The organism is Humibacter ginsengiterrae, assembly GCF_054780115.1.
Map to the genome: position 1 here is coordinate 458,430 of NZ_BAAGWY010000002.1, position 49,936 is coordinate 508,365.

Annotated in this window: 52 protein-coding genes; 40 read left to right on the plus strand and 12 right to left on the minus strand. The window is 67.8% G+C overall.

What is annotated here, in order from left to right:
* Positions 1–11: 11 nt before the first annotated feature.
* The gene (locus ACYVII_RS04645; protein ID WP_460531687.1) at positions 12–590 is read right to left on the minus strand and encodes a TetR/AcrR family transcriptional regulator; all 579 of its coding nucleotides are present in this window, start codon (positions 588–590) and stop codon (positions 12–14) included.
* 181 nt (positions 591–771) lie between these two features.
* Between ACYVII_RS04645 and ACYVII_RS04650 the strand changes: the two genes are divergently transcribed.
* Positions 772–2,136, plus strand: a complete 1,365-nt coding sequence (locus tag ACYVII_RS04650; protein WP_460531690.1) for a M16 family metallopeptidase — start codon at positions 772–774, stop codon at positions 2,134–2,136.
* A gap of 29 nt (positions 2,137–2,165) precedes the next feature.
* Positions 2,166–2,768 (plus strand): histidine phosphatase family protein, encoded by a 603-nt coding sequence (locus ACYVII_RS04655; protein WP_440294983.1) that lies wholly within the window; start codon positions 2,166–2,168, stop codon positions 2,766–2,768.
* On the opposite strand, the gene ACYVII_RS04660 is transcribed toward ACYVII_RS04655, so the two are convergent.
* Positions 2,765–3,280, minus strand: coding sequence for a GNAT family N-acetyltransferase (locus ACYVII_RS04660; protein WP_460531693.1), 516 nt, complete (start codon positions 3,278–3,280; stop codon positions 2,765–2,767). The genes ACYVII_RS04655 and ACYVII_RS04660 overlap by 4 nt on opposite strands.
* Before the next feature lie 40 nt (positions 3,281–3,320).
* On the opposite strand from ACYVII_RS04660, the gene dapB reads away from it, so the two are divergent.
* Both dapB and ACYVII_RS04670 read left to right on the plus strand, forming a co-directional pair.
* A complete protein-coding gene (dapB, locus tag ACYVII_RS04665; protein ID WP_460531696.1) occupies positions 3,321–4,064 on the plus strand; it encodes a 4-hydroxy-tetrahydrodipicolinate reductase in 744 nt (247 codons plus the stop codon).
* A 10-nt stretch (positions 4,065–4,074) separates the two neighbouring features.
* Complete coding sequence (locus ACYVII_RS04670; protein ID WP_460531699.1) at positions 4,075–4,524, plus strand: tetratricopeptide repeat protein; 450 nt, start codon at positions 4,075–4,077, stop codon at positions 4,522–4,524.
* 10 nt (positions 4,525–4,534) lie between these two features.
* Here ACYVII_RS04670 and ACYVII_RS04675 read toward each other — a convergent pair whose 3' ends face one another.
* The 3 genes from ACYVII_RS04675 to ACYVII_RS04685 all read right to left on the minus strand — a co-directional run bounded on the left by ACYVII_RS04675 (position 4,535) and on the right by ACYVII_RS04685 (position 5,964).
* On the minus strand, positions 4,535–4,963 hold the full coding sequence (locus ACYVII_RS04675; RefSeq protein WP_460531702.1) for an OsmC family protein: 429 nt from the start codon (positions 4,961–4,963) through the stop codon (positions 4,535–4,537).
* 76 nt (positions 4,964–5,039) lie between these two features.
* Positions 5,040–5,537, minus strand: a complete 498-nt coding sequence (locus ACYVII_RS04680) for a DUF4395 domain-containing protein (RefSeq protein WP_460531705.1) — start codon at positions 5,535–5,537, stop codon at positions 5,040–5,042.
* Complete coding sequence (locus ACYVII_RS04685; protein WP_460531708.1) at positions 5,521–5,964, minus strand: thioredoxin family protein; 444 nt, start codon at positions 5,962–5,964, stop codon at positions 5,521–5,523. Before ACYVII_RS04685 ends, ACYVII_RS04680 begins: the two co-directional genes overlap by 17 nt.
* Before the next feature lie 97 nt (positions 5,965–6,061).
* Here ACYVII_RS04685 and dapA point away from each other — a divergent pair, with 97 nt between their 5' ends.
* The 12 genes from dapA to dapF all read left to right on the plus strand — a co-directional run bounded on the left by dapA (position 6,062) and on the right by dapF (position 19,356).
* Positions 6,062–7,039 carry a 4-hydroxy-tetrahydrodipicolinate synthase gene (dapA, locus tag ACYVII_RS04690; protein ID WP_460531711.1) on the plus strand — a complete coding sequence of 326 codons (978 nt, stop codon included), beginning with the start codon at positions 6,062–6,064 and terminating at the stop codon, positions 7,037–7,039.
* Positions 7,040–7,128: 89 nt separating this feature from the next.
* Positions 7,129–8,805, plus strand: a complete 1,677-nt coding sequence (locus tag ACYVII_RS04695) for a ribonuclease J (protein WP_460531715.1) — start codon at positions 7,129–7,131, stop codon at positions 8,803–8,805.
* Between the two features lie 142 nt (positions 8,806–8,947).
* Complete coding sequence (locus ACYVII_RS04700; RefSeq protein ID WP_460531719.1) at positions 8,948–11,785, plus strand: FtsK/SpoIIIE family DNA translocase; 2,838 nt, start codon at positions 8,948–8,950, stop codon at positions 11,783–11,785.
* A 47-nt stretch (positions 11,786–11,832) separates the two neighbouring features.
* Positions 11,833–12,441: a CDP-alcohol phosphatidyltransferase family protein gene (pgsA, locus tag ACYVII_RS04705; protein ID WP_460531722.1), complete on the plus strand. Its 609-nt coding sequence runs from the start codon at positions 11,833–11,835 to the stop codon at positions 12,439–12,441.
* A complete protein-coding gene (locus tag ACYVII_RS04710; protein WP_460531725.1) occupies positions 12,438–12,944 on the plus strand; it encodes a CinA family protein in 507 nt (168 codons plus the stop codon). The genes pgsA and ACYVII_RS04710 overlap by 4 nt, the downstream gene beginning before the upstream one ends.
* 170 nt (positions 12,945–13,114) lie before the next feature.
* Positions 13,115–13,426 (plus strand): helix-turn-helix domain-containing protein, encoded by a 312-nt coding sequence (locus ACYVII_RS04715; protein ID WP_170026791.1) that lies wholly within the window; start codon positions 13,115–13,117, stop codon positions 13,424–13,426.
* Between the two features lie 138 nt (positions 13,427–13,564).
* Positions 13,565–13,792: a DUF3046 domain-containing protein gene (locus tag ACYVII_RS04720; RefSeq protein WP_460531729.1), complete on the plus strand. Its 228-nt coding sequence runs from the start codon at positions 13,565–13,567 to the stop codon at positions 13,790–13,792.
* Between the two features lie 200 nt (positions 13,793–13,992).
* Positions 13,993–15,066: a recombinase RecA gene (recA, locus tag ACYVII_RS04725; protein ID WP_460531732.1), complete on the plus strand. Its 1,074-nt coding sequence runs from the start codon at positions 13,993–13,995 to the stop codon at positions 15,064–15,066.
* Between the two features lie 84 nt (positions 15,067–15,150).
* Positions 15,151–15,783: a regulatory protein RecX gene (locus ACYVII_RS04730; RefSeq protein ID WP_460531735.1), complete on the plus strand. Its 633-nt coding sequence runs from the start codon at positions 15,151–15,153 to the stop codon at positions 15,781–15,783.
* 51 nt (positions 15,784–15,834) lie between these two features.
* Entirely contained in the window at positions 15,835–17,481 is a 1,647-nt protein-coding gene (miaB, locus tag ACYVII_RS04735) for a tRNA (N6-isopentenyl adenosine(37)-C2)-methylthiotransferase MiaB (protein WP_460531738.1), read from the plus strand.
* 37 nt (positions 17,482–17,518) lie between these two features.
* Positions 17,519–18,481 (plus strand): tRNA (adenosine(37)-N6)-dimethylallyltransferase MiaA, encoded by a 963-nt coding sequence (gene miaA, locus ACYVII_RS04740; protein ID WP_460531884.1) that lies wholly within the window; start codon positions 17,519–17,521, stop codon positions 18,479–18,481.
* Positions 18,478–19,356, plus strand: a complete 879-nt coding sequence (gene dapF, locus ACYVII_RS04745) for a diaminopimelate epimerase (RefSeq protein WP_460531741.1) — start codon at positions 18,478–18,480, stop codon at positions 19,354–19,356. The genes miaA and dapF overlap by 4 nt, the downstream gene beginning before the upstream one ends.
* A 5-nt stretch (positions 19,357–19,361) precedes the next feature.
* Here the strand turns inward: dapF and ACYVII_RS04750 are convergent, their stop codons facing one another.
* Positions 19,362–20,003 carry a class I SAM-dependent methyltransferase gene (locus ACYVII_RS04750; RefSeq protein ID WP_460531744.1) on the minus strand — a complete coding sequence of 214 codons (642 nt, stop codon included), beginning with the start codon at positions 20,001–20,003 and terminating at the stop codon, positions 19,362–19,364.
* A gap of 90 nt (positions 20,004–20,093) precedes the next feature.
* Between ACYVII_RS04750 and hflX the strand changes: the two genes are divergently transcribed.
* From hflX to metE, 3 genes are all read left to right on the plus strand, one after another.
* Positions 20,094–21,665: a GTPase HflX gene (gene hflX, locus ACYVII_RS04755; protein ID WP_460531747.1), complete on the plus strand. Its 1,572-nt coding sequence runs from the start codon at positions 20,094–20,096 to the stop codon at positions 21,663–21,665.
* 253 nt (positions 21,666–21,918) lie between these two features.
* The gene (locus tag ACYVII_RS04760) at positions 21,919–23,004 is read left to right on the plus strand and encodes a methylenetetrahydrofolate reductase (RefSeq protein ID WP_460531751.1); all 1,086 of its coding nucleotides are present in this window, start codon (positions 21,919–21,921) and stop codon (positions 23,002–23,004) included.
* Positions 23,001–25,334, plus strand: coding sequence for a 5-methyltetrahydropteroyltriglutamate--homocysteine S-methyltransferase (gene metE / locus ACYVII_RS04765; RefSeq protein ID WP_460531754.1), 2,334 nt, complete (start codon positions 23,001–23,003; stop codon positions 25,332–25,334). The genes ACYVII_RS04760 and metE overlap by 4 nt, the downstream gene beginning before the upstream one ends.
* A gap of 29 nt (positions 25,335–25,363) precedes the next feature.
* Here metE and ACYVII_RS04770 read toward each other — a convergent pair whose 3' ends face one another.
* Both ACYVII_RS04770 and lexA read right to left on the minus strand, forming a co-directional pair.
* On the minus strand, positions 25,364–25,531 hold the full coding sequence (locus ACYVII_RS04770) for a hypothetical protein (RefSeq protein ID WP_460531757.1): 168 nt from the start codon (positions 25,529–25,531) through the stop codon (positions 25,364–25,366).
* 23 nt (positions 25,532–25,554) lie between these two features.
* Positions 25,555–26,229, minus strand: coding sequence for a transcriptional repressor LexA (gene lexA, locus ACYVII_RS04775; RefSeq protein ID WP_460531887.1), 675 nt, complete (start codon positions 26,227–26,229; stop codon positions 25,555–25,557).
* Between the two features lie 395 nt (positions 26,230–26,624).
* Here lexA and ACYVII_RS04780 point away from each other — a divergent pair, with 395 nt between their 5' ends.
* The 6 genes from ACYVII_RS04780 to ACYVII_RS04805 are packed head-to-tail and all read left to right on the plus strand — an operon-like array spanning position 26,625 to position 31,039.
* The gene (locus ACYVII_RS04780) at positions 26,625–27,029 is read left to right on the plus strand and encodes a LysM peptidoglycan-binding domain-containing protein (protein ID WP_460531760.1); all 405 of its coding nucleotides are present in this window, start codon (positions 26,625–26,627) and stop codon (positions 27,027–27,029) included.
* A gap of 22 nt (positions 27,030–27,051) precedes the next feature.
* Positions 27,052–28,173 (plus strand): histidinol-phosphate transaminase, encoded by a 1,122-nt coding sequence (locus tag ACYVII_RS04785; RefSeq protein WP_460531763.1) that lies wholly within the window; start codon positions 27,052–27,054, stop codon positions 28,171–28,173.
* A gap of 10 nt (positions 28,174–28,183) precedes the next feature.
* Positions 28,184–28,786: an imidazoleglycerol-phosphate dehydratase gene (hisB, locus tag ACYVII_RS04790; RefSeq protein ID WP_460531766.1), complete on the plus strand. Its 603-nt coding sequence runs from the start codon at positions 28,184–28,186 to the stop codon at positions 28,784–28,786.
* A complete protein-coding gene (gene hisH, locus ACYVII_RS04795; protein ID WP_460531770.1) occupies positions 28,783–29,451 on the plus strand; it encodes an imidazole glycerol phosphate synthase subunit HisH in 669 nt (222 codons plus the stop codon). The genes hisB and hisH overlap by 4 nt, the downstream gene beginning before the upstream one ends.
* A 60-nt stretch (positions 29,452–29,511) precedes the next feature.
* A complete protein-coding gene (gene priA / locus ACYVII_RS04800; RefSeq protein WP_460531773.1) occupies positions 29,512–30,258 on the plus strand; it encodes a 1-(5-phosphoribosyl)-5-[(5-phosphoribosylamino)methylideneamino] imidazole-4-carboxamide isomerase in 747 nt (248 codons plus the stop codon).
* Entirely contained in the window at positions 30,245–31,039 is a 795-nt protein-coding gene (locus tag ACYVII_RS04805) for an SseB family protein (RefSeq protein WP_460531776.1), read from the plus strand. Before priA ends, ACYVII_RS04805 begins: the two co-directional genes overlap by 14 nt.
* 10 nt (positions 31,040–31,049) lie before the next feature.
* Here ACYVII_RS04805 and ACYVII_RS04810 read toward each other — a convergent pair whose 3' ends face one another.
* Positions 31,050–31,439 carry a DUF1844 domain-containing protein gene (locus ACYVII_RS04810; RefSeq protein ID WP_460531779.1) on the minus strand — a complete coding sequence of 130 codons (390 nt, stop codon included), beginning with the start codon at positions 31,437–31,439 and terminating at the stop codon, positions 31,050–31,052.
* Positions 31,440–31,802: 363 nt separating this feature from the next.
* On the opposite strand from ACYVII_RS04810, the gene infC reads away from it, so the two are divergent.
* The 4 genes from infC (at position 31,803) to ACYVII_RS04830 (ending at position 33,918) form a co-directional block, all read left to right on the plus strand.
* Positions 31,803–32,402 (plus strand): translation initiation factor IF-3, encoded by a 600-nt coding sequence (infC, locus tag ACYVII_RS04815; protein ID WP_440296035.1) that lies wholly within the window; start codon positions 31,803–31,805, stop codon positions 32,400–32,402.
* Entirely contained in the window at positions 32,402–32,596 is a 195-nt protein-coding gene (gene rpmI, locus ACYVII_RS04820; RefSeq protein WP_440296034.1) for a 50S ribosomal protein L35, read from the plus strand. The genes infC and rpmI overlap by 1 nt, the downstream gene beginning before the upstream one ends.
* 31 nt (positions 32,597–32,627) lie before the next feature.
* On the plus strand, positions 32,628–33,011 hold the full coding sequence (gene rplT, locus ACYVII_RS04825) for a 50S ribosomal protein L20 (RefSeq protein WP_460531782.1): 384 nt from the start codon (positions 32,628–32,630) through the stop codon (positions 33,009–33,011).
* A gap of 106 nt (positions 33,012–33,117) precedes the next feature.
* Entirely contained in the window at positions 33,118–33,918 is an 801-nt protein-coding gene (locus ACYVII_RS04830) for a TrmH family RNA methyltransferase (protein ID WP_460531785.1), read from the plus strand.
* A 9-nt stretch (positions 33,919–33,927) separates the two neighbouring features.
* Here ACYVII_RS04830 and ACYVII_RS04835 read toward each other — a convergent pair whose 3' ends face one another.
* On the minus strand, positions 33,928–34,749 hold the full coding sequence (locus ACYVII_RS04835; RefSeq protein ID WP_460531788.1) for a class I SAM-dependent DNA methyltransferase: 822 nt from the start codon (positions 34,747–34,749) through the stop codon (positions 33,928–33,930).
* 68 nt (positions 34,750–34,817) lie between these two features.
* Between ACYVII_RS04835 and ACYVII_RS04840 the strand changes: the two genes are divergently transcribed.
* The 10 genes from ACYVII_RS04840 to ACYVII_RS04885 all read left to right on the plus strand — a co-directional run bounded on the left by ACYVII_RS04840 (position 34,818) and on the right by ACYVII_RS04885 (position 46,782).
* Positions 34,818–35,432 (plus strand): TetR/AcrR family transcriptional regulator, encoded by a 615-nt coding sequence (locus tag ACYVII_RS04840; protein WP_460531791.1) that lies wholly within the window; start codon positions 34,818–34,820, stop codon positions 35,430–35,432.
* Between the two features lie 11 nt (positions 35,433–35,443).
* Positions 35,444–36,484 (plus strand): phenylalanine--tRNA ligase subunit alpha, encoded by a 1,041-nt coding sequence (gene pheS / locus ACYVII_RS04845; protein WP_460531794.1) that lies wholly within the window; start codon positions 35,444–35,446, stop codon positions 36,482–36,484.
* Positions 36,484–39,000 carry a phenylalanine--tRNA ligase subunit beta gene (pheT, locus tag ACYVII_RS04850; protein ID WP_460531797.1) on the plus strand — a complete coding sequence of 839 codons (2,517 nt, stop codon included), beginning with the start codon at positions 36,484–36,486 and terminating at the stop codon, positions 38,998–39,000. Before pheS ends, pheT begins: the two co-directional genes overlap by 1 nt.
* 253 nt (positions 39,001–39,253) lie before the next feature.
* A complete protein-coding gene (argC, locus tag ACYVII_RS04855) occupies positions 39,254–40,297 on the plus strand; it encodes an N-acetyl-gamma-glutamyl-phosphate reductase (RefSeq protein WP_460531800.1) in 1,044 nt (347 codons plus the stop codon).
* Positions 40,294–41,451 (plus strand): bifunctional glutamate N-acetyltransferase/amino-acid acetyltransferase, encoded by a 1,158-nt coding sequence (argJ, locus tag ACYVII_RS04860; protein WP_460531803.1) that lies wholly within the window; start codon positions 40,294–40,296, stop codon positions 41,449–41,451. Before argC ends, argJ begins: the two co-directional genes overlap by 4 nt.
* Positions 41,451–42,365 carry an acetylglutamate kinase gene (argB, locus tag ACYVII_RS04865; protein WP_460531806.1) on the plus strand — a complete coding sequence of 305 codons (915 nt, stop codon included), beginning with the start codon at positions 41,451–41,453 and terminating at the stop codon, positions 42,363–42,365. Before argJ ends, argB begins: the two co-directional genes overlap by 1 nt.
* A gap of 26 nt (positions 42,366–42,391) precedes the next feature.
* The gene (locus tag ACYVII_RS04870; protein WP_460531889.1) at positions 42,392–43,618 is read left to right on the plus strand and encodes an acetylornithine transaminase; all 1,227 of its coding nucleotides are present in this window, start codon (positions 42,392–42,394) and stop codon (positions 43,616–43,618) included.
* A 3-nt stretch (positions 43,619–43,621) separates the two neighbouring features.
* Positions 43,622–44,551 (plus strand): ornithine carbamoyltransferase, encoded by a 930-nt coding sequence (gene argF, locus ACYVII_RS04875; protein ID WP_460531809.1) that lies wholly within the window; start codon positions 43,622–43,624, stop codon positions 44,549–44,551.
* Between the two features lie 33 nt (positions 44,552–44,584).
* Entirely contained in the window at positions 44,585–46,030 is a 1,446-nt protein-coding gene (argH, locus tag ACYVII_RS04880; RefSeq protein ID WP_460531812.1) for an argininosuccinate lyase, read from the plus strand.
* A 116-nt stretch (positions 46,031–46,146) separates the two neighbouring features.
* Entirely contained in the window at positions 46,147–46,782 is a 636-nt protein-coding gene (locus tag ACYVII_RS04885) for a DNA-3-methyladenine glycosylase (RefSeq protein ID WP_460531815.1), read from the plus strand.
* Positions 46,783–46,841: 59 nt separating this feature from the next.
* Here the strand turns inward: ACYVII_RS04885 and ACYVII_RS04890 are convergent, their stop codons facing one another.
* Both ACYVII_RS04890 and ACYVII_RS04895 read right to left on the minus strand, forming a co-directional pair.
* Complete coding sequence (locus tag ACYVII_RS04890) at positions 46,842–47,435, minus strand: hypothetical protein (RefSeq protein ID WP_460531819.1); 594 nt, start codon at positions 47,433–47,435, stop codon at positions 46,842–46,844.
* 1 nt (position 47,436) lies between these two features.
* Positions 47,437–48,054 carry a DNA-binding protein gene (locus tag ACYVII_RS04895; RefSeq protein ID WP_460531822.1) on the minus strand — a complete coding sequence of 206 codons (618 nt, stop codon included), beginning with the start codon at positions 48,052–48,054 and terminating at the stop codon, positions 47,437–47,439.
* A gap of 107 nt (positions 48,055–48,161) precedes the next feature.
* On the opposite strand from ACYVII_RS04895, the gene tyrS reads away from it, so the two are divergent.
* Complete coding sequence (tyrS, locus tag ACYVII_RS04900) at positions 48,162–49,460, plus strand: tyrosine--tRNA ligase (protein ID WP_460531825.1); 1,299 nt, start codon at positions 48,162–48,164, stop codon at positions 49,458–49,460.
* Positions 49,461–49,936: the final 476 nt, after the last annotated feature.

Consider the following 49,936-nt stretch of genomic DNA (forward strand, 5'->3'; position numbering starts at 1 on the left):
GTGAGTGCTTGTTACGAAAGCAGCCGCGCCAGAGCGCGATGCAGCGAAGCCTCGGTGGCGTCCGGGTCCGCGATCGGTGAACCGCCGAACGCGCCATCCCTCGCCAGGAGCAGGTCGTCCGCGGCGTCCTCAGGAGCCGATGTCCTCGCCTCGCCGAACAGATCGACGAGAGTGGAGCGCAACCAGGTGCGCCACGAGACGACGGCCGGCGTGACCGGTCCGGCGGCGTCCAGCTGCGACGTGGCGGCGTTGATGAACGGGCAGCCGTGGAATCCCGGCCGCCTCGATTCAGCGGCGAACCGCTCGACCATCGCACGAAGCACACCCGAGGCGTCCTTCAGCCGCTCCCGGTCCGCCTCGACAGCCTCGCGAGCCTGGCCGGCGCGAGTCTGCACATATGCCGCGATGAGCACGTCCTTGGACCGGTAGTGCTTGTAGAACGTCGCCTTCGTCACGTGGGACTGGGCGATGATCCGATCGACACCGACGGTGTGCACGCCCTCGTCGTAGAAGAGACGGTCAGCCGTGGCAAGAATCCTGAGCTTCGCGGGAGCAGGCGGGCGAGTGGCGGGGGCTTTCTGGTCGGGCATCCATTGCTCCTCAACTCGGCGGGTTCCGTTGCTCCACGACGAGTCCCGTCGGAGATCGTATGCAAGTATAGAGGGGTAGACATTGCTGTTTGTCCTCAAGAATGCGGACATATTCGGCCGTCTCGAACTCCTCCGGTTACGGCTGGTTCGCACACCGATTCGATCGCCTATTCTGGAGGGGATGAACGGCGCCGTTGACCTCCCACTCGACCGCGCCGATCTGACGTTCGCCGCATCCGGCGATGCGCTCGTCTCCCGCACGGTGCTGCCCAGCGGCGTGCGCATCCTGAGCGAGCACGTGCCCGGCGTGCGCAGTGCGACGATCGGATTCTGGTTCGGCGTCGGGTCGCGCGACGAGACCGGGTCGCTTCTCGGTTTGGCCGGCCGCTCTGCGAGCTTCGGTTCGACGCACTTTCTCGAGCACCTGTTGTTCAAGGGCACGGGGCGGCGTACGGCGTTCGATATCGCTATCGCGTTCGACGCGGTCGGCGGCGAGCACAACGCGCTCACCGCGAAGGAGCAGACCTGCTACTACGCGAAGGTGCAGGACCGCGACCTCGGCATGGCCACCGAGGTGCTCGCCGACATGGTGACCTCGTCCGTGCTCGACGCGACGGACTTCGAGAACGAGCGCGGGGTCATCCTCGAAGAGCTCGCCATGGCCGAGGACGACCCTGCGGATGCCGTCAACGAGCGCTTCTTCTCCGCTGTGCTTGGCGAGCATCCCATCGCCCGCCCCATCGGGGGGAGCCCTGCCGCGATCAACGGCGCGACGAGGGATGCCGTCTGGCAGCACTATCGCGCCAACTACCGCCCGCAGGACCTCGTGGTCGCGGCCGCCGGTGCCGTCGACCACGCCAAGCTCGTCGCCGATGTGGAGCGCGCCCTGGCGGCTGGGGGATGGCCGATGACCGAGGCTGCATCGCCCGTCGAGCGGCGGAGCACACTCGAAGCGGAACTGACCGGGGCGGTGCCGATCGTGACGGCCAGACGACCGATCGAGCAGACGCACCTCGTGATCGGCACGCCGGGCCTGCGAGCCACCGACGACGCGCGCATAACGATGGGCGTGCTCAACTCCGTGCTCGGCGGCGGCATGTCGAGCCGGCTGTTCCAGGAGGTGCGGGAGAAGCGCGGCCTGGCGTACTCGGTCTATTCGTTCGCCGCCGGCTACTCCGACACCGGTGTGTTCGGCATGTATGCGGCCTGCGCTCCGCAGAAGTCGCGCTCCGTCGCCGGCATCATGCTGGAAGAACTGCGCCGGCTGGCCGCCGACGGGATCAGCCACGACGAGCTCGCCAGGGCCGTCGGCCAGCTCTCCGGCGGGTCGGCCCTCGCCCTCGAGGACTCGGACACGCGCATGACCCGGCTCGGCCGTTCCGAGCTGAGCACAGGCGAGTTCATCGACCTCGATGAGACCCTGCGCCGACTAGCGCTGGTCACCGCAGACGAGGTGCGAGAGCTCGCCGCCGCACTGGCATCCCAACCCCTCACCATCGCCGCGGTCGGCGCCGTCGACGACGACGTGTTCTCCGGCCTCAACTGAACACCCTCGAATCGAAGGAACCCCAGGTCTTGCCTCACTATCTCTACCTCGTGCGCCACGGCGAGCAGCAGGATGCCGAACACGGCATGCCCGACGGCCCGCTCTCGGCGCGCGGCAAGCGCCAGGCAACGCTCATCGCGGAGCGGCTCGGCGGCGTGCCGTTCACCTCTGCCTACCACTCACCGCTGCGCCGCGCGGAGGAGACCGCGAAGATCATGGCGGAGCGCTTGCCGGCACTCCAGCCGGAGCCGTCCAGCCTGCTGTTCGACTGCATCCCCTCCGGTCCCACCCCGGATATGCCGAAGGCGTTCGAGTCGTTTTTCGGCGGTATCACCGAGGCCGAGATCGAGGCGGGAAGCGCCCAGATGGCGGATGCGGTCAGCGAGTTCCTCACGCCGGCCCGCGCCGACCGTCACGACCTGCTCATCACGCACAACTTCGTGATCGGATGGTTCGTGCGTCACGTCTTCGACGCGCCCGACTGGAGGTGGCTGGGTCTCAACCAGGCCAACTGCGGGCTCACCATCATCCGGGTGCGCTCCGCAAAGCCACCGGTACTCGTCGTGCACAACGACCTCGGACACCTTCCGGTGGAGCTTCGCACCGGAATGCCGGAACTGCAGCCCGTCTAGCTCGCCGTATTCTCGGGCGCGTGCGCGGCGACGTCCTTCGCGTACCAGTGGGTGGCGTTCGGATTGTCGTTGTACGGCTCGACCGAAACGTAGCCCGAGGTGCGATACAGGTTTCCCGCGGCCTCGAGACTCTCGTGCGTGTCCAGCACCAGGCGCTTCGCGCCCAGCTGAATGGCACGACGTTCCAGCTCCGTGAGCAGCTGGCGCCCGTTGCCTTTCCCGCGAGCGGAGGGCGCGAGCCAGATGTGCTTGACCTCGAACCGGGCGATGCGCTCGCCGGATGCACCTACCGCGTCGTCGATCCTGCGTACGCCGCCGCATCCGCTAGGTCGCGCGTCGATCCACACCACGACGAAGTCGCCCGCCGGCGGCACGAATTCCTCCGCGGCCGGCAGTTTCACGGAGTACCCGCGGTGCACGTCCGGAAATGACTCCGACCGGTCGGTGAAGTACCGGTTGAGCAACTCGGCCGCCGTCGGGTCATCCGTTCGGGCCCTGGTGAAACTGAGCATGACGTCAGCCTAAGTGCCACCCGTCGATAGGCTGATCGGCATGACCATTCGTGTGGCCGTCGTCGGCGCGACAGGAAAGCTCGGCAGCGTCGCCGTCGACCTTATCGAGCATGCGGAGGATCTCGAGCTCGTCGCCGCTCTCGGCTCGAAGAGCGACCTGGCGGAGATGCGCGGGCCGGAGGATGCGCCGTCCGAGGTGGTGCTCGACGTCACGCTTCCGGCGGTGAGCCCCGGAGTCGTGGACTATGCACTGGATGCCGGGCGCAATGTCGTGGTCGGAACCTCCGGCTGGTCGGCGTCCCGGCTGGCCCCGCTCGGTGCCCGGCTGCGGGATCTGCCGGAGCGCGGCGTCATCGTCGTGCCCAACTTCTCGCTGGGCTCGGCGCTCGGCACGGCCTTCGCCGCGTCGGCCGCGAAGTACTTCGACTCGATCGAGATCGTCGAGACTCACGCGGCATCCAAGATCGACTCCCCTTCGGGCACGGCCGTGCGTACCGCTGAACTCATCGCTCAGGCGCGTGACGAGCTCGGCCCGGTCGCAGCCCCGCACACCGACCAGCGAGCGCGCGGTCAGCAGGTCGCCGGAGTGCCAGTGCACAGCCTGAGAATGGCGGGTGTGGTGGCCAAACAGAGCGTCGTTCTCGGCGGTGCGGGCGAGACGCTCACCATCACGCACGACACGACGGATGCCCGCGCCTACGCGGCGGGCATCCTGCACGCCTTACGCTCGGCGCCGGCGGCCCGCGGCCTCACCGTGGGCCTCGACCGGTTGCTGGGCCTGTGAGGCCGGCCGAGTGAAGGGACGTGTCGCGGCCATCGTGATGGCCGCCCTGTTGCTGCTCTACGTCGTGATCGTGGTGCGCTATGGCGTCATCCTGCTGACCAGTGGATCCGGCGTCGGAATCGCCATCGCGATCGCCTTGTTCGTGCTCGCGGTGATCGCGGCGTGGGCGCTGCTGCGCGAACTCTGGTTCGGGGTGCAGACGCAGCGGCTGGTGCGCATCCTCGGTGCGGAGGGCGCCTTACCGGTCGATGACCTTCCGCACCGTGCCAGCGGGAGGCCGTTGCGCGATGCCGCGGACGAGGAGTTCCCGCGGTACAAGGCCGAGGTGGAGGCTGAGCCGAGCAGCTGGCGGGCCTGGTTCCGGCTAGGGCTGGCCTACGACGCGTCCGGCGACCGCCGCAGAGCCCGACAGGCGTTGCACGAGGCGATCAAGCTGCACAGGCGGCAGCCGGGCACCTGAGTCGGATGGCCTACGCCAGTTCGGCTTCGATGGTGATCGGAATGCCCGCGAGCGCCTTCGACACTGGGCAGCCGTTCTTCGCTTCACCGGCGAGCCGCTGGAAGTCCGCGTCCTCCAGCCCCGGCACCTTCGCGTTGACCAGCAGGTGGCTTCCCGTGATGCCGGGAACGGACGGGTCGAACGTGACAGCGGCCGTGACCTGGATGCTCTCGGGCGGGGTGCCGTTGCCGGCCAGGATGTTCGAGAACGCCATGGCGAAGCATGCCGAGTGAGCGGCGCCGATGAGCTCCTCCGGATTGGTGGTCCCGGACTCACCCTCAGACCGAGCCCGCCAGTTCACGGCGAACTGAGCGGCGTTCGACGAGTCGAGGTTGACCTCGCCCGATCCGCTCGTGAGCTCTCCCCGCCAGACGGTGGTTGCTTCGCTGGTGATGGCCATGGTCGCTCCCTTGCATCGTGATGCTTGTCGTCCTGTCCAGCGTAGGTGCCGGGGAGCGTGGCCGGGAAGGGCGCGTTCAGGTTTGGGGCTGGCCGCGGCGTACGAGACCGAAGCGCACGAGCAGAAGGTAGATCTGGCATCCGAGGCAGTAGCCGAAGACGGCATTCAGGAATGCCGCCACGAATGCGAGGGCCGAAGCAACGACGACTGCGTACGGAACGCCTACGAGTTGCAGGAGCACGCCGAGCGCGGTGATCACGAAGCCGACACCCTGCGCGAAGGTCGGCGGGGCGGCATCCTCAAGCTCCGCAGGCGGCTTCAGCCTCGGCCGCACAAGCGCGCGGAAGAGGAGACCCCACGGATGCCGGCCGATGCCCGCCGCGGCCCCCCAGAGGAACAGAAGCGCGAGCACAGCCAGGAGCACGGTGGCCGCGAGCGTGGCGCCGACCAGCCCGAGGAACAGGGCGACGAGCAGCAGCACTGCCGTGATCCCGGCTCCGAACCGCGGCCCGCGGGGATCGATGCCGGGCTTCTTCGATGTGCGACCGGATGCTCCGTCAGGCTGCGGCGACACGGCTCTCCTTCTCGATTTCATCCAGTCGCGCGGCCACCTCGTTCGCGCGTGGCACACCGCCGATGCGGGAGCGGATGCCTCCATCGGCATCCAGCAGCAGGATCGTTGGCGTCTGCATCACATCGAACTCACCGGCGAGGTGCGGTCGCTGCCCGAGGTCCACCTCGAGGAAGCGCACGCCGTCTCGCCCGGAGGCGATTCCGCCAAGGACGCGCTCGGCGACGCGGCAGGGGCCGCAGTATTCGGTGGAGAACTGCAGGATGGTCGCCGTCGAGCCGAATTCGACGCCCGGTCCGAGTGACTGCGCGTTCACCCGCGCCCCGCCGGCGTCCCGCACCCGGCCGTTCCGTGCACGCCAGATCGCTCCGGCGAGTGTCGCGATGACGAGGAGGCCGGCGATGACGGCGAAGGCGGCTGCGGGGTTCATGGCTGGTGGCCACGCTACGTCGCGCAGGGGAGTCGGTGGCGATGTGTGACGTACCGTGACATGCCCGCAATCGCCGGGCCACGGTAACCTGAACCACGTGTCCACGTCAGAGAATCCGTTCGGCCAGGTCCTCGTCGCGCTGGTGACCCCGTTCACCGCCGACGGTGAAGTGGATTGGCCCGGCGTGGAGAAGCACCTCGACGACGTCATCGCCGACGGTGCGGACGGCATCGTCATCTCCGGCACGACCGGCGAGACGTCGACCTTGACAGACAAGGAGAAGCTCCGCCTCATCGAGGTCGGGCTCGACGTCGCGGCGGGTCGCGCCAAGATCATCCAGGGTGGCGGGTCGAACGAGACCGCGCACGCGATCCAGCTCTACAAGGCCAGTGAGAAGGCCGGCGCCGACGGCGTCATGATCGTCACGCCCTACTACAACAAGCCGACGCAGGCGGGCATCCTCACGCACTTCCGCCTCATCGCCGACGCCACGGACCTGCCGGTCATCCTCTACGACATCCCCGGCCGCACCGGGGTGCCGATCAAGTACGACACGATCCTGCGCGCGGCCAAGCATCCGAACATCGTGGCCATCAAGGATGCCAAGGGCGACTTCGCCGAGGTGTCGCGCGTGCTCAACAACACCGACCTGATGTACTTCTCCGGATCGGACGAGAACGTGCTTCCGCACCTCGCGATCGGGGCCACCGGTCTGGTCGGCGTCACGGCGAACATCGCTGCGCGTCCCTACCGGGAGATCATCGACGCCGTCAACCGCGGCGACCTGAAGACCGCGACCGAGCATCACAAGAGACTCGAGCCGCTCGTGCGGGCGGTCATGACCCACGTGCCGGGCACGGTCGCCGCCAAGTACCTGCTTCACGGACTCGGCCGCATCCAGAGCCCTCGAGTAAGACTCCCGCTCGTGGGTCCCGAGGACTTCGAAGCCGCGCAGATCGAAGCGGACCTCGACCTCGTGCACGACGTGGAGGGTCTCGATCTGACCAACTTCAGGCCCGATCGCAACGCGGCCGCCGGGGGAGCGCTCCCCAAGGTGGCGGGCACGACGCGCTGAGAACACCGCCCCGGTCGCAGTGCCGATCGGGGACAGAACGCCACCCGGATGCTTCCGGGCCGGGACAGGAACAACGAAAGGCACGGCATATGCCCGCGTCGGTATACGACCCGCCCGCTCTCGAGCCGGGAACCCTGCGCATCATCCCCACCGGCGGCCTCGGCGAGGTCGGCCGCAACATGACGGTCTTCGAGATCGACGGCAAGATCCTCATCGTCGACTGCGGCGTGCTCTTCCCCGAGCAGGACCAGCCAGGCGTCGACCTGATCCTCCCCGACTTCGGACCGGTGCGCGACCGGCTCGATGACGTCGTCGGCGTCGTGCTCACGCACGGCCATGAGGACCACATCGGAGCGGTGCCCTACCTGCTGCGACTGAAGCCGGACATCCCGCTGCTGGGATCGAGCCTCACTCTGGCGCTCGTGGAGGCGAAGCTCAAGGAGCACCGCATCCAGCCATACACGCTCACCGTGAAGGAGGGCGGCCGCGAACGACTCGGACCGTTCGAGCTGGAGTTCGTGGCGGTCAATCACTCCATTCCGGATGCCCTCGCCGTGGCGATCCGTACCAGCGCCGGCCTGGTGCTGCATACCGGCGACTTCAAGATGGACCAGCTGCCGCTGGACGACCGGCTCACCGACCTGCGCGCGTTCGCCCGGCTCGGCGAGGAGGGCGTCGACCTCTTCCTGGTGGACTCGACCAATGCCGACGTGCCCGGGTTCACCGCCCTCGAGCGCTCGATCGGCCCGGTGCTCGACAACGTCATCGCCCGCGCACCGCGCCGGGTGATCGTCGCAAGCTTCTCCAGCCACGTGCACCGGGTGCAGCAGGTGCTGCACGCCGCGGCGGCGAACGGTCGCCGCGTCGCGCTCCTCGGGCGTTCCATGGTGCGCAACATGACGATCGCCGCCGACCTCGGATACCTGCACGTGCCGGAAGGCGTGCTCATCGACTACAAGAAGGCCGCCGACCTGCCCGACGACAAGGTCGTCTACATGTCCACCGGGTCCCAGGGTGAGCCGATGGCCGTTCTCGCGCGTATGGCCAACCTCGACCACCAGATCGAGATCGGGCGAGGTGACACGGTCATCCTCGCCTCCAGCCTCATCCCGGGCAACGAGAACGCCGTGTACCGGGTGATCGACGGCCTCACGAAGCTCGGTGCCACCGTCGTGCACAAGGGCAACGCCAAGGTGCACGTCTCCGGGCACGCGGCCGCCGGCGAGCTCCTGTACTGCTACAACATCCTGAAGCCGCGCAACGTCATGCCGGTGCACGGCGAATACCGGCACCTGGTCGCCAACGCCCAGTTGGCACAAGACACCGGCGTCCCGGAGGAGAACACGCTGCTGGCCGAGGACGGCAGCGTGATCGACCTGCGCGACGGTGTCGCCCGCATCGTCGGTCAGCTCGACCTGGGGTTCGTGTACGTCGATGGCTCGTCGGTGGGCGAGATCACGGATGCGGACCTCAAGGACCGCAGGATCCTCGGCGAGGAGGGCTTCATCTCGATCATCGTCGTGGTCGAGGCGGGCACCGGGCGCATCATCACCGGGCCTGAGGTGCACGCGAAGGGCTTCGCAGAGGACGACGCCGTGTTCGACGACGTCAAGCCGAAGATCGCGGCAGCGCTCGCGGATGCCGCCCACAACGGCGTGCGCGACGCCCACGCGCTCAGCCAGGTGGTGCGGCGCACCGTAGGCCGCTGGGTCAACACGAGCTACCGCCGCCGCCCGATGATCGTGCCGTTGGTCATCGAGGCGTAAGCCTCGAGGACTAGCGAGCAGCGCATAGAGGCGTAGGGCCGGGCTCTGCGCGAGCTCACGAGAATGACGTGGGACTGCCTCATCTGAGAGACACCCGCAGGCGCTCCGCTGCGATGACGGCCGCCGCCGGTACCGTTGTCCCATGGCCACGAGCACCAAGTCGACGTCGCGCGCCCGCGCGCGCGGCACGTCGGCCACGCGCACGCCGTCGCGCCAGACGGCGACCCAGAAGACGAAGGTGCTGCCCGCAGCGGAGCCGCAGCGCGGCATCCTGACGACGGCGTGGCTCGGGCTCGCGCACCTGGTGGGAGGAGCGGCGCGCGCCTTCGGGCCGGAGAAGCTCGCCAAGGAGGAGCGCCGCGACGGCCTCCCGTTCTTCATCGTGCTGCTCGCCGTGGCCGGCGCGGTCGTCGAGTGGTTCCTGATCGACAACCAGGTGGCCCAGCAACTGGATGCCTGGACGTTCGGCGGCCTGTTCGGCCGGGTGGCCTTCGGTCTCCCTGTGGTGATGCTGCTGCTCGCCGTGTGGTTGTTCCGCCATCCGGCTTCCGTGCACGACAACACGCGCATCGGCATCGGTCTCGCGCTTCTTCTGGTGACGGTGTCGGCGCTCTGCGAGATCTTCTCGTCCCGGCCCCAGCCGAGCGACGGCATCGACGCGTTGGCGAAGGCCGGTGGTGTGATCGGCTGGATGGCCGGAGCGCCTCTCGCCGCCGTCGCCACGCCGATCGGTGCGGCGGCGATCGTGATCGTGGTTCTGCTGCTGAGCGTCCTGATCATCACGAAGACTCCGCCGAACCGCGTCGGCAAGCGCCTGGGCGAGCTGTATTCGTACCTCTTCGGTGCACAGACGGAAGCGGCCGCCGAGCCTGTCGACGAGCAGGAGGAGCGCCCGGCACGCAAGTCCCGCCGGGGCAAGGACGCCGCGGAAGACGAGCCGGCCGACACCGACGAGAACGTGCCGTGGTGGCGTCGCAACAAGAGCGGCCGCGAGGAGGACCCGGAATTCGAGCCGGCCGACACGTCGTTCACCGAGGTGCTGGGCGTCGCGTCCTCCGGCGCCGGCTTCGACACTGCACTCGAGCCGGAACCGCAGGACTACAAGACCGAGGTGCTGGCAGACCTGCAGGATGCCGAGAACGCTGTCAGCAGGTTCACCGGCGATGTCGCTCTGACGGGCAAGCATCCGACCGGGCTGCGTCCCGACACGGCGACCGCCGTGCTGCCGGGATTCGGCGCACTGTCCGACGACGACTTCGACGAGGCGGCGGCCGAGGCGGCCCGGCCATTGGAGACGGTGCCGGACGCGCCGTACGTGCTGCCTGCGGCATCCACCCTGTCGGCAGGCACGCCCGCGAAAGCGCGTTCGGCTGCGAATGATGAGGTCGTGGCGGCGATCACGTCGGTGCTCGACCAGTTCCAGGTGGATGCCCGTGTCACGGGCTTCTCCCGCGGCCCGACCGTCACGCAGTACGAGATCGAGCTCGGCCCGGGCGTCAAAGTCGAGCGGGTCACCGCCCTCAGCAAGAACCTCTCGTATGCGGTGGCGTCGAACGAGGTGCGCATCCTGTCGCCGATCCCCGGCAAGAGCGCGATCGGTGTCGAGATCCCGAACTCCGATCGCGAGATCGTCTCGCTCGGCGACGTGCTTCGCTCGGCTGCCGCGACGAACAGCCACCATCCGATGACGATCGGCGTCGGCAAGGATGTCGGCGGCGGCTTCGTCGTCGCGAACCTCGCCAAGATGCCGCATCTCCTCGTGGCAGGCTCGACAGGCTCCGGTAAGTCGATCTTCGTGAACACGCTGATCACGAGCCTGCTGATGCGCGCGAAGCCGAGCGATGTGCGCATGGTGCTCGTCGACCCGAAGCGCGTCGAGCTCTCCGTGTACGCGGGTGTGCCGCACCTCATCACGCCCATCATCACGAGCCCGAAGAAGGCCGCCGAGGCGCTGCAGTGGGTCGTCAAAGAGATGGACATGCGCTACGACGACCTGGCCAGCTTCGGGTTCCGGCACATCGACGACTTCAACAAGGCCGTGCGCAACGACGAGATCGTGCTGCCGGAGGGCAGCGAGCGCAAGCTGAAGCCATACCCCTACCTGCTCGTCGTCGTCGACGAACTTGCCGATCTCATGATGGTCGCCCCGCGTGACGTCGAGGACTCGATCGTGCGCATCACGCAGTTGGCGCGAGCATCCGGCATCCACCTCGTGCTGGCGACTCAACGCCCGTCGGTGGACGTCGTCACCGGACTCATCAAGGCGAACGTGCCGTCACGCCTCGCGTTCGCGGTGGCGAGCGTCACCGACTCGCGGGTCATTCTCGACCAGCCGGGAGCCGACAAACTCATCGGGCAGGGCGACGGTCTCTTCCTGCCGATGGGTGCGTCGAAGCCGATCCGCGTGCAGGGCGCATACGTCGCCGAGAGCGAGATCCAGCGCGTCGTCGACCATGTGACGAGCCAGGCGCGACCCGAATACCGTCAGGATGTCGCTGCCGGGCCGGAGAAGAAGCAGATCGACTCCGATATCGGCGACGACCTCGACCTGTTGCTGGCGGCCGCCGAGCTGATCGTGTCGAGTCAGTTCGGGTCGACGTCGATGCTGCAGCGCAAACTGCGCGTCGGATTCGCGAAGGCCGGCCGGCTGATGGACCTGCTCGAGTCGCGGGACATCGTCGGGCCCTCCGAGGGATCGAAGGCGCGCGATGTGCTCGTCACGCCGGAGCAGCTGCCGCAGGTGATGGCGCGGTTGCGCGGAGGCGACAGCGGCCAGGCGTCCGCACAGCAGTCAGCAGCACAGGGCGGTCAGCCAAGTGCGATTTCTCCGGCGGGCCAGAACATGCCGTCAGGTCAGCCGACGCACCAACAGGACGACGACGACCGCTACGACGACCCGGTGTCGCGACAGTTCAGCGACCTCGAAGAGGTCGACGGCGACTCCGACGAAGACGCCTGGGGGCTGACGGGGCGCGAGTAGAGGCGACCCGCGCTCTCCGCTCCGCCACCCGGGCCTAGGCTTGCTGCATGACCGATTCCGGCCGCGCCGAAGCGCCGACCGCACCCGGCAACTTCAATCTGCCGAACCTCATCACGGTGGTGCGCATCTTGCTCGCACCGGTGTTCTTCTGGCTTCTGCTCGCCGATTCGGGTGCCGACGGCATCCTGCGCTGGATCGCCGCAGCACTCTTCATCGTGGCGATCGCGACGGATGGCGTTGACGGCGCGATCGCGAGGCGCAAGGGGCTCGTCACCGATCTCGGCAAGATCCTCGACCCGATCGCCGACAAGCTGCTCACGTCGGGTGCGCTGGTGTGCCTGTCGATCCTCGGCGAGTTGTGGTGGTGGGTGACGATCGTGATCGTCGTTCGTGAGGTGGGCATCACGGTGTGGCGCATGGTCGAGCTGCGCCGTGGCAACGTGGTGCCGGCCGGGCGGGGCGGCAAGCTCAAGACGGTCGCGCAGGCCGTCGCCATCTCGTTCGCGCTGGCGCCGACGTGGACGGTGGTGGGCGACTGGATCTTCTGGCTGAACTGGGTGCTCATGGGCATCGCGCTTGTCCTTACCGTCTGGTCCGGGCTCGAGTACCTCTGGGCGGCGTATCGCCTGCGGCGCGGCTCCGGGCGGCGGCCGTGACGCACGAGGACGAGGAGGCCACCGCAGATCGCACGGCGGCGTTGATCGCCAGACTCACCGCGCGCGGGATGACTCTCGCGGTCGCAGAATCGCTCACCGGTGGTGCCCTGACGGCCGAACTGACCAGACCGGCCGGGGCATCCGCCGTCGTGCTCGGCGGTGCCGTGGTGTACGCCACGGAGCTCAAGCACACGCTCGTCGGAGTGGATGCCGCGCTGCTGGCAGAACACGGTCCCGTACATCCCGAAGTGGCGCGCCAGCTGGCGAGAGGCGTGCGCTCCGCACTGGCCGTCGGCCGTCGTCCCGCGGACGTCGGTGTCGCCACCACGGGCGTGGCAGGACCGGACGGGCAGGGCGGGCGTTCTCCTGGCACGGTCTTCATCGGAATCTCGCACGGCGACGAGGACGAGGTGGTCGAGCTGGCGCTGACGGGAACGAGGGCCCAGATCCGTGCAGAATCAGTCGACGTCGCCGTCCGCACCCTGGCCGAGGTCGTGCTGTAGGGCCGGCGGAATAGCCCGTATCTCGAGTTTGTTACAGCGTTATGTACTCACACCCAAACCCCAGTCGTCGATGGTTAGAGTTCATGGACCGTCAAAGCGCGTAGCGTTGAAGGTATCCGTAAGACAACAACGGATCGAAGGTTGTGGCAGGAAGAGAGAAGGAGGCTCCAATGATTCTTGTACGTCAAGAAATCGGCGACGTGCTACGGGACTTCCGCCTGCAGAAGGGGCGCACTCTTCGCCAGGTCGCAAGCCGGGCGAGTGTGGCTCTCGGTTACCTCAGCGAGGTCGAGCGCGGACAGAAGGAGGCGTCGAGCGAGATCCTCGCTTCGGTGGCCGACGCACTCGACACGCCCATCTCGGTGATCATGCGTGAAGTCGGCGATCGGCTTGCGGTGCTCGAGGGCATCGACCAGGTCATCCCCGACACTGTTCCCGACGAGTTCGTCGCCGCGCTGGACGCGGATCTCGTCGCTCGGTGAGTCTGCTCGCCGGATAAGACGAAAGTGGCGCCCCGCTTCTGCGGGGCGCCACTTGCTTCATGGAGGCTACCGCTTCCGGGTGCCGTTCACCGCCGGAAAGGGGCACCGTTCGCCGGGACGATCTCCTATGCTGTCGCGGTGCGAACGAGCGAATTCCGACGGGCCGTGGCGGCCGAGTTCGGCGAACAGTACGGCCGGGCTCTGCTTCGCGACCTCGTGATCGACAGCCTTGGAAACCGCACGTCGGATCAGGCGCTCGCCGACGGTGTGCCTGAGCGCGACGTATGGCTCGCCCTGTGCGAGGCGATGGAGGTCCCGCTCGAACGCCGGCATGGTGCCGGCCTTCCGACACCTCCTCGACGATGACCACGCTGACTTCGAAAAAGGCCCCGACACGCCACGCGATCGTACGAAGAGATGTTCGGGTGTTGCTACTCTGAGTCCACAGAACTTCTCGAAGCGAGTTATCCACTTCGCGCCGGTCCGGCATCCCGTTGTCGCAGGTGCGTCCTACGGTACGAAGCAGCGATTACACGACGACTGTTCCGGCGAAAGGAAGCCACACCATGCCCACTCCAGCAGATCGCGAAAAGGCACTCGAGACCGCTCTCGCTCAGATCGACCGGCAGTTCGGCAAGGGCTCCGTCATGCGACTGGGCAGCGATGAGCGTGCTCCCGTCGAGGTGATCCCCACGGGTTCGATCGCCCTCGATGTCGCGCTCGGCATCGGCGGACTACCGCGTGGCCGCATCGTCGAGATCTACGGTCCGGAGTCCTCCGGAAAGACGACGCTGACGCTGCACGCCATCGCCAACGCCCAGAAGAACGGCGGAATCGCCGCGTTCATCGATGCCGAGCACGCGCTCGACCCGGAGTACGCGAAGAAGCTCGGCGTCGACATCGACTCGCTCCTCGTCTCGCAGCCCGATACAGGGGAGCAGGCGCTGGAGATTGCGGACATGCTGGTGCGAAGCGGATCGATCGACCTCATCGTGATCGACTCCGTCGCCGCGCTCGTTCCGCGTGCCGAGATCGAGGGCGAGATGGGCGACTCGCACGTCGGCCTTCAAGCCAGGCTCATGTCGCAGGCGCTCCGCAAGCTGACCGGTGCGCTCAACCAGACGAACACCACGATGATCTTCATCAACCAGCTTCGCGAGAAGGTGGGCGTGTTCTTCGGCAGCCCCGAGACGACCTCCGGCGGCAAGGCGCTCAAGTTCTACGCGTCGGTGCGACTCGACATCCGCCGTATCGAGACGCTGAAGGACGGCACGGAGGCCGTCGGCAACCGCACCAGGGTCAAGGTCGTCAAGAACAAGATGGCTCCGCCGTTCAAGCAGGCCGAGTTCGACATCCTGTACGGCGTGGGCATCTCGCGCGAGGGCAGTCTTCTGGACTACGGAGTCGAGCAGGCCATCGTGAAGAAGTCCGGCGCCTGGTACACCTACGAGGGCGACCAGCTCGGTCAGGGCAAGGAGAACTCGCGCAACTTCCTGATCGACAACCCCGACATCGCCGCCGAGATCGAGCGCAAGATCCTGGTCAAGCTCGGCGTGATCGTCGACCCGAATGCACCGGTGGAGAGCGTCTCGAACGTCGAGTCGATCGAGACGAAGATCGCACAGCGCAAGGGTGCCTGAGGCGAGCGCACGATGGTGGTGCAATTTCCGCCTGCGGGGTCCGCTGACCGCGGGCCGGCAGCTGAGGGGCGTGGACTCGCTCCGGTGACATACCTGCCGGGCGCCCAGCCGTCCGATGCGGCCCAGAATGCGCTCGCCCGGGTCCGGTCCCTGTCGCGCCGTGCCGCGGCAGACGCCGATGAGAACGCCACAACGGCTCAACTCGATCGCCGAGACCGCAAGGCGACACGCGCCGGCAACGTGGCGATCCATCAGCTCGCACGGCGAGGCATGTCCCGTTGGGAGCTCGAGCAGGTGCTGGCCAAGCGTGAGGTGGATGGCGAAACGGCGGCGGCCGAACTCGACCGACTCGAAAGCCTCGGGCTACTCGACGACGCGGCCCTCGCGGTCTCTGTCGTCTACTCGATGCACACTCGCAAGGGGTCGGGCCGGGCGGCCATCGAGGGGGAACTGCGTAGGCGGCACCTCGACGACGCGGTCATCGCCGATGCGATGGCAGAACTCGACGGCGACGACGAGCTCGAACGAGCTACCGAGTTGGCGATGGCCCGTGCTCGGCAGTTGCGCTCGGTCGACTACGACGTCGCTGCGAGGCGGCTGAGCGCATACCTCGCACGCAAGGGCTACGACGGCGAGGTCATCCGAGCGTCGGTGCGCACGGCTTTGGAGGGGCACCCGCGCGGTTCGACGGCGAGCGGGGGAGTCCGTTTCCGCTGAGACTGCACCGCATCCAGCGATCAGGTACGCGAACGTAGACTAGTGCGCACTATGACCATTGCCGATCGAATCCGACCCAGCTCGGCTCCGACGTCGATCGCCGTGTCGGACGCCGCCGTCGATGCCGATGGACACGTGCGCACGTACGAGGTGCGCACCTACGGCTGCCAGATGAACGTGCACGATTCGGAGCGCCTCAGCGGTTCGCTGGAGGCGGCGGGGTACGTGCGGGCGTCCGGAGCCGAAGCCGACGTCGTCGTGATCAACACGTGTGCGGTGCGCGAGAATGCGGACAACAAGCTCTATGGCAACCTCGGCCACCTGGCATCCGTGAAGAGGCGGCACGCCGGGATGCAGATCGCCGTCGGAGGCTGCCTCGCCCAGAAGGACAAGAACGTCATCCTGGAGAAGGCTCCCTGGGTCGACGTCGTGTTCGGCACGCACAACATGGGAGCGCTGCCGAACCTGCTGGAGCGCGCGCGGCACAACCACGAAGCCCAGGTTGAGATCCTCGAAGCCCTCGAGACGTTCCCGTCGACGCTTCCCACGAAACGGGACTCCACCTACAGCGGCTGGGTGTCTATCTCGGTCGGCTGCAACAACACGTGCACCTTCTGCATCGTGCCGTCGCTGCGAGGCAAGGAGAACGACCGCCGCCCGGGCGACGTGCTCGCCGAGATCAAGTCACTGGTCGACGACGGCGCCATCGAGGTAACGCTCCTCGGCCAGAACGTGAACTCCTACGGCGTCGACTTCGGCGACCGGCTCGCGTTCGGCAAGCTGCTGAGGGCCGCGGGCGCGATCGAGGGGCTGGAGCGCATCCGGTTCACCTCGCCTCATCCCGCTGCGTTCACCGACGACGTGATCGACGCCATGGCCGAGACGCCCGCCGTGATGCCACAGCTGCACATGCCGCTGCAGTCCGGATCGGACCGGATCCTACGCGCCATGCGCCGCAGCTACCGTTCGGCGAAGTTCCTCGGCATCCTCGACAGGGTCCGCTCCCGCATCCCAGATGCCGCCATCAGCACCGACATCATCGTCGGGTTCCCTGGTGAGACCGAGGAGGACTTCCAGGAGACCGTCCGCGTCGTGGAGCAGGCCCGTTTCGCGTCGGCGTTCACGTTCCAGTACTCCGCGCGACCCGGCACCCCCGCCGCCACCATGGCCGACCAGGTGCCGAAAGATGTCGTGCAGGAACGCTACGACAGGTTGATCGCCCTGCAGGAGCGCATCGGCCTGGAGGAGAACGAGAAGCTCGTCGGCCGTGAGGTGCAGGTGCTCGTCGCCACCGGCGAGGGCAAGAAGGACGCAGAGACGCACCGCATGAGCGGACGCGCCGAAGACAGCCGCCTCGTGCACTTCGAGGTACCGGAAGGATCGGAGCTCCCGCGGCCCGGCGACGTCGTCAGCGTACGCATCACGCACGCGGCGCCGTTCCATCTGCTGGCCGACGCCGAACCGGGCGAGACACTCCGAGTGCGCCGCACCCGAGCGGGGGACGCCTGGGACAACGCGGAGGCCGAGTCTTGTGCCGTGCCCTCGCACGGGTCATCGGGTGCCGAGCGCAAGGTGTCCCTCGGCCTGCCGGGGCTGCGTCCCCGATCGGAACTGGGCTCGCCGCGGCACTCTCTGGACCAGGGAACGCCGGCCGGTCCCACGACGCCGATCTACGATCTCGCCGACGGCGAGCGGTGATCCGTCCGACGTGAGCGAACCCGCCGAGCAGGCGTCCGTGCGCTCACCCGCGGGCTCCGAAGGGTCGTCTCACTACCTCGCGATCGTCGGCGCGACCGGAACCGGCAAGAGCGACCTCGCGCTCGAGGTCGCGGTCGCCCTCAGGGAGCGTGGGGTCCGGGCCGAGATCGTGGGCGCAGACGCCATGCAGTTCTACCGCGGCATGAACATCGGCACCGCCAAAATCGCACCTGATGAGCGCCGCGGCATTCCGCATCATCTCATCGACGTGCTCGAGGTGACGCAAGAGGCGACTGTCGCGTGGTATCAGCCGCTCGCCAGGCGCGCGATCGATGACATCCTCAGCAGGCGAGCGGTGCCGATCCTCGTCGGCGGGTCGGGACTGTACGTCTCCTCGGTGCTGTACGACTTCGCGTTCCCCGGGCGAGATGCGGCGTTGCGGGCACGACTCGAGACCGAAGCGCAGGCATCCGGCACCCGCCCGCTGCTGGATCGGCTGCGAGCGCTCGACCCGGCCACGGCGGAGCGCGTGGATCCGGCGAACTCGCGACGCGTCATCCGTGCTCTGGAGGTGGCCGAGCTGCAGCAGAAGGGCCACGGTGCGTCCCTTCCCGAGCGGCCGGTGCCGTGGTCACCGATGACCGTGGTCGGCCTTGCCGTCCCACGCGAACGGCTCGTCGAGCGGCTGGATGCCCGCGTCGAGCGCATGTGGGAATCCGGGCTACTCGACGAGGTGCGTGGCCTTCTCGCCCAAGGTCTGGACCGGGGTGCGACCGCGTCGAAGGCGATCGGCTACGCCCAGGCCGCGGCACAACTGCGCGGTGAGCTGACGCAGGACCAAGCCATCGCTGAGACGCAACGGCTCACCCGCCGATACGCGCGGCGGCAGGTCTCCTGGTTCAAGCGGTATCCGGAACCGACCTGGCTCGACGCTTCCGATACGAGTGAGGTGGCGCGCGGTGGGCTCGTCGCAGCCGTACTGGATAGGCTTGCGCGGTGACCACACTCTCGTTCAGCAAGGGCCACGGCGCCGGCAACGACTTCGTGCTCTTCGCCGACCCTGAAGGCGTCGTCGATCTCACGGCGGCGCAGATCGCGTTGATCTGCGACCGGCACTTCGGCGTGGGTGCTGACGGTGTGATCCGTGCCGTGAAGTCGTCGGCGATTCCCGAGGGCGGTGTTGCACTCTCGGAGGACCCCACGGCCGAGTGGTTCATGGACTACCACAACGCCGACGGCACCCCGGCGGAGATGTGCGGCAACGGCATCCGGGTATTCACCCGCTATCTGATCGACGGCGGATTCGCCCACCTGCAGCCCGGCCAGACCCTTCCGATCGGGACGCGCGCCGGCGTGCGAGACGTGCAGCAGAGCGGGTCGGGATTCCAGGTCGATCTCGGCCGCTGGCACCTCACCGGCGATGACCCCACGGTGCGGGCCAAGGGCTTGGGCGTGGCGCGCCCCGGAGTCGGCATCGACGTGGGCAACCCGCACGTGGTGGTGGCCCTGGCCGACGACGACGAGCTCGACCGCCTCGATCTCGGACCCACGCCGATCCTCGATCCTGAGCCGGTGAACGGCGCGAATGTGGAGTTCGTCGTGCCATTCGAGCCGCTCGTCGACGACGGTGTGGGCCGCATCCGCATGCGGGTGCACGAACGCGGAAGCGGTGAGACTCTGGCGTGCGGCACCGGTACCGCTGCCGCAGCGCTGGCCACCCGGTACTGGGCCGGAGACGGCGCTCCAGACAACTGGAAGGTGCGCACTCCGGGCGGAACGCTGGGCGTGCGGATGTTCCCCGCCGAGGACGGCGAGCACGTCGCGTTGTCGGGTCCCGCCGAGCTCGTCTACGACGGCGAGGTCACGATCGGCTGACGCCGTCAGTCGCGGGAAGCTGCCTGCGGTACAGCCTCTTCGCGGTGCACGTTCAGCACACGGAATCCCTTGCTGGAGGAGGCGCGTCGCACGCCGAACCCGGTGGGAAGCTCCGCCTCGAGCCACCGCTGCAGCGAGTCGGAGCCGAGGTTGCGCTGCACGACGAGCCAGGCATCCGCCTGCGTCTCCAGCCGCGGCAGCCAGCGCAGAAGAAGGGCGTGCAGTTCGTCCTTGCCGACGCGGATCGGCGGATTCGACCAGATCGCGCGAAAGGCGACGTGGTCGGGAACATCATCCGGCAGCACGGCGTTGACGTTCGTGAGTCCGAGGGTCGACGCGTTGCGGCGCACCACGTCGAGCGCACGCTCGTTGACGTCGACGGCCCAGATGGTCGCGTCAGGGGACTCGAGCGCCAGGGTGAGAGCGACCGGTCCCCAGCCGCAGCCGAGGTCGAGGAGGTCGCCCGTGGCGGGGGCATCGGGCGCATCGGCCAGGAGCACCCGCGTGCCGATGTCGATGTGGTCGGGGCTGAAGATGCCCGAAGCGGTGACGAGCTCGACCTCACGGCCCGCGAGGCGCACGGCGAGCGGGCGCAGCTTCGCATCCCCGCCGGGTCGTGACGTGAAGTAGTGCTCACCGCTGGCCATACAAGGAAAGTACCGGCCGGCTGGAGCTGGGACCAAAAGGATGACAGCACCGAGATGTTGTCGGCAGGGAGAACTATGGTTGACCACACGATGACGCAAACCCACGATGAGCACCGGCGCGATGACGCGCTCGATGACGTGACCGCCGCCCGCGACGACGAGACACAGGACGACGTCGTCGCTCGGGTTCTCGCGCGCGCGGAGCAGGCATCCGCTCGAACGACGATCTTCGGGCAGGGGGCACTGGCCCTGCAGCGCTCCGCCGCCGACGGGCAGACCGACGACGGCGAGCAGTTCGACCGCGAAGAGCGCGCGGCCTTGCGTCGTGTCGCGGGCCTCTCGACGGAGCTCGAAGACGTCACCGAGGTCGAGTACCGGCAGTTACGGCTCGAGAACGTGGTGCTGATCGGCGTCTACTCGGCGGGCACGCAGCTGGATGCAGAGAACTCCTTGCGCGAACTCGCGGCACTGGCCGAAACGGCCGGCGCCGTCGTGCTGGACGGCCTGCTGCAGCGGCGACCGCACCCCGATCCCGGTACCTATCTCGGCAGCGGAAAGGCGCAGGAGCTGCACGACATCGTCAAAGCACTCGGTGCAGATACGGTCGTCGCCGACACCGAGCTGGCGCCGAGTCAGAGGCGCGCGCTCGAAGACATCGTCAAGGTCAAGGTGATCGATCGCACCGCGGTGATCCTCGACATCTTCAGTCAGCATGCGAAGAGCCGCGAGGGCAAGGCGCAGGTGGAGCTGGCGCAGCTCGAGTACCTGCTCCCGCGTCTGCGCGGCTGGGGCGAGTCGATGAGCCGGCAGGCCGGCGGCCAGGTCGGCGGCGCAGGCGCCGGTATGGGCAGCCGTGGTCCCGGTGAGACGAAGATCGAGCTGGATCGTCGGCGCATCCACTCCCGTATGGCGAAGCTGCGCAGGCAGATCAAGGACTTCAAGCCGGCACGCGAGGCGAAGCGCGCCAACCGCCGCCGCAACAGTGTGCCGTCGGTGGCCATCGCCGGGTATACGAATGCCGGCAAGTCGAGCCTGCTGAACCGCATCACCAAGGCCGGTGTGCTCGTCGAGAACGCGCTGTTCGCCACGCTGGATGCCACAGTGCGGCGCTCGATCACCGCCGACGGGCGCCTGTACACGCTTGCCGACACCGTGGGTTTCGTGCGCAATCTTCCGCATCAGCTGGTCGAGGCGTTTCGGTCGACGCTGGAAGAGGTCGCCGACGCGGATGTGATCGTGCACGTCGTCGATGCCTCCCACCCCGACCCCGCGGCTCAGCTCGCCACTGTTCGGGACGTGATCGGGGAGGTCGGTGGCCGCGACATCCCGGAGCTGGTGGTCTTCAACAAGGCGGACCTCATCGACGATGGTCGACGTCTCGAGCTGCGCGGGCTGGAGCCGGCAGCGGTGTTCGCGTCCGCACGCACGGGTGAAGGCATAGACGAGGTGCTCTCGGCGATCGCTCGCGCGCTGCCCGATCGGTCCGTCGAGATCGATGTGCTGATCCCGTATGACAGGGGAGATCTCGTCTCGGCGCTGCACGAGCGCGGCCGGGTGATGCACACGGCGTACGAGCCGGATGGCACCAGGGTCACCGCCAAGGTGGCGCCCGAGTTCGTGCCCGTCTTCGAGCCGTTCCGCGCGCAGCCCGTCGTCGCCTGACGTAGCTGGGTGCTTTGTAGCGCTGCGTAACACGCAGTATCCGTTCCCGCGGCGCTTTGTTACTGTGATCGCATTGTTCGTCGAGCACGGCCGAGCCGGCCTGTTCGACTGGAGCGACAGCCGAGCCCGGCACCCGCCCCGAGCCGCGTGAACGAGCGGCCGCTGCATCAGCGGTCGCGAACGATGCGGTGCGGATGCCTTCGGCCATCAGTTGCGATCGACAGCCTCCGCGCCGCCCTAGTGGGGAGCCGCCATGAGTGCACAGCACGCCGACGACGGCTCGGCCTCCGTGCCTCCGTGCGACGGGCCGCGTTCAGACGAGGGGCGCTGCCCGGTCGGAACGCCCTTCTCGTTCGAGCTGTATCCGCCTCGCAATGAGGCGGCCGCGCGTGCTCTGCCGCGCACCATCCAGCGCCTCGCCGCCGTCCAGCCGCGCTTCATCTCGGTCACGTACGGTGCCGGCGGCTCGTCACACGCGAACTCGCTCGAGGTGGTCAGGTACATCACCCAGAACACGCCGGTGCCGGCGATGGCCCACCTGACCTGCGTCGGTTCGTCCCACGAGCAGGCCGGCCGCATGATCCGCGAGTTCCTGGGCGCGGGCGTCACCCGGTTCCTTGCAGTGCGTGGCGATCCGCCCGTGGGTGCGTCGGAGGATGCCCCGCTCGGCGACCTGCACAGCGCTGCGGAGCTCGTGCAGTTGATTCACCGAATTCAGGCCGAGCACGCCCCATACCGTGAGATCCCGATGCCCGGCCTCACGCATGCGAGCGCCGTCGGCAGGCGCGAGAAGGTCACGATCGCCGTCGCCGCCTACCTCAACGGACATCCGCGTTCCCGTTCGATCGAGCAGGACATCGACACCCTTCTTGCGAAACAGGCGCAGGGTGCGAACCTTGCGATCACCCAGCTGTTCTTCCACGCCGAGGACTACTTCGCCTTCGTCGAGCGCGCACGCCGCGCGGGCGTGACGCTGCCCATCCTGCCCGGCATCATGCCCGTGACCTCACCGGCGCGACTTCGCCGCATTCTGGAGCTGAACGGCGAGGACCTTCCAAGCGATCTCAGCATCCGCCTCGAAGTGGAACCCACCGACGAGGGCAGACGTGAGATCGGCATCGAGCATGCCGCCCAGCTCACGGAACGGCTCATCGCCGGCGGCGCCCCAGGCATCCACCTGTGCACGTTCAACCAGCCGCAGACGTCGCTCGCGGTGCTCGAGCGCTGCGGTCTGATCGACCCATCGGCGCTCGAGGAAGACTTCGCGGCGAAGACGGCAGTCGAGGCGATCACGACCATCCCACACCAGCAGGCCAGCAAACAGAAGGAAAGCGCATGACCTCCTCCACCTTCCCGACCGGCACGATCGTCGGGTACCCGCGCATCGGCCGTCGCCGCGAGCTCAAGAAAGCCGTCGAGGCGTTCTGGGCGGGCACGATCACCGCGGACGAGCTCGAGACGACGGCAGCGGGGCTCCGTCGTGCCACGCGCGACCGGTTGTCACGGCTCGGCCTCGGCAAGACCGACTCCGCCATTCCCGAGACATTCAGCTACTACGACCAGGTGCTGGATGCCGCGATCACACTCGGCGCGGTGCCCGCGCGTTTCGCGGGCCTGCAGGATGCCGATGGCCGCGTCGACCTCGCTGGCTACTTCACGATCGCCCGTGGTGCAGGCGACGACGCCCCGCTGGAGATGACGAAGTGGTTCGATTCGAACTACCACTATCTGGTGCCCGAGATCGCACCTGACGCGAGCTTCCGGCTGGCGTCCGATCGACTCGTCCGCGAGTTCGAAGAAGCGAAGGCCGACGGATACCTCACCCGCCCGGTCATCGTCGGACCGGTCACGTTCCTGGCGCTCAGCAAGCCGGCCGACGGTGCACCCGCGGACTTCCGGCCGTTGTCGCGGCTCGGGGACGTGCTCCCTGTCTACGCGCGGCTTCTTTCCGAGTTGAAGGCGGCGGGCGCCGAGTGGGTCCAGCTGGACGAGCCCGCTCTGGTGAGCGAGAGCCTCGACGACACCCGAGCCGACCTGCTCGCCGCAGCCCGCGTCGCCTACGAGGCGCTTGGCAGCGCGTCCGACCGGCCGAGCCTGTTGGTCGCGGCGCCCTACGGCAGTCTCGACGACGCCCTTGCGGTGCTCGCCGCCACGAACATCGAGGCGATCTCGCTCGACCTCGTGCGCGGAAGCATCCCGTCGCAGCTGGATGCCGACACGAAGGCGGCTCTGCGCGGTAAGACCGTGGTGGGTGGTGTGATCGACGGCCACAACGTCTGGCGCGGCGACCTGGAGGCCGCGTTCGGTGCCCTCGAGTCGTTGCTGGCGCTGTCGCCGAACCTCGCGGCATCCACCTCGACCTCGCTCCTGCACGTGCCGCACGACGTCGACGATGAGCCGGCGCTGGACGACGGGCTCAAGTCCTGGCTCGCGTTCGCCGACCAGAAGGTCGGGCAGGTCGCTACGCTGGCGCGCGGCCTGGAGGATGGGCACGAGGCGATCCAGGAGGAGCTGGCACAGGCGTCCGCCGCTCTTTCCGACCGGCTGGGTGCGCCCGGTGTGCGCGACGGGGCTGTGCGCGCTCGCGCCGAAGCGCTCACCGACGCGGACTTCCGGCGCGGTGACTACGCAGCCCGGCTCGCTGCTCAGGATGCCGCGCTCGGTCTCCCGCTGCTGCCCACGACCACGATCGGCTCGTTCCCGCAGACCGGCGACATCCGGCGCGCACGTGCACAGTTCGCGAAGGGCATCATCACCGAGGCGGAGTATCTCGGGCTCATGCAGGCGGAGATCAAGCGCGTCGTCGATCTGCAGGAGGAGATCGGCATCGACGTCATCGTGCATGGCGAGCCGGAGCGCAACGACATGGTGCAGTACTTCGCCGAGAACCTCGACGGCTTCGCGGTGACGCAGAACGGCTGGGTGCAGTCGTATGGAAGTCGTTGCACCCGGCCGTCGATTCTTTGGGGAGACGTGTCTCGCCCGAAGCCGATCACGGTCGAATGGTCGACCTACACCCAGTCGCTGACCGATAAGCCGGTGAAGGGGATGCTCACCGGCCCGGTCACGATTCTCGCCTGGTCGTTCGTGCGCGACGACCAGCCGCTCGGCGACACGGCACGGCAGGTCGCGCTCGCGTTGCGCGATGAGATCGCCGATCTCGAGTCCGCGGGGATCCGGATCGTGCAGGTGGACGAGCCCGCGTTGCGCGAGCTGCTCCCGCTCAAGAAGAAGGATCAGGCGGACTACCTCGACTGGTCGGTCGGCTCGTTCCGTCTCGCCACGAGCGGTGTCGGCGACGCGACGCAGATCCACACCCACCTGTGCTACTCCGAGTTCGGCGTCGTCATCGACGCGATCCGCAACCTGGATGCCGACGTGACCAGCATCGAGGCTGCGCGCAGCCGCATGGAGGTGGTCGACGACATCAAGGCCAGCGGCTTCGACCACGGCATCGGCCCCGGTGTATACGACATCCACTCTCCGCGCGTGCCGTCGGTGGGTGAGGTCACCGAGCTGCTTGAGAAGGCCTTGGGCGGTATTCCGGAGCGGCAGGTATGGGTGAACCCGGACTGCGGTCTCAAGACGCGTGGATACGACGAGACGGTCGCGTCGCTGAAGAACATCATCGAGGCGACTCGGGCGGTTCGCGAGAAGCAGCCGGCGTAGTGAACGACGGCGGATGCCGACGGCTGCCGTCAGCCGCTGGCATCCGCCGTAAGTACGCGGTCGAGCTTCGCGAACGTTCGTCTCCGGTTCTGCGCGTAATCGTGCTCGGAAGCGCCGCGGAGCTCGCCGTGCACGAACCGCATCGCGGTGCCGTGTACATCCGGCGCGAACTCGACGGTCACGTGCACCGACGACACGGCCGAGTTGCCCGCGGGTGTGATCAGACCGCGCGCAGCACGGCGACGACCTTGCCCACCACGTCGGCGAAGTCACCGAGGATCGGTTCGTATGCCGAGTTGCGCGGCAAAAGCCAGGTGTGTCCGTCCCGTTGCCGGAAGACCTTGACGGTGGCCTCCCCGTCGAGCATCGCCGCGACGATGTCGCCGTTCTCCGCAGTCTTCTGCTGCCGCACTACTACCCAGTCGCCATCGCAGATCGCGGCGTCGATCATCGACTCGCCCTGAACCTTCAGCATGAACAGCTCGCCGTTGCCAACGAGTTGCCGGGGGAGCGGGAATACTTCCTCGACCTGTTGTTCCGCCGTGATGGGAACACCGGCGGCGATTCGGCCCACCATGGGCACCATGGTGGCGTCACCGACCGGGATCGACGTCTCGAAGTCCGTTGAGGCTTCGGCGCGCCCCGTGCCCTCTGGCAGGTCGATCAGCACCTCGAGCGCGCGAGGCCGGTTCGGGTCGCGGCGCAGGTATCCGCTCAGCTCGAGCTGACCCAGCTGATGAGCCACGCTGGAGAGCGACGCGAGTCCGACCGCGTCGCCGATCTCACGCATGCTGGGCGGATACCCGCGCTTGCTCACCGAACGCTGGATGACCTCGAGAATCGCGCGCTGCTTATCGCTGAGGTTCTTGCGCCGCCGCGTGCGCGGCTTCTCCACGCGGCTACCGCGGGCAGCTGAGCCCGCTACGGCCGCGGCAGAGGACTGCCGGCCATCGTGCTGTGGGCCATCGACGTCGGTCAACGTGCTCTTCCTCTCGTCATCGGCGGTCTGCGCTGCTCCTGGGGAGAGATCCGCCGAGGTGATACCCGGTCTACGACGAACGTTTCGAACGTCTCCTGCGGCGAATGCCCCGGGCCTCTCGTAACGAATGTCGGTGGTGCGTGTTGAGGTGTTCCTGACAGATCGAAACTCTATCCGGGTTTCGGCCTGGATCGGCGACTTTGTTCGAGCGTGTTGACAACTCGAACGAGGCAGATCCGAACATACCGTTGAAATCCGCGAGAATCGAAGATAGGTTCGGAACACGGGTTCGAGACTGAAGGGAGACGGTCATGACGACCATCGCACTGGCGCACTCCGCCCGAAACATTCCGGCTGCGCCCGTCCGTCTTCGCGCAGCGGCCGATGCCCGGCCCTCGCGCGTTCGCACTCGCCTCACGCGTCGTGGCCGCGTCGTGCTGTCGGCGCTCATCGTTCTGCCGCTCCTCGTCGGCGGCGGGGCCCTGCTTGCCAGCGGCGGCGCCATGGCGGGCATCCAGTCCCCGAGCGCGTCGTTCCATCACCTGACGGTGCAGCCGGGCGAGTCGCTGTGGAGCATCGCGGAGCGTGTGGCCCCGCGCAGCGACCCGCGTGACGTGGTCGCCGCGTTCGTGGACCTGAACGGATTGTCGTCGAGCACGATCCAGGCAGGAGAGCAACTGGCGATCCCGCATGAGTTCGACGAATCGAGCCGGTGACAGGTCGCCCTAGCATTGACGAGTGATCTCGTTCTCCGACCTCCCGCTCCGTGATGATCTGCGCGGCAAGTCGCCGTACGGCGCGCCGCAGTCTCCTGTGCCCGTCGCACTGAACGTCAACGAGAACACCCATCCGATTCCGGACGACGTCGTGGCAGACATCCTCCAGTCGGTCGGTACGGCGCTGAAGGGCGCGAACCGCTATCCGGACCGGGAGTTCTTCGAGTTGCGCGAGGCGCTGGCCGGCTACTTGGGCCATGGTCTGGATACCTCCAACATCTGGGCGGCGAACGGCTCCAACGAGGTGCTGCAGCAGATTCTGCAGGCGTTCGGCGGCCCCGGACGCAGCGCACTCGGCTTCGCGCCGACCTATTCGATGTATCCCCTGCTCGCCGCCGGCACGGGTACCGAGTGGATCGCCGTTGATCGCGAGCCGGACTTCGTCGTCACCCCCGACCACGCGGCCGCCGCAGTTCTGGAGCACCGTCCGGACGTCGTCATCCTGTGCGCACCGAACAATCCGACCGGAACCCCGCTCGAGCTGGACGTCGTCGAAGCGGTCTACGACGTGACAGACGGCATCGTGGTCGTCGACGAGGCGTACCAGGAGTTCATGCCCGAGGCTGCGCCTAGTGCGCTGACGCTGCTTCCCGGTCGTGAACGGCTGATTGTTTCTCGCACGATGAGCAAGGCGTTCGCTTTCGCCGGTGTGCGGCTCGGGTATCTCGCGGCCGACCCCGCCGTAGCAGATGCCCTTCGTCTCGTACGGCTGCCGTATCACCTGTCGGTTCTGACGCAGGCGGCCGCAGTGGCCGCTCTGCGGCACTCCGGCGAGATGCTCGCGACGGTGCACGACATCGTCGTTCAACGAGACCGGATCGCATCACGACTGGCGGAGCTCGGCTTTGCCGTGCACGACTCCGGCAGCAACTTCGTGCTGTTCGGCGGTGTGGACGACCCGCACGCGATGTTCCTCGCGCTGAAGGAGCGGGGCATCCTGGTGCGCGACGTCGGCATCCCCCATCACCTGCGCGTGAGTGCCGGCACGGAGGCGGAGACCACGGTCTTCCTCGATGCCATGGCCGAGCTGACTGCGGCACCGGCGTCCGCGACGACGGCGAGCACGGCCACCTCGCTCAATTAGGCTTGACGGCATGAGCAGCCGCAGTGCGAGCATCCGCCGCGAGACCAGCGAGTCGAGCATTGAGCTGTCGCTCGATCTGGACGGCACGGGCCGCAGCAGCGTGCACACGACGGTGCCCTTCTACGACCACCTGCTCACCGCGTTCGCCAAGCACTCGCTCACCGATCTGACGGTGCGTGCCAAGGGGGACATCGAGATCGACGTACACCACACCGTGGAAGACGTCGGCATCGTCCTCGGGCTGGCGATCAGGGATGCCCTGGGCGACAAGTCCGGCATCTCGCGCTACGGCGACGCGACGGTGCCGCTCGACGAGGCGCTCGTGCAGGCAGTGGTCGATATCTCCGGGCGGCCGTATCTCGTGCACTCCGGTGAGCCGGCCGGCTTCGAGCACCACCTGATCGGCGGTCACTTCACAGGATCGATGGTGCGCCACGTCTTCGAGGCCATCGCGTTCAACGCCGCGCTCACCGTCCACGTGCGCGTGCTCGGCGGTCGCGATCCGCACCACATCGCGGAGGCGGAATTCAAGGCATTCGCCCGCGCCTTCCGGCAGGCGAAAGCCCTCGACCCGCTCGTGCAAGGCATTCCGTCGACCAAGGGCGCACTGTGACGAACGGCACGGCCGACGGCTCTTCGCCCACCGTCGTCGTGCTCGACTACGGTTCGGGCAACGTGCACTCGGCGGCCAAGGCGCTCGAGGCGGTCGGAGCGGATGTCACGCTGACGAGCGACCGGCACGCGGCGATGGATGCCGACGGGCTGGTGGTACCTGGCGTTGGCGCCTTCAAGGCGGTCGTCGATCAACTGCGGGCGGTGCACGGCGCCGAGATCATCGACCGGCGTCTCGCAGGCGGGCGCCCGGTGCTCGGCATCTGTGTGGGCATGCAGGTGCTGTTCGAGCGTGGCGTCGAGCATGGGCACGACGCGGAGGGCCTCGGCGAGTGGCCCGGCACCGTCGAGCGGCTGGAATCCGGCGTGCTCCCGCACATGGGCTGGAACACGGTGGATGCTCCCGTCGACTCTGTGCTCTTCGACGGCGTGCGCGATGAGCGCTTCTACTTCGTGCACTCGTATGCGGCCCAGCGCTGGGAACTCGAGCCATCGGGCCGGTTCCAAGCCGCAAAGCTCACCTGGGCCGACCACGGCGGCCGATTCGTCGCCGCCGTGGAGAACGGACCGCTCTCCGCCACCCAGTTCCACCCGGAGAAATCGGGTCGCGCAGGTATGCGGCTGCTGAGCAACTGGGTGCAGAGCCTGCCCGTCCTCGCCGCCTAGGCTGCGGCATCCGATCGTCCTCTCGCCTTCAGTCCGCGTCATCGAAAGAGCAAGCCACTCATGAGCCCCATCAGCGACACCCCCGAACTCGTGCTGCTCCCGGCCGTCGACATCGCCGACGGGAAGGCGGTGCGGTTGACCCAGGGCGAAGCGGGAAGCGAGACCAGCTACGGAGACCCGGTCGATGCTGCGCAGGAGTGGGCGGAGCAGGGTGCCGAGTGGATTCATCTGGTCGACCTCGATGCGGCGTTCGGCCGCGGCCACAACCGTGACGTGCTCAAGGCGGTGATGCGATCGAGGCACGACGTGAAGATCGAGCTGTCGGGCGGCATCCGCGACGATGCTTCGCTGGAGCACGCACTCGAGCTCGGGGCGAAGCGCGTGAATCTCGGCACCGCGGCGCTGGAGAACCCGCAGTGGGCATCCGACGTGATCTCGCGCTACGGCGAGGCGATCGCTGTCGGTCTCGACGTACGTGGAACCACCCTCGCGGCCCGCGGGTGGACGCAGGACGGCGGCGATCTCTGGGAGGTGCTCGCACAGCTCGAAGACGCCGGATGCGCGCGCTACGTCGTCACGGACGTCACCAAGGACGGCACCCTGCGCGGGCCGAACCTTGACCTTCTGCGTCAGGTCACGGCTCGCACGGACCGCCCGGTGGTCGCCTCCGGCGGAGTCTCCAGCCTGGACGACATCGTCGCCCTCCGAGAGCTCGTCCCGCTCGGCGTGGAGGGCGCGATCGTCGGAAAGGCGCTCTACTCCGGCGCTTTCACGCTTCCGGAGGCGCTGGACGTTGCCCGGCGCTGAGGGCTCCCGTCACCGCTTCGGGTCGACCGACCGGGCGGACTCGGCCGGTCTGCCGTGGGAAGGGCGCTCCTTCGAACAGGTGCAGGCGTCGAGCGACGACGGTTCGGCGGATCCGGCTCTGCTGACCGCCCTGACCGCGTTCGGGCAAGGAGCTGCAGGTCAGCGGGCCGTGGTCGATGCGCTCCGTTCCGCGCGTCTGCTCGTGCCTCTGCTCGCCCAGGCAGGCGATGTCGGCGAGACACCCGATGGACACCTCGTCGACAAGACGCAGGAGCTGTCGATCGCCACCGTGCGGGCGCCGGACGGCCGGGCGGTGCTCCCCGCGTTCTCGTCCGTGCAGACCATGATTGCGTGGAATGCGCTGGCGCGCCCCGTTCCCGCCGTCGGGCCGCGCGTCGCCTTGGCGGCGGCGAGCGAGCAGACGGAGCTCGTGGTGATCGACCCGACGGCTCCCACCGAGTTCGTGCTCCGCCGTCCCGTGGTGAAGGCACTGGCCACGGGGGAGCCGTGGACGTCGCCGTGGCAGGACGACGCCGTCTTCGCGGCCTTCACCGAGGCATCCCGGCACGAACCGGCCGTGCAGGCAGTGGCGCTCTCGGCCGGCGACCCGACTGCCCGATTGCAGGGCGCCGAGGTCGTGGTGACGCTGACGCTGCGCCCCGGCCTCGACCGGGATGCCCTCGACGCCGTCGTGACGCGACTCACGTCGGCCTGGGCCGCCTCGGCACTCATCGCGGATCGCGTCGACTCGATGACCCTCCGCCTGCGTTCCGCAGACTGAGCGGAACCGGTCAGTTCACCGGGCCGGTGTACTTCTCTCCCGGTCCCGAGCCGGGTGCATCCGGGATGGCGGATGCCTCGCGGAAAGCGAGCTGCAGGCTGCGCAGGCCATCGCGCAGACTGCGCGCGTGCTGGTCGCCGATGTGCTGGGCGCTGGCCGTCACCAGACCGGCCAACGCGTCGATCAGCTTGCGGGCCTCGTCCAGGTCCGTCTGCGCATCCGGGTCGTCGGCGAGCCCGCACTTCACGGCGGCTGCGCTCATCAGGTGCACGGCCGTGGTGGTGATCACCTCGACGGCCGGCACATCCGCGATGTCGCGCGTTGCCTCTGCCAGCGCCGCATCTTCGGCCTGCAGTGCGGCATCGCCTCCGTCGAATCGGTGGATGTGCTGATCGGACATGGGGCCTCCGCGGCAGGTGGACATGGTGAAGGGCATCGGCGGACGATTCGGCTGGCGACCCGGTTGTCTGCTAAGCTGTGTCGGGCTTTCGGAGCATCATGCCCCGAAAGGAAAAGTGGAGACTCTCCCACCCGCGATGACCGCTTCATCAGGTTACCGGGTCGTTACGCACTCCGCTTCGCACGACGAAAGTCGCCGAGGCTGACGAAAAGGGTGCGGGATGCGCGGCCGTGCGCGAGCACGGATCGCACGTGTGTGAGACCTCTGCCGACCACCTGCGACGCCGTCGCGGGTGCCGTTCACAGCAATGTTCGATCAGAGGAGACACGCATCAGCGATCCCCGTACCAATGACCGTATCCGCGTGCCCGAGGTCCGCCTCGTCGGCCCCGGCGGAGAGCAGATCGGCGTCGTCAAGATCGAGGTCGCCATTCGTCTCGCGCAGGAAGCAGACATGGACCTCGTCGAGGTGGCTCCGAACTCGAAGCCTCCGGTGGCCAAGATCATGGATTACGGCAAGTTCAAGTACGAGGCTGCGCAGAAGGCCAAAGAGGCCAGGCGCAACCAGGCGAACACCGTGCTGAAAGAGGTGCGGTTCCGCCTCAAGATCGACAAACACGACTACGAGACGAAGCGCAAGCGCGCCGAGGGATTCCTCAAGTCCGGCGACAAGGTCAAGGCCATGATCCTGTTCCGCGGGCGCGAGCAGTCCCGGCCCGAGCAGGGCGTGCGCTTGCTGCAGCGGTTCGCCGAGGATGTCGCGGAGTTCGGTTCCGTGGAATCGACCCCGACCATCGACGGCCGCAACATGGTCATGGTCATCGGCCCCTTGAAGAACAAGTCGGAGGCCAAGGCCGAGGCCAACGCACAACGTGCCGCCAACCGGGCGCGCTCCCAGCAGCAGCGATCCGGCGAGACGGCCACCGAGGCGGAAACCGAATCCGCCACCGATGAGGAGAAATAATGCCCAAGCAGAAGACCCACTCCGGGGCCAAGAAGCGTTTCAAGCTCACCGGCAGCGGCAAGGTGATGAAGCAGCAGGCCGGCATGCGCCACCACCTGGAGCTCAAGACGAGCCGTCGTACGCGCCGCCTGAACCAGGACCAGGTGCTTCCGAACGTCGACGCCAAGGTCGCCAAGAAGCTCCTCGGCAAGTAAGCCGACACGACGCGTAAAGGAATTACGAACAATGGCAAGAGTGAAGAGGGCCGTCAACGCCCACAAGAAGCGTCGGGTCATCCTCGAGCGCGCCGAGGGCTACCGCGGCCAGCGGTCGCGCCTGTACCGCAAGGCGAAGGAGCAGGTCACCCACTCGCTGGTCTACAGCTACCGTGACCGTCGTGCCCGCAAGGGTGACTTCCGTCGTCTGTGGATCCAGCGCATCAACGCCGCGAGCCGCCAGAACGGCCTGACGTACAACCGCTTCATCCAGGGTCTGAACCTGGCCGGTGTCGAGGTGGACCGTCGCATCCTTGCAGAGCTGGCCGTGAACGAGCCCGCCACGTTCGCCGCGCTCGTCGAGACCGCGAAGAAGGCGCTGCCCGCTGACACCTCCGCCCCCAAGGCTGCATAGGCAAGAACAGGACGGCCCGGCTCCCATGGGGAGTCGGGCCGTTCCGCATGTCCCGGGAAGGAGCGTCCGGCAACCTGCAAGCCCGGCCAACGGCTAGGCTGAGCGCGTGCTCGACAACCCCCGGTCGCCAAGGGTCCGTGCCGTCGCCAAACTCGCGAAGAAACCGGCGCGTGCCGACACCGGGACATTCTTGCTGGAGGGTCCGCAGGCGGCGCGCGAGGCGCTCGCGTGGCGTCCGGAGCTCGTGGTCGAGCTCTTCCTCACCGAGCACGCGCTGCGCAAGCACGATGACGTCGTCGCACTGGCCAGGCAGGCGGAGGTGCGTACGGAGCTCGTGGCTGAGCACGTGCTCGACGCGATGGCGGATACGGTCACGCCGCAGGGGTTCGTGGCGGTGTGCCGGCAGTTCCCGGTCTCCCTCGACGCGGTCTTCGACGCGTCACCACGACTGATCGCGGTGCTGGAAGAGGTGCGCGATCCGGGGAACGCGGGCACGATCATCCGTGCCGCGGACTCGGCGGGAGCGGATGCCGTCGTGTTCTCCGGCCATACCGTCGATCTCTACAACCCGAAGGTCGTCCGCTCGACGACGGGTTCGATCTTCCACGTGCCTGTGGCGGTGGCCGCCACCATCGACGCCGTGCTCGAGCAGGCCAAGACTGCGGGACTCCGCGTGCTCGCCGCCGACATGGCAGGCGATGACCTGCTGCTCGCGCGCGTGAGCGGCGAGCTCGCCGAGCCGACCGCATGGGTGTTCGGCAACGAGGCGCACGGGCTGTCCGACGAAGCCGTAGCCCTCGTCGATCGGGTGATCACGGTGCCCATCTACGGGCACGCCGAGTCGATGAATCTGGCGACCGCGGCGTCGGTGTGCCTGTACGAGTCGGCGTTCGCGCAGCGATCCTGACGAGCAGGCTCAGCCGTTCCGTACAGCTGTGACCACCATTGCGGCGTAGTCCATCGTGAACGACCCGCCGGCGACGTCGATCGCCTGGCCGATTTCGCGCAGCAGCGGATCGAGCCCCTCGGCGGGCACCTGGTTGAACCCGCCAGAGGTCGGCAGCCCGTCCAGCCATTCGTTCCGGGTGTACTCCCGGCGCCAGTCGAATCGCCACTGCTCGGCCTTGCCGAATGCGCCGGATTCCCGGATGCCCGCACTCGCCTTGTCCAGCTGCGACGCGTATCCGGACAGCCCCGCCGAGATCCCCCTGGCGAACGGCGTCCCGGGCAGAGCGCGTGCGAGCGCGGCATCGAACGCGGCTCCGAGCTCCGGTGGGAACTGCATCACGTTCCAGAACACCGCAAGCCTTCCACCGGGCCGGAGCACGCTCCCGGCTTTGGCCGCGCCCGCGACCGGGTCGATCCAGTGCCACGTCTGCCCGGCGATGACGAGGTCGAAGTCGCGGCCGGCAGAGTTCCACTCTTCGAACTTCGCCACCTCGACGTCGAAGCCGCGTGCCCTGGCGAACTCGGCCATGCGGGCATCCACGTCCACTCCCGTGATGCGTGCGCCGCGGTCGCGAAACGGCAGAGCGGAGATGCCGGTGCCGATGCCGACGTCGAGCACGTCTGCCGTGTCAGAGACGGTAGGGGTTTCGGAAAGAACCCGGTCGGCCAATTCGCTCGGGTAGCGCGGGCGGGCGCGGTCGTAGGCCGCGGCGTGAGCACCGAACGACTCCGCCATGTCTCGCGCGTTATGGGATTCGGATGCCGTGAAGCGCTCGGGTAGAGTGACCATGCGCCCACTATAAGTGGGCACGTGGCCACTATCGAGCGCGATCGCGCTGAGCGAACGAGAGGACTGCCGTGGTGCCCACCGGAGTCGCCTTGCAGGATGCCCGCGCTCGCCTCTTCGACGCCGCGGACCGGGTCGTGCTCCGTGATGGCCCGAGTGGCCTGACCAGCCGCTCCGTGACCGAGGAGCTCGGTGTGGCGAAGGGCGTGCTGCATCGCCATTTCGCGGACTTCGACACGTTCCTCGCGGAGTGGGTGGAGCGCAAGACGGCCGGCCTCCGGAGCCTCGGCGGCGATCTCCGAGCCCGAGCCGGAACGTCGAGCGTGATGGAGAACCTGAGCGAAGCGTTGGTGCGTGTCTTCGATCCGCTCGGGCTGGCGGCCATCCGCATCGTCATCGCCCGGGACGCGGTGCGCGCCAGGCTGCGGGCATCCGGCGACCACCCCCTGTCGTATCTCGGCGAAGCGACGAGCATGCTCACGTCGTATCTCACCGAGGAGCGCGATCGTGGTCGCCTGGCGTCGCCCGCCGAGCCGCGGACACTCGCGCTCGCGCTGATGGGCTCCGGTCACCTTCTCTTCGCCGGAGAGCTCGGCGCCACGCCGTCTCGGAATGCCGTCGACGAGGTGGTCGCCTCGATCGTGGCGGGTGCGAAGCCGGGATTTCCGGCCCCGGGCCCTGCGTAGACTTGATCTTCGTGCCAGAACCCATCCAGATCACCGAATCCGCGGTGCGCTCGGCGGTCGAGGCGGCCCTGGCCGCGGTCGACGCAGCCTCCGGTGTCACGGAACTCAAGGCGGCCCGCGCGGCGCACGCCGGCGAGCATTCGACGCTCGCCAGGCTCAACGCCGGGCTTCGCGATGTGCCCGCCGACCAGAAGGCCGCGCTCGGCAAGCTCGTCGGGCAGGCCAGGGGACGAGTGAACCAGGCGTTCGCCGCCAAGGAGACCGTGCTCGCCGAGGCGGAGAACGCCAAGCGGCTGGCGGAGGAAGCGCTGGACGTGACCGAGGTGGCGCTGCCCGGTCGTGCGGGGGCGAGGCATCCACTCTCCGTGCTGCAGGAGCGCATGACCGACATCTTCGTCGGCATGGGCTGGGAGGTGGCGGAGGGGCCGGAGCTGGAAAGCGAGTGGTTCAACTTCGACGCGCTCAACTTCGACGCCGATCACCCGGCGCGCGCCCTGCAGGACACGTTCTTCGTCGAGCCCCCTGAGGCGCACCTCGTGCTGCGCACGCACACCTCACCGGTGCAGGTTCGCGCGTTGCTCGAGCGGGAGCTGCCGGTCTATGTGGTCGCGCCGGGTCGCGTCTACCGCACCGACGAGCTCGACGCCACCCACACCCCCGTCTTCAGCCAGATCGAGGGCATCGCCGTCGATAAGGGCCTCACCATGGCGCACCTGCGCGGCACGCTCGAGCACTTCGCCCGTGCGATGTTCGGCGATGAAGCGAAGATCCGCCTGCGTCCCAACTATTTTCCGTTCACGGAGCCGAGCGCCGAGATGGACTTCTGGCAGCCCGGCGCGAAGGGCGGTGCCCGTTGGATCGAGTGGGGCGGCTGCGGCATGGTGAACCGCAACGTGCTGCGCTCCGCCGGCATCGATCCGGATGTCTACAGCGGCTTCGCTTTCGGCATGGGCATCGAGCGCGCGCTGCAGTTCCGCAACGGACTCGGCGACATGCGAGACATCGTCGAGGGAGACATTCGCTTCTCTCAGCAGTTCGGAATGGTGGTCTGATGCGCGTCCCCCTGAGTTGGCTCGCCGAGTACGTCGACGTCATCCCCGGCTCCACGCCAGAGGACGTGCACGCGGCGCTCGTCAAGGTAGGGCTCGAAGAGGAGGAGATCCACCGCTTCGACATCTCCGGACCGGTCGTCGTCGGCGAGGTGCTCGACTTCGTCGAAGAGCCGCAGACCAACGGCAAGACCATCCGCTGGTGCCAGGTGCGCGTGGCGGATGACGGCGAGCCGGCGGCGGACGGCGGAGACGCCGTGCATGGCATCGTCTGCGGCGCCCGCAACTTCCTCGTCGGCGACAAGGTCGTGGTGACGCTGCCGGGCTCCGTATTGCCCGGTCCCTTCCCGATCGCGGCGCGAAAGACCTACGGTCACGTCTCCGACGGCATGATCGCCTCCGCGCGCGAGCTCGGCCTCGGCGATGAGCACAGCGGCATCCTGCGTCTCGTGGAGCTCGGTATCGACGCCCCGGTGGGCACGGATGCCATCGCTCTGCTCGGCCTCGACGACACGTCCGTCGAGGTGAACGTCACCCCGGACCGCGGGTACGCGCTCTCCATCCGCGGCATCGCTCGCGAGTACGCGCACTCGACCGGTGCGGCGTTCCGTGACCCGGCGCTCGCGGTCGAGCCGGTGGACGCCGACGGCTTCCGGGTGACGATCGACGACGAGGCACCCATCCGCGGCCGCGTCGGGGCGAGCGTCTTCGTCACCAGGGTGGTGCGCGGGATCGACCCCGCTGCACCCACGCCGGCGTGGATGATCTCACGGCTCGTGCTGGCAGGCATCCGCTCCGTCTCGCTCATCGTCGACATCACGAACTATGTGATGGTGGAGCTCGGCCAGCCGATTCACGCCTACGACCTGGCCAAGCTGACCGGCGGCATCACGGTGCGTCGCGCGAAGGCGGGGGAGAGCATCCGGACCCTCGACGGGCAGACGCGAGCACTCGACCCGGAAGACCTGCTCATCACCGACGACTCCGGCCCGATCGGACTCGCGGGCGTCATGGGCGGTGCGAACACCGAGGTGAGCGAGACGACCACCGATGTGCTGGTCGAGGCCGCGAACTTCGATCCCGTCACGGTCGCCCGCAGCGCACGCAGGCACAAGCTGCCGAGCGAGGCGTCGCGAAGGTTCGAACGAGGCGTCGACCCGGACGTGGCGCGCGCCGCGGCCGCCCGCGTCGTGCAGCTGCTCGAGCAACTCGGCGGTGGCCAGGCTGACGGCCTCGGATCGACCCTGCACACGGTCGAGCTGCGCGAGCCGATCCTGCTCAGGAACGGCTTCGTCAGCACCCTCGTCGGCGCCGAGTTCACCGACGAGGAAGTGCGTTCGTCGCTCGCCGAGATCGGCGGAGCCATCGAGCAGACGGAGGGCGGGCTCATCGTCACGCCGCCCAGCTGGCGTCCCGACCTGAACGACGAGTCCGACCTGGCGGAAGAGGTCGCCCGCATCGTCGGCTACGACCGCATCCCTTCCGTGCTTCCCGTCGCGCCGCCTGGCCGCGGCCTCACGCGCGGGCAGCAATTGCGCAGGCAGGCGGCGACCGCGCTCGCGGGAAGCGGCCTCACGGAGGTGCTCGTCTACCCGTTCGTCACACAGGCACAGAATGACCTCTACGGGTCGGCGGATGGTGAGCCGGTGCCCTCGGTGCGCCTGGCCAACGCACTGGATGCGTCAGTGCCGTTCATGAGGGCGTCCCTGCTCCCAGGGCTGGTCGAGACGGCCAAGCGCAACCTGTCGCGTGGCCTGACCGATCTCGCCCTGTTCGAGATCGGCCTGGTGTTCCGTCCGGCCGGGCCGGTGCGTGGAACAGCGCAGTTGCCTCCTGGCGCAGTGCTTCCGGAGCCGAGCGTTCTCGAGCAGCTGGCAGAGGGTATCCCGGCACAGCCGCGCATGGTCGCCGCGCTTTTCACGGGGGAATCGACGCCGAAGCAGCCCGGTCTCGCCGCCGTCGCGGCCGGCATCGCCGATGCCCTCGCAGCCGTGCGCACGCTGCAGACAGCGCTCGGTGTGCCGCTGACCGTGCGCCAGGGCTCCCACAAGGCGCTGCACCCGGGCCGTACGGCTGAGGTGCTTATGGGCGGCGAACCGATCGGGTACGCCGGTGAGCTGCTGCCGCAGGTGGCGGAAGATGCCGACCTGCCGCGTGTGGTCGCGGTGCTCGAGCTGAACCTCGACCGGATGCTCGCCGCGGCCGGCCGGGACATCGAGGTGACGCCCATCTCGACATTCCCGGCGGCGACGCAGGACCTCTCCCTGGTCGTCGACGCTGCCGTTCCCGCGGCGGATGTGCTGGCTGCGGTGGTCGAGGGCGCAGGCGAACTTCTCGAGCATGCGCACGTCGTGGACGACTATCGCGGACCGGGCGTGCCGGAGGGCACGAAGAGCCTGACGTTCGCGCTGCGCTTCCGTGCCCCGGATCGCACGCTCACAGCTGCCGAAGCAAGCGAGGCCAAGCTTGCCGGAGCTCGTGTGGCCGGTGAGCGCTTCAGTGCGACTGTCAGGGAGTAGTACACGCGGGCGAGCAACCGCGTGTGACGGGGCGGAAGCCTCGATTCGTCGACCCAGTCGGATGCCCGCTATGCTGGCTCGCATGTCTCACGCTCGGCGCACCGCGATCGCACAGGTCTTCTCGACCCGTGCCCTGCGCCGACGTCTGGACGCGCGCCGAGGCTAGGCGACGCGTACGTGCCCGCGCTCCAGCGCGGACTCACCGTGGGCGTCGCCGTGCCGACCACCGTTCCACGACTCTTAAGGTAGAGACATGTCCTATTCGGTTGCCGTAGCAGGCGCCTCGGGCTACGCGGGGGGAGAGCTCCTCCGCATCCTGGCCGATCATCCCTCGTTCGACATTCGCACCGTGACCGCGGGCTCCAACGCCGGGTCACCGCTCATCGACCACCAGCCGCACCTTCGTTCCCTCGCTCACCTCACGCTGCAGGAGACGGATGCCGCGACTCTCGCCGGTCACGACGTCGTTTTCCTCGCTCTGCCGCACGGAGCATCCGGTTCCATCAGCGCCCAGCTCGGCGACGACGTGCTCGTCGTGGACTGCGGTGCCGATCACCGGCTGACGTCCGAGGAGGACTGGAACGCGTTCTACGGCGGCGACTACGCAGGCGCCTGGGCGTACGGCGTGCCGGAGCTGCCCACCGTCGACGGCAAGCAGCGGGATGCCCTCGCCGGGGTGAAGCGCATCGCCGCGCCCGGCTGCAACGCGAGTTCCGTGTCTCTCGCCATCGCTCCGGGAGTGGCTGCCGGCATCATCGACGAGACCGGAATCGTGGCCGTGCTCGCCGTGGGCCCGAGCGGTGCGGGGAAGAGTCTCAAGACCACCTACCTCGCCTCCGAGCTGCTCGGCAACGCCGTCCCTTACGGCGTCGGCGGAACGCACCGTCACATCCCGGAGATCCTGCAGAACCTCCACCTCGCGGGAGCGTCGAACCCGGCCATCTCGTTCACGCCGGTGCTCGTGCCCATGGCGCGGGGCATACTGGCGACCGTCTCGGCGCCGTTGAAGCCCGGCGTCTCGGTTGACGAGGTGCGCTCGGCCTGGAACGACGCCTACGCGGGGGAGCCGTTCGTGCAGGTGCTTCCCGCAGGCAAGTTCCCGCGCACGTCCGACGTGCTGGGAGCCAACACAGCGCTCATCGGCATCGCGGTCGACTCTGCGGCGAACCGCGTCGTGTCCATCGTCGCCGTCGACAACCTGGCGAAGGGCACGGCGGGTGCCGCCATCCAGTGCGCGAACATCGCGCTCGGTCTGCCGGAGACCACCGGCCTCAGCGTGAACGGAGTCGCACCGTGAGCATCACGGCACCCGCAGGATTCGCCGCGTCAGGTGTCGCCGCGGGACTGAAGACGAGCGGCGGACTCGACCTGGCGCTCGTGCACAACCTGGGCCCTCTGCAGAACGCGGCGGCTGTGTTCACCTCGAACCGGTGCAAGGCCAACCCGGTGCTCTGGAGCGAACGCGCTGCCGCCGACGGCGTCGTGTCCGCCGTCGTGCTCAACTCCGGCGGCGCGAACTGCTACACGGGCTCAGAGGGATTCCAGACCTCGCATGCCACGGCAGAAGCGGTGGCGGAACACCTCGGCGTCTCCGCCGGTGACGTGGTTGTGTGCTCGACCGGACTCATCGGCGATCAGCTGAATCGCACGGCGGTGACCGAGGGGGTCGGTGCTGCCGCAGCGTCTCTCGACGAGAGCGAAGCCGGTGGTCTCGCCGCTGCGCAGGCGATCATGACGACCGACACGCATCCGAAGCAGGCCATCGTGGCGGGCGACGGGTGGTCGATCGGCGGCATGGCGAAGGGTGCGGGGATGCTCGCACCAGGGCTCGCCACCATGCTCGTCGTGATCACCACGGACGCCGCCCTGGACTCGGGCGTGCTCGACGCATCCCTCCGCGCAGCCACCCGTGTGACGTTCGATCGGCTCGACTCCGACGGATGCATGTCCACGAACGACACCGTCGTCCTGATGGCGTCGGGAGCGTCGGGAGCCACCCCGACCGCGGACGAGTTCGCGCTCGCGCTCACCGATCTCTGCCACGACCTGGCGCTGCAACTTCAGGGTGACGCCGAGGGTGCCTCGCACGACATCGCCATCGAAGTCGTGCACGCGGCGACGGACGACGACGCGGTGAAGGTCGCGCGAGCCGTCTCTCGCAGCAACCTGTTCAAGGCCGCCATCTTCGGCCAGGACCCGAACTGGGGCAGGGTGCTCGCAGCGGTCGGAACGACCGACGCACAGTTCGACCCGTACGGGATCGACGTGAAGATCAACGGCGTCCAGGTGTGCACGGCGGGAGAACCCGACCAGCCGCGAGACCTCGTGGATCTCAGCCCCCGCGCCACCTCGATCGTCATCGATCTGCACGCCGGCGACGTCTCGGCGACCATCCTCACCAACGACCTCACGCACGACTACGTGCACGAGAACAGCGCCTACTCCAGCTGATGACCGATCCCGCGAACACCGAACCCCAGCCGCTCCCGCTCATCGCGCACCACAGCACGAAGGCGGCAGTCCTCATCGAGGCGCTTCCCTGGCTGAAGGCCTTCCACGGCGAGACGATCGTGATCAAGTTCGGCGGCAACGCCATGGTGGACGACACACTCGTGCGCGCGTTCGCCGATGACATCGCGTTCCTGCGGTACGCCGGCATTCGCCCTGTCGTCGTGCACGGCGGGGGACCGCAGATCTCCGCCATGCTCGACCGGCTCGGCATCGTCAGCGAATTCCGCGGCGGCTACCGGGTGACGACGCCAGAGACGATGGATGTCGTCCGCATGGTCCTCACCGGCCAGATCAGCCGCGACATCGTCGGCCACATCAACCGGCACGGTGCGCTCGCCTCCGGGATGTCGGGGGAAGACGCCCGGCTCTTCGAGGGCCGGGTGCGTACAGAACTCATCGATGGCGAGGCCGTCGACCTCGGACTGGTGGGCGACGTCATCGGGGTCAATCCCGAGGGCGTGCTGGCCGAACTGCACGCCGGCCGCGTGCCCGTGGTCTCGTCGATCGCGCTGGACGCCGACGTCCCTGGGCGCACGCTGAACGTCAACGCGGATGCCGCGGCATCCGCGCTCGCCATAGCGCTCGGCGCGGCGAAGCTGGTGATCCTCACCAACGTTCCCGGCCTCTACCGAGACTGGCCGGACCGCGACTCGCTCATCTCATCCATCACCCCCGTCGAGTTGCGCGAGCTGCTGCCGTCGCTCGATGCCGGGATGATTCCCAAGATGACCGCATGCCTGCACGCCGTCGAGGGCGGGGTGCCGAAGGCTGCCGTCGTCGACGGCCGAGACGAGCACTCGCTCCTCTTCGAACTCTTCACCACCAGCGGCAGCGGAACGGAGGTGACCGCGTGACGGCCACGACAAGCCCGGCCCCGACCATGCAAGCCGGCACAACCCAGCATTGGCACGAGACCTTCGGCGAGGTGATGATGGGTTCGCTCGCCGTGCCCGCCGTCATGCTCGATCACGGCCGAGGCGCCTACGTGTGGGATGTCGACGGCACGGAGTATCTGGACTTCCTCGCCGGTATCGCGGTGAACGCTCTGGGACACGCGCATCCAGTGCTGCTCGACGCGCTCGCCACGCAGGCGGCGAAGCTCGTCCACGTCTCGAACTACTTCGCCACGCCGCCGCAGGTCGCGCTGGCCGAGAGGCTGCTGCGCATCACCGGCGCAGGCACGTACGGCCGCGTCTACTTCTGCAACTCCGGCACCGAGGCGAACGAGGCCGCGTTCAAGCTGGCGCGGCTCAACTCGACCGGGCCGCGCACGCGCATCCTCGCCCTGCAGAACGGGTTTCACGGCAGAACGATGGGCTCGCTCGCGCTCACCGGCAAGCCGCACATGCGCGAGCCCTTCGAACCGATGGTCCCCGGCGTCGAGCACATCGAATCGACGATCGCTGCGCTGGAAGCAGCTCTGGACGACACGGTCGCTGCGCTCTTCGTGGAGCCGATCAAGGGCGAGGCCGGTGTCATCGACCTTCCCGACGGATATCTGGCGGCCGCTCGAGAGCTCACGCAGCGGCACGGCGCGCTGCTGATCCTCGACGAGATCCAGACCGGGATCGGCCGCACCGGCGAGTGGTTCGGCTACCAGCACGCCGGCATCGTCCCCGACGCGATCACCATCGCCAAGGGAATGGCCGGCGGCGTCCCGATCGGTGCCCTCGTGACGTTCGGGCAGGCATCCGGCCTGTTCACGCGCGGCCAGCACGGCAGCACCTTCGGCGGAAACCCGCTAGCCACGGCCGTCGCCGGCGCCGTGCTCGAGGAGATCGAGCGCTCCGGTCTGGTCGAGAACGCCAAGCGTCGCGGGGCTGAGCTGCGGCAGGTCGTGACGTCGATCGGCTCTCCACTCATCGCCGAACTCAGGGGAGAGGGACTTCTCATCGGAGTCGGCTTGTCCGAACCGCTGGCCGACCAACTCACGGCGGCGGCGCTGCGCAATGGCCTGATCGTCAACGCGCCCAACGAGTCGAGCATCCGGCTCGCCCCGCCCCTGATCATCGGTGATGACGAGGTCGCCGAATTCGACCGGCGTTTCCGCGCAGCACTCGCCGAACTCGAACAGCGTCCGCTCGACCACCAGCAACAGGGAGCCTGAACCGTGACCCGCCATTTTCTGCGCGACGACGATCTGACCGCCGGGGAGCAGTCCGAGATCCTCGACCTCGCCGTGCGCATCCGAGACGACCGCTGGGGGCGCAAGCCGCTAGCGGGTCCGCAGACCGTTGCGGTGATCTTCGACAAATCGTCCACTCGCACCCGGGTCTCGTTCGCCGTCGGCATCGCCGATCTCGGCGGAACTCCGCTCATCATCAGCACCGCGAACAGCCAGCTGGGCGGCAAAGAGACGCCGTCCGATACGGCTCGCGTGCTCGAGCGCATGGTGTCGGCGATCGTCTGGCGCACCTACGCGCAATCCGGTCTCGAAGAGATGGCGGCGGGCACGACAGTTCCTGTGATCAACGCCCTCTCCGACGACTTCCACCCGTGTCAGTTGCTCGCCGACCTGCTCACGATCAGGGATGCCTTCGGCTCACTCTCCGGGCTCACGGTCGCGTTCCTCGGCGACGGGGCGAGCAACATGGCGCAGTCCTACCTGCTCGCCGGGGCGATCGCGGGCATGAACATCCGCGTGGCGTCTCCCGACGAGTTCGCGCCGCACGACGAGGTGGTCTCCGACGCGGATGCCCTCGCCTCCGCCACCGGCGGCTCCGTGACCCTCTACACGGATCCGTTCGAGGCAGCTGCCGGAGCCGATGTCATCGTCACGGACACCTGGGTCTCGATGGGCAAAGAAGAAGAGAAGGCGCACCGCATCGCTGCGATGGGAAGCTACAAGGTTACGCCAGAGCTGATGGCTCTGGCGAAGCCGAACGCGATCTTCCTGCACTGTCTGCCGGCCGACCGCGGCTACGAGGTGGATCCAGAGGTCATCGACGGACCGCAGAGCGCTATCTGGCAGGAGGCGGAGAACCGCTTGCACGCGCAGAAGGCGCTCCTGGTCTGGCTGCTGGAGAAGAACGCGGCATGAAGGCTACGGCCAGCGATGCGAGAGGTGCAAGACATGCCTGACGAGCCGAACGGCAACAGGGCGGGGGAGGCCGGCGCGCTCTGGGGTGGGCGGTTCGCCGGCGGCCCCTCACCGGAACTGACCGAGCTCAGCCGGTCCACGCAGTTCGACTGGCGTCTGGCCGAGTACGACATCGCCGGGTCGAAGGCGCACGCGAAAGCGCTGGCCGCCGCCGGGTACCTGACTGCCGACGAGTTGACGGCGATGACGGATGCCCTCGACGTGCTGCTCGAGGACGTGGCTTCCGGAGCTTTCGGCCCTCAGGCATCCGATGAAGACGTGCACTCCGCCCTGGAGCGAGGTCTCGTCGAACGGGCCGGCACCGAACTTGGTGGCAAGCTCCGTGCGGGCCGCAGCCGCAACGACCAGATCGCGACGCTCGCGCGGCTCTTCCTGCGCGACCACTCCGAGAAGCTCGCGCGGCTGGTGCTCGACTTGATCGACGCCCTGGCATCGCAGGCCGAGGCGAACCCCGATGCGGTCATGCCGGGCCGCACCCATCTCCAGCACGCTCAGCCGGTGCTGCTCGCCCACCATCTGCTGGCGCACTGCTGGCCCCTCGTGCGCGACCTCGAGCGCATCCGCGACTGGCGCATCCGCTCGGATGCCTCGCCCTACGGCTCAGGTGCCCTCGCCGGCAACACGCTCGGCCTCGACGCCGCGCTGGTCGCCTCAGAGCTAGGGTTCTCCACGGTCGTCGAGAACTCGATCGACGGAACCGCCTCGAGGGATCTTGTGGCCGAGTTCGCCTACATCACGGCTCAGCTGGGAGTGGACGTCTCACGTTTCGCCGAGGAGATCATCCTCTGGAACACGAGGGAGTTCGGCTTCGTCACGCTCAGCGACTCGTACTCGACGGGGTCGTCGATCATGCCGCAGAAGAAGAACCCCGACATCGCGGAACTCGCCCGCGGCAAGGCGGGCCGGCTGATCGGCAACCTCAGCGGTCTGCTCGCAACGCTCAAAGGCCTTCCTCTCGCGTACAACCGCGACCTGCAGGAAGACAAGGAACCCGTGTTCGACTCGGTCGACACACTCGAGGTGCTGCTTCCCGCCTTCACCGGCATGGTCGCCACGCTCCGCTTCCGCACGGAACGGATGCGCGAGCTCGCCCCTCAGGGTTACTCCCTGGCCACCGACGTGGCCGAGTGGCTCGTCAAGCAGCACGTGCCGTTCCGGGACGCCCACGAGATCACCGGCAGGCTGGTCGCCCATGCCGAATCGCGCGGACTCGAACTCGATGAGGTGGATGACACCGCACTGGTTGCGATCTCGCCGCACCTGACGCCCGAGGTGCGCGAGGTGCTGGCCGTCGAAGGTTCCGTCGCCTCCCGTGACGGCGTCGGCGGAACCGCGGCCGTCCGCGTCGCCGAGCAGCGCGCCCACCTCACCGAGCGGGTGCGCATCCTCTCCGAATCGCTGTTCGGCGGTGGAGTCTGATGGCCAGACGGAGGCAGCGGCTGACGACGGCGATCGCGGTGGTCGCCGCGGCGGTCGTGATCCTGGCGATCGTCGCCACGCTGGTCATCGGCGGCCGGCTCTTCTAGCGCTCAGGCATGCACGTTCCCGACAGGTCGTTCTTCGAACGCAGTTCTCTTGACGTGGCACCGGAGCTCCTCGGTGCCCATCTCACGCACATCACCGACGACGGCCCGGTGACGTTGCGGCTGACCGAGGTAGAGGCGTACCTGGGCGACGGAACGGACCCCGGCTCGCACGCGTTCCGCGGAAAGACACCGCGGAACGCCGTCATGTTCGGCCCGCCCGGGCACGTGTACGCGTACTTCACCTACGGCATGCACACCTGCGCCAACCTGGTGTGCTCGCCGGAGGGCCGGGCTTCGGCGGTGCTGCTGCGCGGTGCCGAGGTGATCGTCGGCGAGGAGCTGGCCTGGCGACGTCGCGGTTCGAAGGCGCCGCATCGCGACCTGGCGCGTGGACCGGCGCGGCTCACGGTGGCTGCAGGCATCCGGCTGGATGAGAACGGCTCCGACGCCTTCGAACCACCATTCGCCATCGAGATCCCCGACACTCCGGTTACGCCGTTCGCTACCGGGCCTCGCACGGGCATCAGCGGACCGGGCGGCGACGAGGCGCTGTATCCCTGGCGCTTCTGGATTCCGGGTGACCCGTCGGTATCGCCCTACAAACGCCACGTTCGCGCTAAGTCGTCCGGCCACCCTGCGGGGTGAGCTTCCGACGGAGGCGGCGCCACCCCAACCGAGCCGCAAGCCCCTCCGAGATGCGCTTCTCAGACCCCGATCGCGAACCGGAACAACGCGCCGCATGCCGCTGCCCACACGAGGCTCACGAGCGTGCCGATGATGAACCGCTCCCGCACCTCCGCGACGTCCAGCTCCGTGAACCGCCCGACGCTCTTGATGGCGATCACCGCGGCGATCGCCTCCGGAAAGCCGGCCATGATGCTCGCCGTCGTCGCGATCCGCTCGAACACTCCGATCACTGTGCCGCCACGCAGCACTTCGCCGCGCACGACCTCGCCATCGGGCACCGTGCGTTCCACGACGATGCCGCCGTGGCTTCCCTCGCGCATGCTGCCTCTCGAAGCGACCGCGAGCACGAAGAGCGTGGCCGGACCGCCGCCGAGCACGCTGAGCGACAGAACCGCGAGGCCCAGCACCACGCTGTACGCCGGAAGCGGCTTCCCGTGGGGCAGCACGACGGCGATCATGCCGACAACGATCGCTGCCGCAGCGGCGATCACGAGCCACCGCCGCGGGGTTTTCAGCGTCACGGCCGCTGCGGCGACGCCGAGCCCGACAACCACGATCACGAATGCCCAGTAGACGGTGGTCAGAACCGGGTATATCAGGGGAAAGGGCATCTCACTCTCCTTCGGCGGAGCGCCGGTCGAGGTCCTGCATCAGCCTAGTGAGCGCGGGCACCGCGGCCGCTTCGGGATGGATGCCTGCAGCCCGCGCCCGCGAGCTCACGGCCGGCTCGCTGACGCTCAGCCGTGTCGCCGCGTCTCGTTGAGTGAGCCCCTGTCGCATCAGGTCGTAGAGTTCCCACCCTGCGTCGCTCCGTCTGACACGCACAGCCAGGAGCAGATCGACCAGGGCCTCGATATCGGATGCCCGCTCTTCCTCTGTCGCGCCCCCCGATCGCAGCGCGAACCGCGTCGCGCGCTTCTTCGCCGTGTCGACGGCTTCACGCGCGGCGTAGAACGCCGGTCCGGTCGCCGCTCGTGCTTCGGCCGGCAACGGCTCCCGCACCTGGCCGCATCCGATGCCTACGCTCCATTCGCCCGTGCGTGTCAGGTCGAGCGCGATGCCGAGTGCCGTGCCCGCATCCGCGGTCAGCGTTTGCACCTCGTCGCCGGCATTCCGGTCGACTCCCAGCGGGAGTTTGTCTCCGAACATCTCCTCGAGCCGACGCTGTGTCTCGTCCACGACATCCGGTTCAGTGCGGCTGTTCACCTGATCCGCTGTGATGACGAACACGGTGCCTCCTGATACAAGATAAGGCTGCAAGCTTAACCAATATTGACTTAAGCCTCAAGCATTCACCTCCGACAGTGTAAGCCGTCAGGCGTTGCTACTGTTGTGGCGTGCCAGCCGACGTCCTCTCCACCCAGAGCAACGACCCGAGTTTCGACGATATCTGGGACGAGCTCGTCTGGCGCGGACACGTCCACGTCTCGACCGATCCCGTGGCGCTGCGCGAGGCGCTGACCACGGGGCCCATCACCTATTACTGCGGCTTCGACCCAACGGCCGCGAGCCTGCATCTCGGCAATCTCGTGCAACTCATCGTCATGCGCAGGCTTCAGCTGGCCGGCCACAAGCCACTGGGGCTGGTCGGCGGGTCGACGGGTCTCATCGGGGATCCGCGTCCTTCCGCGGAACGCACACTCAACACAAAGGAGACGGTCTCCCAATGGGTCGGAAAACTTCAGGCCCAGGTGTCGCGCTTCCTCAGTGACGAGGGGGAGACCGCGGTGCGTCTCGTGAACAACCTGGACTGGACGGCGCCGTTGTCGGCAATCGACTTCCTCCGCGATATCGGAAAGCACTACCGGGTCGGCACCATGCTCAAGAAGGATGCCGTCGCCGCGCGCCTCAACTCCGACGCCGGCATCAGCTACACCGAGTTCAGCTATCAGATCCTGCAGGGCTATGACTACCTGGAGCTCTACCGCCAGTACGGCTGCGTGCTCCAGACCGGCGGAAGCGATCAGTGGGGCAATCTCACCAGTGGCACCGACCTGATCCATCGCGTCGAGGGTGTCGGCGTGCATGCGATCGGCACCCCGCTGGTGACCAACAGCGACGGGACCAAGTTCGGCAAGAGCGAAGGGAACGCGGTCTGGCTCGATCCGGCCATGACCAGTCCGTACGCGTTCTACCAGTTCTGGCTCAACACGCTCGACGCCGACGCCATCGACCGGCTCAAGGTCTTCACATTCCTGCCGCGACACGAGATCGAGCGACTGGAACAGGCCGTCGCCGACGAGCCGTACAAGCGAGAGGCGCAGCGCACGCTGGCCAGAGAGGTAACGACTCTTGTGCACGGTGCCGTAGCCACTGAGGCCGTCATCTCCGCGGCAGAAGCACTGTTCGGCAACGGCGACCTCGAAGCGGCGGATGCCACCACTCTCGAGGCAGCGCTCCGCGAGCTTCCCAACACGACGACCTCTCCGCATGCACCGATCGCCCAGTTGCTGGTCGACACTGGGCTCACGTCGAGTCTGTCCGAGGCCCGCAGAGCGATAGCGCAGGGCGGCGTCTACGTGAACAACACCAAGGTGGACGATGCGGCGGCGACCGTCGCGAGCAACGTACTCCCGAGCGGCGTCGCCGTGCTCCGCAGGGGCAAGAAGACGCTTGCCGGCGTCTTCGTCGAGTGATCCCGCACGTGCGGATGCCCGGCGACACGCCCGGTACGCACTGCGATTTGCGTCTCCCCGCGGGCGGCACGTACAATAATCACCTGTCGCCCCAAGGCGCGGAACGCTCCCAGAGCAACCCGCCTCAAGAGGGACCGTCCTCAGCCGAAGAGCTACTCCTGTTGCAGGAGAGAACCACTGGCTTGTAGGATGAAAAGCCCACCTTGAAGAGTTGGTTGTCAAACCAGTTCGCCGGTGTTTTGGCGTGTTCATGCGCCTGGCACGAGCGGTTCGTCAAGTTGACAATCGCGTCGAAGGTGGTAAGGTGGGAAAGTTGCCTCGGGGAGAGGGTCGCGAGACCTGAAACCGAGAGTGTCCGATCCTTGAGAACTCAACAGCGTGCACAATGTCATATGCCAATTAACCTCGTCACTGGCATCGGCCTTTTTGGTTGGTGTTGGTGTTGGGATTCCTTTGGATTAGATATTTTTGAATGT

Coding starts and splice junctions, on each gene's coding strand:
- ACYVII_RS04645 (WP_460531687.1), bottom strand. CDS start 590: ATGCCCGACCAGAAAGCCCCCGCCACTCGCCCGCCTGCTCCCGCGAAG.
- ACYVII_RS04650 (WP_460531690.1), top strand. CDS start 772: ATGAACGGCGCCGTTGACCTCCCACTCGACCGCGCCGATCTGACGTTC.
- ACYVII_RS04660 (WP_460531693.1), bottom strand. CDS start 3,280: ATGCTCAGTTTCACCAGGGCCCGAACGGATGACCCGACGGCGGCCGAG.
- dapB (WP_460531696.1), top strand. CDS start 3,321: ATGACCATTCGTGTGGCCGTCGTCGGCGCGACAGGAAAGCTCGGCAGC.
- ACYVII_RS04675 (WP_460531702.1), bottom strand. CDS start 4,963: ATGGCCATCACCAGCGAAGCAACCACCGTCTGGCGGGGAGAGCTCACG.
- ACYVII_RS04685 (WP_460531708.1), bottom strand. CDS start 5,964: ATGAACCCCGCAGCCGCCTTCGCCGTCATCGCCGGCCTCCTCGTCATC.
- ACYVII_RS04695 (WP_460531715.1), top strand. CDS start 7,129: ATGCCCGCGTCGGTATACGACCCGCCCGCTCTCGAGCCGGGAACCCTG.
- ACYVII_RS04700 (WP_460531719.1), top strand. CDS start 8,948: ATGGCCACGAGCACCAAGTCGACGTCGCGCGCCCGCGCGCGCGGCACG.
- pgsA (WP_460531722.1), top strand. CDS start 11,833: ATGACCGATTCCGGCCGCGCCGAAGCGCCGACCGCACCCGGCAACTTC.
- ACYVII_RS04715 (WP_170026791.1), top strand. CDS start 13,115: ATGATTCTTGTACGTCAAGAAATCGGCGACGTGCTACGGGACTTCCGC.
- recA (WP_460531732.1), top strand. CDS start 13,993: ATGCCCACTCCAGCAGATCGCGAAAAGGCACTCGAGACCGCTCTCGCT.
- miaB (WP_460531738.1), top strand. CDS start 15,835: ATGACCATTGCCGATCGAATCCGACCCAGCTCGGCTCCGACGTCGATC.
- ACYVII_RS04750 (WP_460531744.1), bottom strand. CDS start 20,003: ATGGCCAGCGGTGAGCACTACTTCACGTCACGACCCGGCGGGGATGCG.
- hflX (WP_460531747.1), top strand. CDS start 20,094: ATGACGCAAACCCACGATGAGCACCGGCGCGATGACGCGCTCGATGAC.
- ACYVII_RS04760 (WP_460531751.1), top strand. CDS start 21,919: ATGAGTGCACAGCACGCCGACGACGGCTCGGCCTCCGTGCCTCCGTGC.
- metE (WP_460531754.1), top strand. CDS start 23,001: ATGACCTCCTCCACCTTCCCGACCGGCACGATCGTCGGGTACCCGCGC.
- ACYVII_RS04780 (WP_460531760.1), top strand. CDS start 26,625: ATGACGACCATCGCACTGGCGCACTCCGCCCGAAACATTCCGGCTGCG.
- hisB (WP_460531766.1), top strand. CDS start 28,184: ATGAGCAGCCGCAGTGCGAGCATCCGCCGCGAGACCAGCGAGTCGAGC.
- priA (WP_460531773.1), top strand. CDS start 29,512: ATGAGCCCCATCAGCGACACCCCCGAACTCGTGCTGCTCCCGGCCGTC.
- ACYVII_RS04810 (WP_460531779.1), bottom strand. CDS start 31,439: ATGTCCGATCAGCACATCCACCGATTCGACGGAGGCGATGCCGCACTG.
- rpmI (WP_440296034.1), top strand. CDS start 32,402: ATGCCCAAGCAGAAGACCCACTCCGGGGCCAAGAAGCGTTTCAAGCTC.
- rplT (WP_460531782.1), top strand. CDS start 32,628: ATGGCAAGAGTGAAGAGGGCCGTCAACGCCCACAAGAAGCGTCGGGTC.
- ACYVII_RS04835 (WP_460531788.1), bottom strand. CDS start 34,749: ATGGTCACTCTACCCGAGCGCTTCACGGCATCCGAATCCCATAACGCG.
- pheT (WP_460531797.1), top strand. CDS start 36,484: ATGCGCGTCCCCCTGAGTTGGCTCGCCGAGTACGTCGACGTCATCCCC.
- argC (WP_460531800.1), top strand. CDS start 39,254: ATGTCCTATTCGGTTGCCGTAGCAGGCGCCTCGGGCTACGCGGGGGGA.
- argB (WP_460531806.1), top strand. CDS start 41,451: ATGACCGATCCCGCGAACACCGAACCCCAGCCGCTCCCGCTCATCGCG.
- ACYVII_RS04870 (WP_460531889.1), top strand. CDS start 42,392: ATGCAAGCCGGCACAACCCAGCATTGGCACGAGACCTTCGGCGAGGTG.
- argH (WP_460531812.1), top strand. CDS start 44,585: ATGCCTGACGAGCCGAACGGCAACAGGGCGGGGGAGGCCGGCGCGCTC.
- ACYVII_RS04885 (WP_460531815.1), top strand. CDS start 46,147: ATGCACGTTCCCGACAGGTCGTTCTTCGAACGCAGTTCTCTTGACGTG.
- ACYVII_RS04890 (WP_460531819.1), bottom strand. CDS start 47,435: ATGCCCTTTCCCCTGATATACCCGGTTCTGACCACCGTCTACTGGGCA.